General features: G+C 61.3%; 54 protein-coding genes and 1 tRNA gene (2 of these 55 cut by a window edge). 25 read left to right on the plus strand and 30 right to left on the minus strand.

Annotated features, from left to right (window positions below):
• Positions 1-27, plus strand: partial view of a DUF2000 family protein gene (locus HT585_RS05950; protein ID WP_176352022.1) — the 3' portion only. It extends 381 nt beyond the left edge of the window; the window shows 27 of its 408 coding nt (coding positions 382-408); its start codon lies off the left edge, out of view; it ends in the stop codon at positions 25-27.
• On the opposite strand, the gene HT585_RS05955 is transcribed toward HT585_RS05950, so the two are convergent.
• The 4 genes from HT585_RS05955 to HT585_RS05970 all read right to left on the minus strand — a co-directional run bounded on the left by HT585_RS05955 (position 16) and on the right by HT585_RS05970 (position 5,211).
• Positions 16-1,071: an adenylate/guanylate cyclase domain-containing protein gene (locus HT585_RS05955; protein WP_176352023.1), complete on the minus strand. Its 1,056-nt coding sequence runs from the start codon at positions 1,069-1,071 to the stop codon at positions 16-18. The genes HT585_RS05950 and HT585_RS05955 overlap by 12 nt on opposite strands.
• Before the next feature lie 170 nt (positions 1,072-1,241).
• A complete protein-coding gene (gene rnd, locus HT585_RS05960) occupies positions 1,242-2,393 on the minus strand; it encodes a ribonuclease D (RefSeq protein ID WP_077498586.1) in 1,152 nt (383 codons plus the stop codon).
• 78 nt (positions 2,394-2,471) lie between these two features.
• On the minus strand, positions 2,472-3,872 hold the full coding sequence (locus HT585_RS05965) for a multicopper oxidase family protein (RefSeq protein ID WP_176352024.1): 1,401 nt from the start codon (positions 3,870-3,872) through the stop codon (positions 2,472-2,474).
• A 100-nt stretch (positions 3,873-3,972) separates the two neighbouring features.
• Entirely contained in the window at positions 3,973-5,211 is a 1,239-nt protein-coding gene (locus HT585_RS05970; RefSeq protein ID WP_176352025.1) for an MFS transporter, read from the minus strand.
• 312 nt (positions 5,212-5,523) lie between these two features.
• Between HT585_RS05970 and aspS the strand changes: the two genes are divergently transcribed.
• The gene (gene aspS / locus HT585_RS05975) at positions 5,524-7,311 is read left to right on the plus strand and encodes an aspartate--tRNA ligase (protein WP_176352026.1); all 1,788 of its coding nucleotides are present in this window, start codon (positions 5,524-5,526) and stop codon (positions 7,309-7,311) included.
• A gap of 83 nt (positions 7,312-7,394) precedes the next feature.
• Here aspS and HT585_RS05980 read toward each other — a convergent pair whose 3' ends face one another.
• Positions 7,395-7,763 (minus strand): serine hydrolase, encoded by a 369-nt coding sequence (locus HT585_RS05980; RefSeq protein ID WP_343213934.1) that lies wholly within the window; start codon positions 7,761-7,763, stop codon positions 7,395-7,397.
• Here HT585_RS05980 and HT585_RS31675 point away from each other — a divergent pair.
• Complete coding sequence (locus HT585_RS31675) at positions 7,660-7,911, plus strand: hypothetical protein (RefSeq protein WP_246707595.1); 252 nt, start codon at positions 7,660-7,662, stop codon at positions 7,909-7,911. The genes HT585_RS05980 and HT585_RS31675 overlap by 104 nt on opposite strands.
• Positions 7,912-7,979: 68 nt before the next feature.
• Here the strand turns inward: HT585_RS31675 and groL are convergent, their stop codons facing one another.
• The 5 genes from groL to HT585_RS06005 all read right to left on the minus strand — a co-directional run bounded on the left by groL (position 7,980) and on the right by HT585_RS06005 (position 14,337).
• Positions 7,980-9,608 (minus strand): chaperonin GroEL, encoded by a 1,629-nt coding sequence (gene groL, locus HT585_RS05985; protein ID WP_176352028.1) that lies wholly within the window; start codon positions 9,606-9,608, stop codon positions 7,980-7,982.
• Positions 9,609-9,721: 113 nt separating this feature from the next.
• Positions 9,722-9,940, minus strand: coding sequence for a hypothetical protein (locus HT585_RS05990; protein WP_025426507.1), 219 nt, complete (start codon positions 9,938-9,940; stop codon positions 9,722-9,724).
• 169 nt (positions 9,941-10,109) lie between these two features.
• Positions 10,110-11,117 (minus strand): lysophospholipid acyltransferase family protein, encoded by a 1,008-nt coding sequence (locus tag HT585_RS05995; RefSeq protein WP_176352029.1) that lies wholly within the window; start codon positions 11,115-11,117, stop codon positions 10,110-10,112.
• Complete coding sequence (locus HT585_RS06000) at positions 11,107-12,537, minus strand: cytochrome P450 (protein WP_176352030.1); 1,431 nt, start codon at positions 12,535-12,537, stop codon at positions 11,107-11,109. The genes HT585_RS05995 and HT585_RS06000 overlap by 11 nt, the downstream gene beginning before the upstream one ends.
• Positions 12,538-13,143: 606 nt before the next feature.
• Positions 13,144-14,337, minus strand: a complete 1,194-nt coding sequence (locus HT585_RS06005; protein WP_176352031.1) for a hypothetical protein — start codon at positions 14,335-14,337, stop codon at positions 13,144-13,146.
• Between the two features lie 454 nt (positions 14,338-14,791).
• Between HT585_RS06005 and parC the strand changes: the two genes are divergently transcribed.
• Together parC and HT585_RS06015 are read left to right on the plus strand one after the other, a co-directional pair.
• On the plus strand, positions 14,792-17,068 hold the full coding sequence (gene parC, locus HT585_RS06010) for a DNA topoisomerase IV subunit A (RefSeq protein WP_176352032.1): 2,277 nt from the start codon (positions 14,792-14,794) through the stop codon (positions 17,066-17,068).
• A gap of 146 nt (positions 17,069-17,214) precedes the next feature.
• Entirely contained in the window at positions 17,215-17,544 is a 330-nt protein-coding gene (locus tag HT585_RS06015; RefSeq protein ID WP_425513716.1) for an ArsR family transcriptional regulator, read from the plus strand.
• Positions 17,545-17,584: 40 nt separating this feature from the next.
• Here HT585_RS06015 and HT585_RS06020 read toward each other — a convergent pair whose 3' ends face one another.
• The 4 genes from HT585_RS06020 to hemB form a co-directional block, all read right to left on the minus strand.
• The gene (locus HT585_RS06020; RefSeq protein ID WP_176352034.1) at positions 17,585-18,481 is read right to left on the minus strand and encodes a DMT family transporter; all 897 of its coding nucleotides are present in this window, start codon (positions 18,479-18,481) and stop codon (positions 17,585-17,587) included.
• A gap of 3 nt (positions 18,482-18,484) precedes the next feature.
• Positions 18,485-19,273 (minus strand): arginyltransferase, encoded by a 789-nt coding sequence (locus HT585_RS06025; RefSeq protein WP_176352035.1) that lies wholly within the window; start codon positions 19,271-19,273, stop codon positions 18,485-18,487.
• A 135-nt stretch (positions 19,274-19,408) separates the two neighbouring features.
• Positions 19,409-19,873, minus strand: coding sequence for an RDD family protein (locus HT585_RS06030; protein WP_176352036.1), 465 nt, complete (start codon positions 19,871-19,873; stop codon positions 19,409-19,411).
• Positions 19,874-19,974: 101 nt separating this feature from the next.
• The gene (gene hemB, locus HT585_RS06035; RefSeq protein WP_176352037.1) at positions 19,975-20,991 is read right to left on the minus strand and encodes a porphobilinogen synthase; all 1,017 of its coding nucleotides are present in this window, start codon (positions 20,989-20,991) and stop codon (positions 19,975-19,977) included.
• A 181-nt stretch (positions 20,992-21,172) separates the two neighbouring features.
• On the opposite strand from hemB, the gene HT585_RS06040 reads away from it, so the two are divergent.
• The 7 genes from HT585_RS06040 to HT585_RS06070 all read left to right on the plus strand — a co-directional run bounded on the left by HT585_RS06040 (position 21,173) and on the right by HT585_RS06070 (position 27,672).
• A complete protein-coding gene (locus HT585_RS06040) occupies positions 21,173-21,610 on the plus strand; it encodes a DUF6163 family protein (RefSeq protein WP_077498552.1) in 438 nt (145 codons plus the stop codon).
• Between the two features lie 130 nt (positions 21,611-21,740).
• Positions 21,741-22,253 carry a transcriptional regulator LdtR gene (ldtR, locus tag HT585_RS06045; protein ID WP_025426518.1) on the plus strand — a complete coding sequence of 171 codons (513 nt, stop codon included), beginning with the start codon at positions 21,741-21,743 and terminating at the stop codon, positions 22,251-22,253.
• 392 nt (positions 22,254-22,645) lie between these two features.
• Positions 22,646-23,971, plus strand: a complete 1,326-nt coding sequence (locus HT585_RS06050; protein WP_173419628.1) for a L,D-transpeptidase family protein — start codon at positions 22,646-22,648, stop codon at positions 23,969-23,971.
• A gap of 184 nt (positions 23,972-24,155) precedes the next feature.
• Positions 24,156-25,451 carry a serine hydroxymethyltransferase gene (gene glyA, locus HT585_RS06055; RefSeq protein ID WP_173419629.1) on the plus strand — a complete coding sequence of 432 codons (1,296 nt, stop codon included), beginning with the start codon at positions 24,156-24,158 and terminating at the stop codon, positions 25,449-25,451.
• A gap of 10 nt (positions 25,452-25,461) precedes the next feature.
• Positions 25,462-25,935: a transcriptional regulator NrdR gene (nrdR, locus tag HT585_RS06060; protein ID WP_003529310.1), complete on the plus strand. Its 474-nt coding sequence runs from the start codon at positions 25,462-25,464 to the stop codon at positions 25,933-25,935.
• A gap of 19 nt (positions 25,936-25,954) precedes the next feature.
• Positions 25,955-27,052, plus strand: a complete 1,098-nt coding sequence (gene ribD / locus HT585_RS06065; protein ID WP_176352038.1) for a bifunctional diaminohydroxyphosphoribosylaminopyrimidine deaminase/5-amino-6-(5-phosphoribosylamino)uracil reductase RibD — start codon at positions 25,955-25,957, stop codon at positions 27,050-27,052.
• Positions 27,052-27,672: a riboflavin synthase gene (locus tag HT585_RS06070; protein WP_176352039.1), complete on the plus strand. Its 621-nt coding sequence runs from the start codon at positions 27,052-27,054 to the stop codon at positions 27,670-27,672. Before ribD ends, HT585_RS06070 begins: the two co-directional genes overlap by 1 nt.
• 84 nt (positions 27,673-27,756) lie before the next feature.
• On the opposite strand, the gene HT585_RS06075 is transcribed toward HT585_RS06070, so the two are convergent.
• From HT585_RS06075 to HT585_RS06090, 4 genes are all read right to left on the minus strand, one after another.
• Entirely contained in the window at positions 27,757-28,107 is a 351-nt protein-coding gene (locus tag HT585_RS06075) for a hypothetical protein (RefSeq protein ID WP_176352040.1), read from the minus strand.
• Positions 28,108-28,382: 275 nt separating this feature from the next.
• Positions 28,383-28,961 carry a GNAT family N-acetyltransferase gene (locus HT585_RS06080; RefSeq protein ID WP_176352041.1) on the minus strand — a complete coding sequence of 193 codons (579 nt, stop codon included), beginning with the start codon at positions 28,959-28,961 and terminating at the stop codon, positions 28,383-28,385.
• A 37-nt stretch (positions 28,962-28,998) separates the two neighbouring features.
• Entirely contained in the window at positions 28,999-29,499 is a 501-nt protein-coding gene (locus tag HT585_RS06085; protein WP_176352042.1) for a cupin domain-containing protein, read from the minus strand.
• Positions 29,500-29,672: 173 nt separating this feature from the next.
• Positions 29,673-30,386, minus strand: a complete 714-nt coding sequence (locus HT585_RS06090; RefSeq protein WP_246707593.1) for an HAD family hydrolase — start codon at positions 30,384-30,386, stop codon at positions 29,673-29,675.
• Positions 30,387-30,662: 276 nt separating this feature from the next.
• On the opposite strand from HT585_RS06090, the gene ribH reads away from it, so the two are divergent.
• The 4 genes from ribH to HT585_RS06110 all read left to right on the plus strand — a co-directional run bounded on the left by ribH (position 30,663) and on the right by HT585_RS06110 (position 35,174).
• A complete protein-coding gene (ribH, locus tag HT585_RS06095; protein WP_077498536.1) occupies positions 30,663-31,124 on the plus strand; it encodes a 6,7-dimethyl-8-ribityllumazine synthase in 462 nt (153 codons plus the stop codon).
• Positions 31,121-31,603, plus strand: a complete 483-nt coding sequence (gene nusB, locus HT585_RS06100; RefSeq protein WP_112809965.1) for a transcription antitermination factor NusB — start codon at positions 31,121-31,123, stop codon at positions 31,601-31,603. The genes ribH and nusB overlap by 4 nt, the downstream gene beginning before the upstream one ends.
• A gap of 7 nt (positions 31,604-31,610) precedes the next feature.
• The gene (locus HT585_RS06105) at positions 31,611-32,840 is read left to right on the plus strand and encodes an MFS transporter (protein ID WP_425513717.1); all 1,230 of its coding nucleotides are present in this window, start codon (positions 31,611-31,613) and stop codon (positions 32,838-32,840) included.
• A gap of 198 nt (positions 32,841-33,038) precedes the next feature.
• The gene (locus HT585_RS06110) at positions 33,039-35,174 is read left to right on the plus strand and encodes a sodium-translocating pyrophosphatase (RefSeq protein ID WP_176352043.1); all 2,136 of its coding nucleotides are present in this window, start codon (positions 33,039-33,041) and stop codon (positions 35,172-35,174) included.
• A 69-nt stretch (positions 35,175-35,243) separates the two neighbouring features.
• Here the strand turns inward: HT585_RS06110 and HT585_RS06115 are convergent, their stop codons facing one another.
• Entirely contained in the window at positions 35,244-35,750 is a 507-nt protein-coding gene (locus HT585_RS06115) for an outer membrane protein assembly factor BamE (protein ID WP_176352044.1), read from the minus strand.
• A gap of 139 nt (positions 35,751-35,889) precedes the next feature.
• Here HT585_RS06115 and HT585_RS06120 point away from each other — a divergent pair, with 139 nt between their 5' ends.
• The 6 genes from HT585_RS06120 to HT585_RS06145 all read left to right on the plus strand — a co-directional run bounded on the left by HT585_RS06120 (position 35,890) and on the right by HT585_RS06145 (position 40,422).
• Entirely contained in the window at positions 35,890-36,429 is a 540-nt protein-coding gene (locus tag HT585_RS06120; RefSeq protein WP_176352045.1) for a ubiquinol-cytochrome C chaperone family protein, read from the plus strand.
• Between the two features lie 98 nt (positions 36,430-36,527).
• Positions 36,528-37,079 (plus strand): YceD family protein, encoded by a 552-nt coding sequence (locus HT585_RS06125; RefSeq protein ID WP_176352046.1) that lies wholly within the window; start codon positions 36,528-36,530, stop codon positions 37,077-37,079.
• 201 nt (positions 37,080-37,280) lie between these two features.
• Positions 37,281-38,339 (plus strand): phosphate acyltransferase PlsX, encoded by a 1,059-nt coding sequence (plsX, locus tag HT585_RS06130; RefSeq protein WP_176352047.1) that lies wholly within the window; start codon positions 37,281-37,283, stop codon positions 38,337-38,339.
• Positions 38,340-38,343: 4 nt separating this feature from the next.
• Entirely contained in the window at positions 38,344-39,315 is a 972-nt protein-coding gene (locus tag HT585_RS06135) for a beta-ketoacyl-ACP synthase III (RefSeq protein ID WP_176352048.1), read from the plus strand.
• 92 nt (positions 39,316-39,407) lie between these two features.
• Entirely contained in the window at positions 39,408-39,746 is a 339-nt protein-coding gene (locus HT585_RS06140; RefSeq protein ID WP_077498528.1) for an integration host factor subunit alpha, read from the plus strand.
• A 139-nt stretch (positions 39,747-39,885) separates the two neighbouring features.
• The gene (locus HT585_RS06145) at positions 39,886-40,422 is read left to right on the plus strand and encodes a MerR family transcriptional regulator (protein WP_176352049.1); all 537 of its coding nucleotides are present in this window, start codon (positions 39,886-39,888) and stop codon (positions 40,420-40,422) included.
• 748 nt (positions 40,423-41,170) lie between these two features.
• Here HT585_RS06145 and HT585_RS06150 read toward each other — a convergent pair.
• Positions 41,171-41,404 carry a hypothetical protein gene (locus tag HT585_RS06150; protein ID WP_176352050.1) on the minus strand — a complete coding sequence of 78 codons (234 nt, stop codon included), beginning with the start codon at positions 41,402-41,404 and terminating at the stop codon, positions 41,171-41,173.
• 329 nt (positions 41,405-41,733) lie between these two features.
• Here HT585_RS06150 and HT585_RS06155 point away from each other — a divergent pair.
• Positions 41,734-41,810 (plus strand) — tRNA-Pro (locus HT585_RS06155).
• 322 nt (positions 41,811-42,132) lie between these two features.
• On the opposite strand, the gene HT585_RS06160 is transcribed toward HT585_RS06155, so the two are convergent.
• The 6 genes from HT585_RS06160 to HT585_RS06185 all read right to left on the minus strand — a co-directional run bounded on the left by HT585_RS06160 (position 42,133) and on the right by HT585_RS06185 (position 50,336).
• Positions 42,133-44,106: an acyltransferase family protein gene (locus HT585_RS06160; protein WP_176352051.1), complete on the minus strand. Its 1,974-nt coding sequence runs from the start codon at positions 44,104-44,106 to the stop codon at positions 42,133-42,135.
• A 427-nt stretch (positions 44,107-44,533) separates the two neighbouring features.
• A complete protein-coding gene (locus HT585_RS06165) occupies positions 44,534-45,724 on the minus strand; it encodes a glycosyltransferase family 4 protein (protein ID WP_176352052.1) in 1,191 nt (396 codons plus the stop codon).
• Entirely contained in the window at positions 45,721-46,965 is a 1,245-nt protein-coding gene (locus tag HT585_RS06170; RefSeq protein ID WP_176352053.1) for an O-antigen ligase family protein, read from the minus strand. Before HT585_RS06170 ends, HT585_RS06165 begins: the two co-directional genes overlap by 4 nt.
• Positions 46,962-48,524 (minus strand): undecaprenyl-phosphate glucose phosphotransferase, encoded by a 1,563-nt coding sequence (locus tag HT585_RS06175; protein WP_176352054.1) that lies wholly within the window; start codon positions 48,522-48,524, stop codon positions 46,962-46,964. Before HT585_RS06175 ends, HT585_RS06170 begins: the two co-directional genes overlap by 4 nt.
• 58 nt (positions 48,525-48,582) lie before the next feature.
• Positions 48,583-49,755 carry a glycosyltransferase family 4 protein gene (locus HT585_RS06180; RefSeq protein WP_176352055.1) on the minus strand — a complete coding sequence of 391 codons (1,173 nt, stop codon included), beginning with the start codon at positions 49,753-49,755 and terminating at the stop codon, positions 48,583-48,585.
• 5 nt (positions 49,756-49,760) lie between these two features.
• The gene (locus HT585_RS06185) at positions 49,761-50,336 is read right to left on the minus strand and encodes a polysaccharide biosynthesis/export family protein (RefSeq protein ID WP_176352056.1); all 576 of its coding nucleotides are present in this window, start codon (positions 50,334-50,336) and stop codon (positions 49,761-49,763) included.
• Between the two features lie 206 nt (positions 50,337-50,542).
• On the opposite strand from HT585_RS06185, the gene HT585_RS06190 reads away from it, so the two are divergent.
• Complete coding sequence (locus tag HT585_RS06190) at positions 50,543-52,720, plus strand: GumC family protein (protein ID WP_176352057.1); 2,178 nt, start codon at positions 50,543-50,545, stop codon at positions 52,718-52,720.
• A gap of 160 nt (positions 52,721-52,880) precedes the next feature.
• Here the strand turns inward: HT585_RS06190 and HT585_RS06195 are convergent, their stop codons facing one another.
• The 3 genes from HT585_RS06195 to HT585_RS06205 form a co-directional block, all read right to left on the minus strand.
• Positions 52,881-54,164, minus strand: a complete 1,284-nt coding sequence (locus HT585_RS06195) for a GNAT family N-acetyltransferase (protein WP_246707572.1) — start codon at positions 54,162-54,164, stop codon at positions 52,881-52,883.
• Between the two features lie 103 nt (positions 54,165-54,267).
• The gene (locus tag HT585_RS06200) at positions 54,268-55,005 is read right to left on the minus strand and encodes a metallophosphoesterase family protein (protein WP_176352058.1); all 738 of its coding nucleotides are present in this window, start codon (positions 55,003-55,005) and stop codon (positions 54,268-54,270) included.
• Between the two features lie 17 nt (positions 55,006-55,022).
• Positions 55,023-55,235 carry a DUF2842 domain-containing protein gene (locus tag HT585_RS06205; RefSeq protein WP_025426549.1) on the minus strand — a complete coding sequence of 71 codons (213 nt, stop codon included), beginning with the start codon at positions 55,233-55,235 and terminating at the stop codon, positions 55,023-55,025.
• Between the two features lie 165 nt (positions 55,236-55,400).
• Between HT585_RS06205 and HT585_RS06210 the strand changes: the two genes are divergently transcribed.
• Positions 55,401-56,504, plus strand: coding sequence for a COX15/CtaA family protein (locus HT585_RS06210; RefSeq protein WP_176352059.1), 1,104 nt, complete (start codon positions 55,401-55,403; stop codon positions 56,502-56,504).
• 72 nt (positions 56,505-56,576) lie between these two features.
• On the opposite strand, the gene argC is transcribed toward HT585_RS06210, so the two are convergent.
• Positions 56,577-56,949: the 3' portion of an N-acetyl-gamma-glutamyl-phosphate reductase gene (argC, locus tag HT585_RS06215; protein ID WP_176352060.1), read on the minus strand. It continues 560 nt past the right edge of the window; only the last 373 of its 933 coding nucleotides appear in the window; its start codon lies off the right edge, out of view; its stop codon occupies positions 56,577-56,579.

Below are 56,949 nucleotides of genomic sequence, written 5' to 3' on the forward strand. Positions count from 1 at the left end.
ACCAAGGGGGCGAAGCTACACGGGTGAAGGCTGGCTGGCCAGCTGCGGCGTCGGCGTACCCCCGGCGCGGAGCGCCAGCACGCCGAGCTTCTGCCCGCGTCCCTTGACGGCGTGCTCACCGAGATCCTCGGCACGCACATAATGAGGCAGCCGCATCTTGCGGGCGAGGTCGGCGGAAATGAGGACCTGATGGTTCAGCGTCTTGCAGAAGCCTTCAAGCCGGGCCGTCGTGTTCACCGTGTCGCCGAAATAGGTGATCTTGTGGCGGTCGAGGCCGATTTCAGCCGCGACGATGGTCCCCCCATGGAGAGCCGCACGCAGGCGCGGAACCTCGCCGAATTCCTTCTGCCAGCGGTGCGCGTCCGCGTCGATCATCTCCAGAATGTCGAAGACGCAATGGATACAAGCTGCGTTGTTTGTGGCCCGGTCGAAGGGCCAGGTGATGACTGCGGCGTCTCCCACATAGTCGTCGATCGACCCGCGATAGCGCAGGACCGGATCTGCGATCGTCGCGAACAGCTTGCCGAGGTATTCCTGCATCCGCAGGTCGCCGTTGCGCTCGGCATAGGAGGTCGAGCCGGCGAGATCGATGAATAGGAACACGCGCTCTTCCTGGATCGGCCTGCGGTAGCGCCCAGTCAGCAGGCTTAGGAAGACGTCGCGCCCGAGCAGTTCACGGACCCTGAGGATGAAGACGAGCGAGCCCGAGATGGCTAATGCAAAGAGCAGAACCGTCTTGGACGGCACCATCGCCTCCATCCAGTGATCGTTCATCACGCCGCTCATCCCCATGATCAGACCGGCGGCCGCGTAACCGATATCGAGCAGCACGAAATAGATCGCGAGCGAGGCGACGAAGAAGACCGGTGTTGAGAAGGCATGGATCCGTCGATTGAGGCGCCGGAAAATGATGCGTCGCTCGAATGCAATGATCGGCGTGCACATGAACAGTGCATAGGTCGCGCCGATCAGCCAACCCGTCCCATAGACAATCCCCGCGTAGACGGCACCGGCCGCTGCGACGACCAGCAGCAGGAGAAGTCCTTCGAAAGTGGAGAAACGCCAGCGCATGCGGAAAGGCCTCGAAACCCGATAGCGGAAGAAGGGGCACGTCGGCCAACGTCGTTGTACCGTGTCGCGTCAGCGCGCCGATTCGCGGTCGTTTGATTGCGAATCGGCCTTGCTAAGGGGCCTTGGCTAGAGCCGGATTCGGGCGGAAAGTTGTTGCCGCCCGATCGTTTTCAGTCGCCGATTTCCATCGCTTCGATCTTCTTGTCGACGAAGCGCAGAGCCACTTCGCCGTTGATCAATTTCAGTGCCGTATCGCCGAACAACTCACGCCGCCAGCCCTTGAGCGCGCCGACATCGGCCTTCTCGCCCTCGGCGGCGATCTTGTCGAGATCGTCGCTGTTGGCGATGATCTTGGCAGCCACGCCCTGTTTCTCGGCGATCAGCTTCAGCAGCACCTTGAGCATTTCAGTGGCAGCGGCAGCACCTTCGGGTGTGTGGTTCTGTCGCGGCAACCGGGGCAGGTCGGTCTTGGGAATGGCAAGCGCTTCGTTGACCGCCTCGGTCAGCGCAGCGCCGGCGCTTGAGCGCTCCCAGCCCTTCGGAATGGTTCGCAGTCGCGCCAGTGCCTCGGAATCCTTCGGCTGCTGTTGCGCCACTTCATAGATGGCATCGTCCTTGAGGATGCGCCCGCGGGGAACGTTGCGATTGCGCGCCTCACGCTCACGCCAGGCCGCAACCTTCTGCAGAACGGCGAGTTCGATCGGCTTCTTGACACGCATCTTCAGGCGCTGCCAGGCGTCATCAGGGTGCAGGTCGTAGGTATCTTGCGCTTCGAGAATGGCCATCTCTTCCGAAAGCCACAGCGAACGGCCTTCGCGTTCGAGCTGTGCATTCAGATGCTGGTAGATGTCCCGCAAATGCGTGACATCGGCGAGCGCGTAATCCAGCTGTTTCTCGGTCAGCGGCCGGCGGCTCCAGTCGGTGAAGCGCGAGGACTTATCGATCTGCTCGCCCTTGATGCGGTTGACGAGCTGGTCGTAGGAGACGCTGTCGCCGAAACCGCAAACCATGGCGGCGACCTGGGTGTCGAAAATCGGGTGCGGGATCAGGTTGCCGAGATGGAAAATGATTTCGATATCCTGGCGTGCGGCATGGAACACCTTGATCACATCAGGGTTGGCCATCAGCGCGAAGAATGGCGCGAGGTCGATGCCCTTTGCCATCGGATCGACGATGACGGCCATATCCGGGTTCGCCATCTGGATGAGGCAAAGCTCCGGCCAGAAGGTGGTCTCACGCAGGAATTCCGTGTCGATCGTAATATAACTTGAGCGGGCCAGCTGCTGGCAGGCGGCCTCTAGATCTGCGGTTGTTTCAATCATCGGATTTAAATCACTGTGGCAAAAATGCGGCTAGGTTTTTCGTGTAGCCCTTCGTGCCATCCGTCACAATCGAAATTCTCAGACCACCTTGAAATAACCGGTCATGCCGGTCTTCTGATGCTCGATGATGTGGCAATGGAACACCCAGTCGCCAAGATTGTCGGCAACAAGCGCGACCTCCGCCTGTTCGTCGGGCAAAAGCAGGATGGTGTCGGTCGGCGGCGGCAGGAATGTCCGCTTGTTCGAGCTTAGAATGCGGAAGCTCATGCCGTGCAGATGGATCGGATGGGCGTGGGGCGTCCGGTTGGCGATCTGCAGCACATAGCTCTTGCCGAGCTTCAACTCCTCGATCGCCGCGATCGGATCGGGCGTGTCGCCCGGCCACGGCACCTTGTTGATCGCCCAGAAGGTGTAGCCGAGCGAGCCGCAGATCGAGGGTGCCGCCTTGTGTTCGGCGGTGGCCGTCAGGTCGATAGGAATGCGCGTGGCAACAGACAGGTCCGCCTCGGCGATCGGATTGGCGGGCAGGGTTGCGACATCGCGGATGTCGCGCTTCAGGGACGGTCCTGTCGCGCGGAAGCTTGCGATCGTCCAGGGATGCGAGCCGCGCAGATTGCCGAGTTTTATGGTGGTGCCTTCGCTGTCGGGCATTCTGACCACGAGATCGATGCGTTGGCCGGGGCCGACGTCGTAGCGGTCGAGCGGGAAGGGCTTGTCGACTGGGTTGGCGTCCAGCGCGACGACCATGGCGTCGGCGCCCTCCAGTCCGAGCGTATAGATCCGCGTCACATCGGTCGCCGCGATCCGGACGCGCACGAGGCCGCCGGCAGGCGCGTCGTAGCTCGGCTCCTGCTGCCAGTTTGCGGTGCGCACCGTGCCGTAGGTGCCGCCGCGCGCCGCGTCCCTCGGCTTGAACGGGTCGATGAAGGCGCCGCCCTTGCCGAGCCGCCAGTCGCGCAGGTTCAAGACGATCTCGGCGTCGAACACAGGATCGTCAGGGTTCTCGACGACGATGACGCCGGTCAGTCCGCGACCCATCTGGGTCAGCGTGTTGCAGTGCGGGTGGTACCAGAACGTGCCGGCGTCCGGCGGCGTGAAGACGTAGTCGAAGGGATCGCCCGGATAGACATAAGGCTGGGTCATCTCGGGCACCCCATCCATGGCGTTGGGGATGCGAAGCCCGTGCCAGTGCACGGTTGTCGGTTCGTCGAGGCCATTGATCAGTCGCGCGGCATAGGGCTCGCCCATGCGCATCCGCAGGCCCGGCGGCATGCCGTTATTGGCGGCGTCCCCGAGCCCATAGGTCATGACCTTGGGCGTAACGCCGTCTGCGGCGATCTGCGCCTCGATCAGTTGCGCCGTGAGGATCTGCGGATCGGGCGCAGCACCAGCGCGTGCAGCCATGCCCGCGCCGAACGCGAAGGCGCCACCCAAAGCGGCGGAGCCCTGGAGAAACGTGCGGCGGCTGATCAGGGACATTCTGGCAATCTCGGCAACTGGTTAGGACGACAGATCAGGTTCTAAACCTGATCGTCGCAATCAGCAATTCGCCCGCGCAGGCGCATCTTGCCGCAGGGGGTCAGTCGTCCTTGCGCGGTTGGTTGCCGCCTGCGAGCTTGTTGAAGAAGGACGAGGTCCGCAGCAGGTTGCGGAAGGGCATGGCACGCGCTTCCGTCGGCACGCCGCTGCGGGCCGTCATGCGCCTGATTGTATAGAGCATGAAGAGGAAGAGGATGGCGGCGGTATAGATGAACAGCGCCTGCGGGCCAAAGATTTCGAGCAGGAAGGAGGCGAACAGCGGGCCGATGATCGCACCGAGCGACCAGAAGAACAGCATGCCCGCGGAGACAAGCGCATGCTGGCCTTCCGCCGCGTGGTCGTTGGCATGAGCCGAGCAAAGCGAATAGAGCGGCATCGCGAAAGCGCCGAACAGGAAGATACCGGCGAAATTCAGCCACTCGTCGTTGCCGGCGCCAAAGGCAAGGAAAAGGCCGGCGAGCAGCGACCCGAAGGTGGCAATCAGGATGATCAGGCGCCGGTCGATCTGGTCGGAGTAGTGGCCGAGCGGATATTGCAAGACGACGCCGCCGATAATGCCGGCGCTCATGAAGGTGGCGATCGCCGTCACCGACAGGCCGATGCCCTGAGCATAGATCGGGCCAAGCGACCGGAAGGCTGCGTTGGTGAGGCCGACCACGATGCAGCCGACGGTCGCAAGCGGCGAGATATTCCACAGCGCCTTGACGTCGAAGCGGATCGCTTCCGGCGCCACCGGGCTCGACCGGTCGGCAAAGGAAATCGGCACGAGTGACAGGGTCAATGCCATCGAGATGATCGCGAAGAGTTCGAAGCCGCCGATCCCGATGCCGGGAATGATGTATTGGGCCGCGGTGACCGAGCCGAGATCGACCAGGCGATAGACGGACAGCGTCCGCGCGCGATTGGTATTGGTGACGCTGGCGTTCAGCCAGCTCTCGACGGTGGCGAAAAGACAGGCGAAGGCGATACCGGCGACCAGCCGCATCAGGAACCACATGAACGGGTTGATGACGAGCACCATGGCGATCGCCGCCGCCGATGCGATTGCTGCCATCGCCGAGAAAGTGCGGATATGGCCGATCGACCGCAGGATGCGTGTGACATAGACGCAGCCAAGCGCGAAGCCGATATTGTAGCCGGCGCCGATGACGCCGATCAGCGATGTCGAGAAGCCTTCTTCGAGCGCCCTGAGCGAGATGAACGTGCCTTGCAGTCCGTTGCCGCCGATGAGGATGCCTGCGGTGACAAGAAGCGGAATGAGCGGACGAATTTGCGACATGGGGCAGGCGACTTCCGAATGGTGTTCGCGAGTCGGGATGGAGGCGGACACAATATGTGTAGCGGCGCATTCAGACGGCGCACAGTCGCGAATTGTGACGATAACCGTTCTTTTCACGCCGTTTGGCCAAAGCCTTGTCTTCCGTCTGTGAACAGGGGCGAATTTGTCCGTCGTCGCCGGCGCTTCCCGAAGGGAACGCAGAGGTCTCGGCTTGACAAAGCCGGCGCATCATGCGCTTTTCCGCCCGATTTTGATCATGTTGCCGCGCGCCGTTTCGGCCTGCGCGGCGCTTTGCAATTCCGGGATAACACGATGCACCGCTACCGCAGCCACACCTGTGCCGCCCTCCGCAAGTCGGATGTCGGCTCCACCGTTCGCCTCTCCGGCTGGGTCCACCGCGTCCGCGACCATGGCGGCCTGCTCTTCATCGACCTGCGCGACCACTACGGCATCACCCAGGTCGTCGCCGATCCCGACAGCCCTGCGTTCAAGGCGGCCGAAACCGTTCGCGGCGAATGGGTCGTGCGCATCGACGGCCTCGTCAAGGCCCGCATGGACGACACCGTCAATAAGGGCATGCCGACGGGTGAAATCGAACTCTACGCCCAGGAGATCGAAGTTCTCTCGGCCGCCAAGGAACTGCCGCTGCCGGTTTTCGGCGAGCCGGACTACCCGGAAGACGTACGCCTGAAGTACCGCTTCCTCGACCTGCGCCGCGACACGCTGCACAAGAACATCGTCAAGCGGACGCAGATCATCTCGTCGATGCGCCGCCATATGGGCGAAGTCGGCTTCACCGAATACACCACCCCGATCCTGACGGCGTCGTCGCCGGAAGGCGCGCGCGACTTCCTCGTTCCGTCGCGCATCCATCCCGGCAGCTTCTACGCCCTGCCGCAGGCGCCGCAGCAGTACAAGCAGCTCCTGATGGTTGCCGGTTTCGACCGCTACTTCCAGATCGCGCCTTGCTTCCGCGATGAAGACCCGCGCGCCGACCGTCTGCCGGGCGAATTCTACCAGCTCGACCTCGAAATGAGCTTCGTCGAGCAGGAAGACGTCTGGACGACGATGGAGCCTGTCATCCGCGACATCTTCGTCGAGTTTGCCGACGGCAAGCCGGTCACGGAAAAGTTCCCGCGCATCCCTTACGACACCGCGATCCGCAAGTACGGCTCCGACAAGCCGGACCTGCGCAACCCGATCGAGATGCAGGCTGTGACCGAGCACTTTGCCGGTTCCGGCTTCAAGGTCTTCGCCAACATGATCGCTTCGAACCCGAAGGTCGAAGTCTGGGCAATTCCGGCCAAGACCGGTGGTTCGCGTGCGTTCTGCGACCGCATGAACGCCTGGGCTCAGAGCCAGGGCCAGCCGGGTCTCGGCTACATCTTCTGGCGCAAGGAAGGTGAGAAGCTCGAAGGCGCCGGCCCGCTTGCCAAGAACATCGGCGAGGAACGCACCGACGCGATCCGCACGCAGCTTGGCCTCGATGACGGCGATGCCTGCTTCTTCGTCGCCGGCGATCCCGCCAAATTCTACAAGTTCGCAGGCGAAGCCCGCACGCGGGCAGGCGAGGAACTCAACCTCGTCGACCGTGACCGCTTTGAATTCTGCTGGATCGTCGATTTCCCGTTCTACGAATGGCTGGAAGACGAAAAGAAGATCGACTTCGCCCACAACCCCTTCTCGATGCCGCAGGGTGGCCTCGAAGCGCTGAACAGCGAAGATCCGCTGTCGCTCAAGGCCTACCAGTACGACATGGTCTGCAACGGCTTCGAGATCGCGTCCGGCTCGATCCGTAACCAGTTGCCGGAAGTCATGGTCAAGGCGTTCGAGCTGACCGGTAAGTCGCAGCAGGAAGTGGAAGAGCAGTTCGGTGGTCTCTACCGTGCGTTCCAGTACGGCGCGCCTCCGCACGGCGGCATGGCCTTCGGCATCGACCGCGTCGTCATGCTGCTCGTCGGCGCCAAGAACCTCCGCGAGATCTCGATCTTCCCGATGAACCAGCAGGCCGTCGACCTCTTGATGGGCGCACCGTCCGAAGCGACACCGGCACAGCTGCGCGAACTGGCGCTCCGCCCGATCCCGCAGAAAAAGGACTAAGGTCCAGACGGACTGAGAAATAGAAGACCCGGCCGTGATGCTCACAGCCGGGTCTTTTCATTTAGGGCATAGCCCCCAGGCGCTTAACGTTTGGCGTAGATGGCGTCGCGCACATCGCGGGTAAATTGGCCCCACATGCCTTCGAACGCCGTGTTGGTTAGCACCACGACGGTGATGTTTTCGACCGGGTCGACGAACCAGTCGTGTCCATAGGCGCCGCCCCATTGGATCGTGCCCTTTGAGTGCGGTGTGCCGGCCGCGGCGGGATCGACAAGCACGGCCCAGCCGTAGCCGAAGCCCCAGCGCGGACCCTGCGTTCCCGCCTTGGGGCCGGTCTGGTCCTGCATCATGGTTCTGACCGTTTTCGGTGAGAGCAGGGGGCCGCCGCCCTTGCGGCTCGCTTCCAGGAACGTCAGCCGATCGTTCGAAGAAGGCGAATTGCGGGAGCACACGGATGCGGGCGGGCTTGCTCGTTTTATCGGCGCCATCCTGCAGGCAATGACGGTGCAGGCGCAGGACGGAGCCGGAAAGGCGGAGCTGTTGCCGATTGGCGAATTTGCCGTTGCCGAGGTCGCACGTCACTGCCGGGCTGCGGCCTGAGTTCGCCGCTGTCCCGCTCCTCGGCCTGAGCTGGCCGGTCCGCAACCTATGGCGCTTGGCGCTGCTTCTCAGAAGTCCATGCCCTGGCCGTTGGGCGATTGTGCGGCGCCATCCTTCTTCGGCTTCTCGGCGATCATCGCTTCGGTGGTGACCAGAAGACCGGCAACGGAGGCGGCGTCCTGAAGTGCCGCGCGCACCACCTTGGCCGGATCGATAACGCCCATCTTGAAGAGATCGCCGTATTCGCCCGTCTGTGCATTCCAGCCATAGGCGAAGTCGGTTTTCTCACGCAGCTTGCCGACGATGATCGAACCTTCGGCGCCGGCATTCTCGGCAATCTGGCGCACCGGCATCTCCACTGCGCGCCGGACGATCTCGATGCCGACCCGCTGGTCCTGGTTTGCAACCTTGATGTCGTCCAAAGCGCCGACCACCCGAAGCAGGGCGACGCCGCCGCCCGGCAGGATGCCCTCTTCGACGGCCGCGCGGGTGGCATGCAACGCGTCGTCCACCCGATCCTTCTTTTCCTTCACCTCCAGCTCGCTGGAGCCGCCGACCCGGATAACGGCCACGCCGCCTGAGAGCTTGGCAAGCCGTTCCTGCAGCTTTTCCCGATCGTAGTCGGAGGTTGTTTCCTCGATCTGCGCCTTGATCTGGCTGACGCGGCCGCCGATGTCGGCCTTGCTACCGGCACCGTCGACGATGGTGGTGTTTTCCTTCTCAATCATCACCCGTTTGGCCCGGCCGAGCGTTTCGAGCGTGACATTCTCAAGCTTGATGCCGACGTCTTCCGAAACGACTGTGCCGCCGGTCAGCACCGCGATATCCTCGAGGATCGCCTTGCGCCGGTCACCGAAACCCGGCGCCTTGACGGCAGCGATCTTGAGGCCGCCACGCAGCTTGTTGACGACAAGCGTTGCCAAAGCCTCACCTTCGACATCCTCTGCAATGATGAGCAGCGGGCGGCTCGCCTGGATCACCGATTCGAGGATCGGGATCATCGCCTGCAGGTTGGAAAGCTTCTTTTCGTAGATGAGGATGTAGGGATCTTCGAATTCGACCCGCATCTTCTGCTGGTCGGTGATGAAATAGGGCGAGAGATAGCCTCGATCGAACTGCATGCCCTCGACGATCTCGAGCTCGATCTCGGCAGTCTTGGCCTCTTCTACCGTGATGACACCTTCATTGCCGACCTTTTCCATTGCCTCGGCGAGATATCGGCCTATCTCGGCGTCGCCGTTGGCAGATATGGTGCCGACCTGCGCGATCTCCTCGTTGTTGGCGATCTTGCGGGCGCGGACCTTGAGTTCAGTGACGATCGCGTCCACGGCGAGGTCAATGCCGCGCTTCAGGTCCATCGGATTCATGCCGGAAGCTATCGCCTTGACGCCTTCCTTGACGATCGCCTGCGCGAGCACGGTTGCCGTCGTCGTTCCGTCGCCAGCCACATCACTGGTGCGCGATGCCACCTCGCGCAGCATCTGCGCGCCCATGTTTTCGAACTTGTCTTCGAGTTCGATTTCCTTGGCGACGGAAACGCCGTCCTTGGTGATCCGCGGAGCGCCATAGGACTTTTCGATAACAACGTTTCGTCCCTTCGGTCCGAGCGTCACTTTCACGGCATTGGCAAGGATATCGACGCCGCGCAGCATGCGGTCGCGCGCGTCGCTACTGAACTTGACTTCCTTGGCTGTCATTGTCGGCCTCCCTCAGCACGAAACTCGCAGTCACGCGGCCGCGATCGAAATGGGCCCTGACGCTACCGATCGTCAATGTGGCGCCCACATCGGAAGCGCTGCCGCTCAACACGTTACTCTTCGCCATCATCGGGCGTCAGGATGTCGATCAAGGCAGCGACGCGTCCGGCCGGCAGATGCCGTCCTTCGCCGATCAGCGCCTCGTCGTTGTTCACCCAGGCGATTGCTTCGGCGAGTTCCGCCGCACTGGCTCCCGTCGCCAGCAGCTCCGCCATCAGCGTTTCGTCGACCGGGCCAAGAATGGCGGTGATATCCGCATGTTTCAGTCCCATGACGTTCTCCTTCCGTGTGATCGGGCAGGAATGCGGGATGAAGTCTTGTCTTCAGAGAAATGTAGATAGGCGACGGCGCTCGTGCATCAAGCCGCGGCTATCATAACATGGAACGTGTTCGCGCGAAAAAGCCTGGCTTGAGGACCGGGCTTGTCAGGTTCCGATCGGATCACTCGGGTCGAAGGCTATTGTCGAGAAAGTACCACTGGTCCAGATTGGCCCGGATAATCGGTTCGATCGCGTTGTTCAACATCAGGATGTCATCCAGCTGCCGCGCACCGGGGCGGTCCTCGGGCGGAAGCTTTATTGTGGGCAGTGCCCGACATTCGAAGCGGAAGCCGTCGGTGCGCAGGTTGTACCACGGGCAGATGGTGGCCCCGGTCATGCGCGCCAGACGAATGGCAATGGCCAGGTTGCCTTCAAGATGTGGCTTCCTGTCAAAGAACGGTCCGCGGATCAAGCCGCCAAAACCTTCGTCGCAGAAGGTGCTGACGACGCCGCCGTTCTTCAGGATCTTGATTGCCGGGCGAATGCCTTCGGCCCCGGGTGGCAGGAACCGCAAACCCGCCTTGGTGCGAACGCGCTCGGCGATCCAGGCCTTGGCTCGGCCCCTGGGCGGGAGGTAGAAGGCATGGGGGCGGACGTTGATCCGCTGCAGCACAGTCGGGCCGACTTCCCAGTTGCCGAGATGCATGCCGACAATGATGACGGGACCGGCCTTGACAGCATCATCAATGATGTCGAGACCGTGGAATGTCAACCGGTCTGGATTGGTCTGCAACCGGTTCACCACGGAGAATTCGGTCATCAGCCGGCCCTGTGCCCGGCAGTTTTCGCGAAACAGCGCCTGCTGCTCGACCTCGTTGAGGTCCGGCCGAAGGGCGCGGATGGTTTCTTGCGCGCGCCGCGACGCCACCTTGTGGAAGCGCGGCATGGCAAACAGGCCGAGCGCTGCACCCAGCTTGGAACAGGCATCCATCGGCAGGAGCTTCATGCCAAAATGCCCGCTGAGGTGCGCGAGGTTCCAAAGATTGTCGGTCACCCAGTAGCGCCAGAAGGCACGCAAGCCCTCCCGGCCGGAAAAGGCATCTGCAAGAGAGGGGCGCTCTTGGCTGGCGAATGTCCATGCCTTGCGCTTGGTAATTCTTTCGGCTTGGCGCGGTTCTTCAACGGTCATAGAGTGGCCTCTGCCGTCGATGGAGGGTAACCGGAAGCCCGCCCTTCGGTCGCAGCGTCAGGCGGCATATGGGCTCAACCTTGTGCCCATCGACCACCGCCACCCGGAACTGCTGCGCGATGATTGCCAGGCACAGGATTGCTTCCGTGAGGCCGAAATGCAAGCCGGGGCAGACGCGCGGTCCACTGGCAAACGGGATGAAACTATAGGGTGTCGGGCGACGCCCGCCCATGAACCGGTCCGGGCGGAAATGATGCGGGTCCTCGAACAGGCTCTCCGTCCGGTGGAGAAGCCAAGGCACGATCAGCACGAGCGAGCCGCGTTCAGCAGTGATATCGCCGATCATTTCTGCCTGACGCGTTTGTCTGGCCAGAATGGGGACGGGCGGGTAGAGGCGAAGCGTCTCCTCGATGATGGCCTTGCACAGTTCTAGTTGCGGCACGTCGTCGATCGTCGGAACCCGGTCGCCGCAGACGCGGCCAATCTCTTCATGGAGCGCCTTTTCCACCCATTTGGCGCGCGACAGGAGGTACCAGGCCCAGGTGAGCGTGGCGGCCGTCGTTTCATGACCCGCCATGAAAATCGTCGCCGCCTCGTTGCGCAGGGCAACCAGGTCGAGCTTGAGTTCGGGATTTCGCTGCTGCCGACGGATCAACAGCTCTACCATGGAGTTGTGGTCGCCGCGGCCTTCGAGGTGATCCTCGACCACCTTGTCGATGATACGGTGGATGCGCTTGACCGAGCGGCGAAGCGTCGGTGTTCGCAAGATCGGTAGCCCGTCGTCGAAGCCGAGGAAGTAGCCGAGATTGATCGAATCGACCAGCGACTGGTAGCTGGTGAAGCTGTCGGTGACCGCCGCGGCGCTGTCGTCCCCGAGCTGGTTTCCAAAGACGCTGCGCGCAATGATCTCGGCGGTCAGTCCAGCCATTTCGTGCAGGGCGTTGACCTGCGCACCGTCCGGCATGCCGTTCCAGCGCTCGACAAGTTCGCTGGTCGTGCGCTCCATGACGGGACCGAAGGCCGGCACCCTTTTGGCATGGACGATGTCGGCGACCAGGGGACGCCGCTGTTTCCAGATATCGCCGTCCGAGATGAAAAGGCCGTCGCCCAGCAGGAATTCGAGCGCCCGGCGCATCTGCGGGCTCTTGCGTTCGAAGTTCTCGTGCCGTTTGACGACAACCTGGCGGATCAGATCAGGCGAGTTGACCAGGATGACCTGCCGCCCGATCAGCCGGATCTGGGAAACCTTCTCCGTGAAGTCGTTGTTGCGCCAGATCGACAGGAAATCCGTTCTTGCCTGCAGCAGAAGTCGGAGTGGCTTGCCCGGTGGCCCCGAATAAAAGTCGGCGCGCGCAGGCTCAAATCTTTCTTCCGACAGCTCTTCTCTGAACTTTATCGGTTGATGGAACCATCCAGCCATTGACGTCCGATCTGTCGAAAAGAAAGGAATAGATGCGCTTGCGTTTCGGCATTCAGACGAATGTTGCCGAGAGTGGGGCTCTCGATATTTGTCTGCTGTTCTCTATCCCGCGCCTGTTCTGCAAGATGACAGTTTTCAATGCTGCCGGGATCAGAGTTGTTCTTCAGTCGGTATTACAGTGTGGTCGAAAAATGCGTGCAGTACGAAATGGTCAGGCAAAGCGCCGTTGACGTTTCATGCGTATGGGACATGCGAGAAAAAGCTGTCGCCGTTCGAAGCAGATCAGGGGGCAATACTGGCGGTGCAGCCTTCGAGGCGCAAGACGGGGCAAGTAAAACGGACCGCTGAGACAGAGGTTTTCAACCGAAAACGACCGCTCGACAGGAATATGACATGCGTCCGACGAGAAAATCCGAAATGTGACTGGCTGCTTGGCCGAATGAGAGTAGTTGCTTGGGGCTATAGGCTGTGACGCCGTGTCGGCGGCCTTCCCTCAACGTGTCGGAAGGCTGGGTTGCGTGCTGAACACACAAACGCCGGCGACTTCGTCGACCGACAGGTCATGCGAAGTCGCCGGCGCTGATTGTCAGACCGGAGCTTTACCGATCAATCGTTTGCCGTCACCTTGACGCCGAGCACCGAAGGGATCGTGTTCGGTGCGCCCATGGCCGCGCCCATGATCATCGGGAACGGAACCGGCTTTTCCGGAGCTGCGCTGATCGTCAGGCTCTTCGGACCGTCGAGGTAGGTGTTGACCGCGGACGATACCTGGTTCTGCAGTTCCGGCACGTTGAGCTGTGCCATCATCAACGGAACGAGGCCCTTCAGCGACTGTGCCAGCTGATCGCCCGTCACACCCTGCTGCGAACCCGCATAGTCGAGTGCCTTCTTGGTGATCGAGGCGTCGTCGAAGCGGATTTCGGCGCTGTTGAAGGTCAACTGCTGCATCAGCCCCATCATGGCGAGGCCCATCGCCTGATTGGCCTCTTCCTTGTTGGGGTTCGCTTCGGCGCTCTTCATGGCTTCCTGAAGCGACTTCATGAAGGCAAGCGTGTAGCCCGAGATGTCGACAGCGAGGTTCAGCCGGCCGACATTCTTGAAGTCGAAGGCGTATTCCTCAAGCGCGACATTGCCGCTTTCGACTTCCCAGCTGCCCTTCATCGTCACCGCGCCGTCCAGCTTGGTCAGGCCAAGCTTTTCGATGGCTTCCTTGGTCTTGGGGTCTTCGATTTGCGAAAGGTCTGCCTTGAGGCCGGCAGCGGTTGCATCGAAGTCAAAGCCGGCGTCGTTTTCCTGGCGGGCGAGGTTTGCTTCGCTGCTTTCCAGCGAGAAGACTTCCTTGCCCTTGGCGCTGACCGTGATCGGGCCGGTGCTCGCGCTTTCGTAAAGCAGGATATCGTCGAGCGTTCCGCCTGCCGGGTTGGCCGGAATGGACAGACCCGAAACGAGAATGTCCTTGACGGCGAGGCTGCCCTCATCCTGTACGACGTTGACGTCAGGGAAGGAAACGGTCTCGGCATAGTAGCCGCCACCTTCGGTTTCCTCGACGCCTTCGAAGGTGATGTCACCGATCTTCAACGCGTCGCCGGGCTGGCCTGCGAGCTTGATCTGGACGCCCGAGGCCGTCACCGTGTCGCCGCTGACTTCAGCCTTGTCGAAGGTGAGCGTGGTGCCGTTCGAACTCGTCGCCGCCTCGAGCTTCTTCATCAGGTCCGCACCGTCAAGCGCGAAGGCCGGGCCGGTGAGGGTCAGGAGTGCGGCGCTGGCCATCATCAGGCGGATCTTGCGCGTATGCATCATTGTGGAGTTCCTTCGTGAAAATATCTGATTGTTTAGCTGTGTCGAGGATGCGGCATCGCTAGTCTGGTTCATATCGGCAAGCTGCGTCAACTGAGGCAGATAGCCCTATCGGCCGGCGAAATATGCCATGCCCTGGGGCTCCATCCTCCCGTCAGTTCGCGTCCCGCAATGTCCCCCTCGCAAATCATCCAAATCAACAGCAGCCGAACCTAGTACGAAACAGGGCGAAATTATATTCGCTCGATGAAATCACATGGGCTTCCCCGCCCGCATGCTTTCCAGGACGTTACCGACGGCGTTCGCTCACCCATGGCATAACCGTCCGGACGTTGCACGAACATTGCAGGACCGGGTCTGCGCCCTTCAATAGCGTATGGGTGGCGCCATGCGGTTCTCCACAGTGCGATGCCCTGAAATCCTTGATGTTCCGGGTTTGTTGCGCTAGCAAGAACATATGGGACAAAGCCTTACTCCCCCGTCTGGCGGGGATGATCATATTCAGCCGGTTGACCTGAAGGCGGCGCTGGAAGAGCGTTACCTGGCCTATGCCTTGTCGACCATCATGCATCGCGCGCTTCCGGATGTCCGCGACGGCCTGAAGCCGGTGCATCGTCGCATCGTTCACGCCATGAGCGAGATGGGGCTGAGGCCGAACACCTCGTTCAAGAAATGCGCCCGTATCGTCGGCGACGTCATGGGTAAGTTCCACCCCCATGGCGACGCCTCGATCTACGACGCGCTGGTGCGGCTTTCCCAGGAGTTTGCCATCCGTTATCCGCTGGTCGACGGCCAGGGAAACTTCGGCAATATCGACGGCGATAACGCCGCCGCCATGCGTTACACCGAAGCGAAGATGACCGATGTCGCCTCGCTTCTGCTTGAGGGTATCGATCAGGACGCGGTGGACTTTCGTCCCACCTACAACGAGGAAGACCAGGAGCCGACCGTGCTCCCGGGAGCCTTCCCCAACCTGCTCGCCAACGGCGCGACCGGCATTGCCGTCGGCATGGCAACGTCGATCCCGCCGCACAACGCCCATGAGCTTTGCGATGCGGCGCTGCACCTGATCCGCCATCCGGAGGCAACGGTCGAAGACCTTCTCTACGATCCCGCCAATCCGCAGAAGGGCGGGATCGAGGGGCCGGACTTTCCCACCGGCGGCGTCATCGTCGAAAGCCGCGCGAGTATGGCGGAAGCCTATCGCACCGGCCGCGGCGGCTTTCGCGTGCGGGCGCGCTGGGCGTCCGAGGAGCTCGGGCGAGGCGGCTACCAGATCGTCATCACCGAGATACCGTACCAGGTCCAGAAGTCGCGGCTGATCGAGAAGATCGCCGAGTTGCTCGTCGCGCGCAAACTGCCGCTACTGGAAGACATCCGGGACGAATCGGCCGAAGACATCCGCATCGTACTGGTGCCCAAGAGCCGTTCCGTGGACGCCGGCATTCTGATGGAATCGCTCTTTAAGCTGACCGAGCTCGAAAGCCGTATTCCGCTGAACATGAACGTTCTGTCGATGGGGCGCGTGCCACGCGTCATGGCCGTCAATGAAGTGCTTTCGGAGTGGCTCGCCCACCGCCGCGACGTCCTGCAGCGCCGTTCGCGTCACCGTCTGGCGGCAATCGATCGCCGCCTGGAAATCCTCGGCGGTTACCTCGTCGCCTATCTCAATATCGACGAGGTCATTCGCATCATCCGCGAGGACGATGAGCCGAAGGCCGTGATGATGGAGCGGTTTTCGCTCACGGACCTTCAGGCCGAGTCGATCCTCAATATGCGGCTGCGCTCCTTGCGCAAGCTGGAAGAGTTCGAGATCCGCACCGAGTTCGACGCGTTGTCGAAGGAGAAGGCCGAGATCGAGGCTCTGCTCGCCTCCGAAGAGAAACAGTGGCAGACCGTCGCCTGGGAAATCGGCGAGGTGAAGAAGAAATTCGCCAAGGCGACCGAGATCGGCAAGCGTCGCAGCACTTTTGCCGATGCGCCTGAGGCCGATATCGAAGCCATCCAGCAGGCGATGATCGAGAAGGAGCCGATCACCGTCGTCATCTCGGAAAAGGGCTGGATCCGCGCGCTGAAGGGCCACATCTCCGATACCTCGACGCTGCAGTTCAAGGAAGGCGATGCGCTGAAAGTCGCATTCCCGGCCCAGACCACCGACAAGATCCTCGTCTTCACCACCGGCGGCAAGGTCTACACGCTCGGCGGCGACAAGCTGCCCGGCGGTCGCGGTCATGGTGAACCCTTGCGCATCATCGTCGATATGGAAAACGATCAGGATGTTCTGACGGCGTTCGTGCATGATCCGGTCAGGAAGCTGATCGTTTCTTCGGCGGCCGGCAATGGCTTCGTCGTTGCAGAAGGCGATATCGTTGCCAACACCCGCAAGGGCAAGCAGGTGATGAACGTCGCCATGCCTGATGAGACCAAACTCGTCATTCCGGTCAAGGGCGACCATGTTGCCGTCGTCGGCGAGAACCGCAAGATGCTGGTCTTCCCGCTCGCGCAGATCCCGGAAATGGCGCGAGGCAAGGGCGTCCGCCTGCAACGCTACAAGGATGGCGGCATTTCCGATATCCGTTGTTTTGCACTCGCAGACGGCCTTGTCTGGGAAGACAGCGCCGGCCGCGTCTTTACCAAGAGCAGGGACGAGCTGATCGAGTGGCTGGCCGATCGCGCCTCCGCTGGCCGCGTGGTGCCGAAGGGCTTCCCGCGCAGCGGAAAATTCAGCGGCTGATCCATCGCTGCCTGCGCGGCTTCGCTGCGCAGTCCGATCCGCATGTGCTTCGTAAGCAATCTGAAATTTAGTCGAATGCCCCGTTTTCGGCGCTTGAAAGCAACGTGCGGTCGTGGATCAATAACCATCCCAACAGGATGAAGACCATGCCGAATTCCGCTGCCCTCGACGATATTCTCCTCGCCCTGGCCAATCCGATTCGCCGTCGCATCTTCGAAATATTGCTCGGGGGCGAAACTCGGGTTGTCGAGGTCGCAGCCGCCGTTGCCGTGACGCCTGATGCGCTTGAGCAGCATCTGCGCATCCTGGAGGAGGCCCGCTTGGTTTCGCGGCTGGCCGCCGGCGGCGGGGAGGCTGTGTGCGGCAATCCCGCGCCTCTCGATATCGCTGCTGCGTGGATCGAAATGAACCGCGAGCTCTGGTCGATGCACATTCACGCTTCGAAATCGTTGGAGGCAGGCGGGGCGCCGGCCTGACGACATCCGTCGTCCAATGCCACCGACGCTTCGAGGCCGTCTATTCCGGGCAGGGCAATGCCGCGCGGGCGGCTCGGCTGCGCATCTGCCAAAGCGAATGACCGATGAGCGCAAGGATCAGGACAGCGCCGCCCGCAAGCGTTTGCGCCGTCGGGCTTTCGGCAAAGACCAGCCAGACCCAGATCGGCGCCAGGATGGTTTCTAGCAGATAGAACATGCCCACTTCCGGTGCCGACAGGAACCGCGGACCTGTGGCCAGGCAGAAGAACGCCAGCGGGATCATCACCAGGCCGTTGAACAGGATGTATTGGGGAGCCGCGATTGCAAAGCCGCCAGCCGGCAGCAGCAGAAGCGCCACTGCGGCCGGAAAGATGGCGGTCACCAACGGCACCAGAGCCATATCGCGGCCACTTGCCCGACTGATGGTAATTGCGCTCGCAAGCAGGAAGGCGGAACTTGCCGCCATCGCATCGCCGAAGAGATGGCCGCTCTCAAGCCCGTCCTGCACGATCAGCCCGACGCCGAACACCATTGCCCCCATCGTCACAAGTGTTGCGTTGGAGGGGCGTTCCTTCAGAAATATCCAGGAGAGAAGGGCCGCAAACATCGATGTGAACGCAAGGATGAAGACGACGTTCGCCGTCGACGTGTTGAAGACGGCGAGCAGGAACGTGCAGGAATTGATGCCGTAGAATAGGCCGACAACGAGCCCAGCCTTGCCCGGAATGAGCGAGATCTTGCGACGGAATACACGGTTGATCACGAACCACGCGATCAGCCCGACAACGAAAGTCGAAAGACTGCGCACGGCGAGCAGCGACCAGACTTCGCCACCGGCGGATCGGATGAGCGGAATGTCGAAGGAGAGAGCAAGGCCGCCAAGGCCGGTGATGGCAAGTCCGCGCCTGTGCAGCGCGGCATCAGAGGAAGGGCTCAATTTTCAATCCGTTTCGGTGGAAGGCGTTTCTGAAGCAGGCTCAGGACCATCGTAGCGCTCCCAGCCACGGGGCATAAGGTGCTCCTGCGGCAAAAATTTCGTCTTGTACCCCATCTTGCGTGACCCCTTGACCCAATAGCCGAGATAGACGTGCGGGAGGCCCCGTTCCTTGGTGCGGCGGATGTGGTCGAGAATCATGAAGGTGCCGAGCGAGCGGTCTTCATAGGCCGGGTCGAAGAAGGAGTAGACCATCGAAAGCCCGTCACCCATCCGGTCGGTCAGCGCGGTTGCGATCAGCGGCCCGCGAGCCTTCTCGCTGATACCATCACCTTCGACCCTTAAGCGGTATTCGATGATCTTGGTGTGGACATGGGTGTCCTCGACCATCATCGCATAGTCGAGAACCGACATGTCGGACATGCCGCCCTTCTGATGCCGTTGGTCGAGGTAGCGGCGGAAGAGATTGTATTGCTCGCTCGATGGTTCGGCCGGATATTCCGACGAAATCACATCGCTGTTGGTGGAGAGCACGCGGCGCATCGATCGGGTGGGCGAGAATTCGTTCGCAAGGATACGAACGGAAACGCAGGCGCGACAGGTTTCGCAGGCGGGCCGGTAGGCGATGTTCTGAGAACGACGGAAGCCGCCCTGGGTCAGGAGGTCGTTGAGCTCAGGCGCGCGCTCGCCCACCATGTGGGTAAACACCTTTCGCTCCATCTCGTTCGGCAGATAAGGGCAGGCTGCCGGCGCAGTGAGATAAAATTGCGGAGACGGTGTGGTCTGTGTGTTCATCGAGTGCGGCGGTCACTCTTGGCGCGGTTGTTCATGACAGTAGCATGGCGGAAGAATGGAAAACGTCAACTCACACGTTTGGGGCGGTTACCCCTGGCGCGCGGATTGTCCGTCGTCGATTGCTTCGGGCGTGGATCAGTAACTGTCGCGACGGACCGTCACGGTGCCGATCAAGAGGTCGTGCAGCAGACGGCTGCGATCCGTGAACAGCCCGATCAGCAGAATGAGCGGCGTCAACAGCGCGTTGGCGATCCAGAAGATGACGAGATGCACGATCGCCGTCAGGAAATCCATCGCGCGTCCGTCCGTGCGCGCAATCGCCAGTCCCATCATCCGCATGCCGGGGGATGCCTGCTCGCGGCCGCCGACAGTGATGCCGAAATAGAGCATCGCTACCAGTGCGAAGAGCACGGGATAGAGCAGGAACCCGAGGCCGAGCGTAAGAATGCCGAGGAAGAACACCACCACGGCGGCCGGGATCCACAACAGCGCGATGATGACATAGTCGAGAATGAAGGCGAACACCCGCCGTGACAGCACACCCTGGTAGGCGCGCCAGTCGTTGCTCGGCAGCCGCAGTTCTTCGTTGTGCATCGTCATCTCTGATAGCCTCGCATGGTTGCAAGCTCGATATGGGTTGCCATTGCGGGCAAAACAAGCATTGCCCACCATACGGCGCCTGGAGTTTGCAACGGTCGGCCCTACCGCCCCTTGGCCAGGATCCTGGCGACTTCGACGGCGAAGTAGCTGAGGATGCCATCGCAGCCGGCCCGCTTGAAGGCGAGCAGCGTTTCCAGCATCACCTTCTCGCCGTCGATCCAGCCGTTGGCGGCGGCCGCCTTGACCTGAGAGTACTCGCCCGAGACCTGATAGGCGAAGACCGGAAGGCCGAAGGCCTCCTTCATGCGCCAGCAGATGTCGAGGTAAGGTAGGCCCGGCTTGACCATCAGCATATCGGCGCCTTCCTCGACGTCGAGTGCGGCGTCGCGGATCGCCTCGGTGCCGTTGGCCGGGTCGATGTAATAGGTCTTCTTGTCGCCCTTCAGCAGGCCACCGGTGCCGATTGCCTCGCGATAGGGCCCATAGAAGCCGGAAGCGAATTTCGTGGCGTAGGCCATGATGCCGACGTTCTGGTGGCCTGCGGCGTCGAGCGCCTGGCGGATCGCGCCGATGCGGCCATCCATCATGTCCGAGGGGGCGATGATGTCGGAACCGGCGTCGGCCTGGGCAACGGCTGCCCTGGCGATCATCTCGACCGTCTCGTCATTGACGATTTCACCATTGCGCAGGATGCCGTCGTGGCCATGGCTGGTGAAGGGGTCGAGCGCCACGTCGGTGATGATGCCGATCTCGGGCACGGCTTTCTTGAAGGCGCGCGTCGCCTGGTTGATGAGGTTGTCGGCGGCAAGGCTGTTGGAGCCGGTCTCGTCGCGCAGGGACAGATCGATGTTGGGGAAGGTTGCGATTGCCGGAATGCCGAGATCGGCGGCTTCCTTCACCGCTTCCACCGCCTTGTCGATGCTCATGCGGTTGACGCCCGGCATGGCATCGATCGGCTGGACGATGTTCTCGCCCGGAACGATGAAGATCGGCCAGATCAGGTCGTCGACCGTCAGGCGGTTCTCCTGCACCAATCGGCGCGTCCAGTCGGCTTTGCGGTTGCGGCGCATGCGACGGTGCCCGGTAATCCTGTCCACAAGATTCGTCCTGTCGTTCATCGCGTCGCGCCTTTCCCTGGAAACTCTGAGCTGGCATGCGCTTTATCATGTGGGTACCGCGCTTGGAAACGGTGCCGCGTACAACCGGCCTGCGGCATTTCTTCCTCGCCACCAATACACAAAAGGGGAGGGGGCTCCTTCGTGCTGGCGGATGGCGTCGACCCGCCCTATCTTGCCGCCCATGCTTCATGATTCTGCCCATGTGCCGAAACCATCGCTGACCGAGATCCTTTTCGGTCTGTTCCTGCGGCTGGTGTCTGCCTCGTGTTTCTGGTTCGCGCTGAACTATTGGGCGATGCTGATCGGCTTCTCCCATGGCGGTGCCGGCCGTTTCGATCTGTTGACGCCGGAGTGGCGGGCTGCGGCAACCGCGCTCGCGGTCGTCTATCCGGTAGCAGCACTTGGGCTGTGGCTGCTGGTCTCCTGGGGCCCTGTGGTCTGGGTGGTGGCGGCAGCGATCGAGATCGCGATGTATGAGTTCTATCCTGTCAGTTTCGGCAACCGTCCGCTGCTGGTTGCCCTGCACGTTGCCGTCGCCGCTACCTTCATCCTTTTCCGGGCCGCGCTGTTCTATCAACGCTACCGTCAGGCACGGCAGGTAAGAGTTGATTCACCCTGAGACAGGCTCGCCGAATGGTAAGCTCATGTTAAGGCTGCGGTTTAAGTAGAATTTTAGACGTATTCGCTAGGTTCTCACTCAAGGCGGGAAGACAAACAGACACCGCCAAACAAAACAGTGAGGCAGTCAAATGAACACGAAGATGAAGCCGCAGGTCGCTGCGCCCCGAGACCCCCAGGAAGAAACCATCCGCGGTCTCTACATGGAATCCCTCCACCTCGTCGAGCGCCTGCACCGCCGTCTGCTCGACGTCATCAAGGACGAGTTCGACCGCCAGGGTCGTGACGACGTCAACGCTGTCCAGGCTCTGTTGCTGTTCAACATCGGCAACTCCGAACTGACCGCCGGCGAACTTCGCTCCCGCGGCTACTACCTCGGCTCGAACGTCTCCTACAACGTCAAGAAACTCGTCGATCTCGGCCTGATCAACCACCAGCGCTCGCGTGTCGACCGTCGTTCGGTCCGCATCAGCCTGACGGAAGACGGCCAGGAAATCGCCGAAACCGTCGCCAAGCTCTACGAGCGCCATATCGGCTCGATCCAGAAGGTCGGCGGCATCGGTTCCGACGAATTCACCCAGATGAACAAGCTGCTGCAGCGCCTTGATCGCTTCTGGAACGACTCGATCATGTACCGCCTGTAACAGGCGTCGCACATCTCCAGTTCAAAGAGCCGGACGCAATCCCTGCGTGTCGGCCTTTGCCGTTTTTCCACGCCCGCGATGTTGCAGAAAGGCCGCAGTGGCTTGAAGCAAAAGGCGTGCCACATGCCTTCGGCGGCAGTCCGAGACACGAATTGGCCATATTGCTGTGACAGCGACGAGGGTATGCGGTAGGTGCGGCCACGTGTTTTCATCGACGTGGATTCGTTTTGCGTTCGCCTGCCGGATGAGGGTCCTCGCTCGCGGTATCGTGAAATCATGTGAGGGCAGGGTGGCTCGTTGGTTGACCTTTGTTAACCACGATCGTGTTAGGGCTCCGGCAACATGCGTGCCTGCGCATAGGGCGCGTGCCAACGCATTGGGATGGTAGGAATATGTCAAAGAAGAATGGAATTGATGCATTCTCGCGCCGCGCATTTCTGCGTTCGGCCGCAACCTTCGGTGCCGTCGCTTGGGCGGGAGCCGCAGGCGCTCAGGACGCCCTGAACGAGATCATCAATTCGCCTCGCCGCGGTTCCTGGGACGACCAGTACGACGCAAAGGCGTCGCGCACGGCGACCACAGTCGTGTCCAATACACCGGTCTTCGGCCCGGAGACGATCAACCATGTCCAGCAGGCGATCTTCGATTATCAGAACATCGTCTCGTCGGGCGGTTGGCCGATGGTGGAAACCAGCGTCAAGCTCGAACTCGGTGTTACGGATCCCTCGGTGCAGCAACTGCGTCAGCGCCTGATGGTTTCCGGCGATCTGCCGCGTTCCGCAGGCATCTCGTCGTCTTTCGATTCCTACGTCGATGGCGCGGTCAAGCATTTCCAGGCACGCCATGGCCTGCCGGCAGACGGCGTCATCGGCGAATACACGCTGAAGGCAATCAACGTACCGGCGACCACCCGTCTCGGTCAGTTGCAGACCAACCTCGTGCGCCTGCAGTCGATGTCCGGCGACCTCGGTCGCCGCTACGTGATGGTGAACATTCCGGCCGCCTATATCGAAGCTGTGGAGAACGGCCGCGTCGCCCTGCGCCACACCGCAATTGTCGGCAAGATCGACCGCCAGTCGCCGATCCTGAATTCCAAGATCTATGAGGTCATCCTCAACCCCTATTGGACTGCGCCGCGCTCGATCATCCAGAAGGATATCATGCCGCTGATGCGCAAGGATCCGACCTACCTGAAGCGCAACGCCATTCGCCTGTTCGACGGCAGCGGTGGCGAAGTGTCGCCGGAAACGGTCGACTGGAATGCCGAAAAGGCACCGAACCTGATGTTCCGTCAGGATCCGGGCAAGATCAACGCGATGTCGTCTACGAAGATCAACTTCCACAACGAACATCAGGTCTACATGCACGACACGCCCCAGCAGGGCCTGTTCAACAAGCTGATGCGCTTCGAATCGTCAGGCTGCGTTCGCGTCCAGAACGTTCGTGACCTTTCGAGCTGGCTTTTGAAGGAAACCCCCGGCTGGTCGCGCCAGCAGATGGAAGCCACGATCAAGACCGGTGTCAACACGCCGATCACGCTGGCCGAAGAGGTCCCGGTTTTCTTCACCTACATCACCGCCTGGTCGGCGAAGGATGGTGTCGTGCAGTTCCGCGACGACATCTATCAGCGCGATGGCGCGACCGAACTGGCGCTGCAGACGCCTTACGGCGTCGAACAATCGGCCGGCTCGGTCGAGTCGGACGCTTTGCCGCAATAAGCAAAGTCGAGACAATTGTTTGAGAAAGCCGCGCTTCCCCTGGCAGCGCGGCTTTTTCGTTGGTCCAGGGCTGCGGTGTTTAGGCGCGGCAGATGGGGGAAATGACGCAAACCGCACAGCGGATATTGCTCTCGCCGTGCGAGGAAGCTAAAGAACTGCCACCTTTGAGAGGAGCCTCGCGCCGATGCTTGCACAGAACAATGACGCCTTCTTCACCCGCTCTCTCGCCGACAGCGATCCGGAAATCTTCGGCTCGATCGAAAAGGAGCTGGGTCGCCAGCGCCACGAGATCGAACTGATCGCCTCCGAGAACATCGTGTCGCGCGCCGTGCTCGAGGCTCAGGGCTCGATCATGACCAACAAATATGCCGAGGGATATCCGGGCAAGCGCTATTACGGCGGCTGCCAGTTCGTTGATATCGCAGAGGAATTGGCGATCGAGCGTGCCAAGAAGCTGTTCGGCGCCAAGTTCGTCAACGTGCAGCCGAACTCCGGCTCGCAGATGAACCAGGCCGTATTCCTGGCGCTCTTGCAGCCGGGCGACACCTTCATGGGCCTCGACCTCAATTCCGGCGGTCACCTGACGCACGGTTCGCCGGTCAACATGTCCGGCAAGTGGTTCAACGTCGTATCCTATGGCGTTCGCGAAAGCGATCACCTGCTCGACATGGACGATGTCGCCGAGAAGGCGCGCCAGCATAAGCCGAAGCTGATCATCGCCGGTGGCACCGCCTATTCCCGCATCTGGGACTGGAAGCGCTTCCGCGAGATCGCCGATGAAGTCGGCGCCTACCTGATGGTCGACATGGCGCACATCGCCGGCCTCGTTGCCGGTGACCAGCATCCGTCGCCGGTTCCCCATTGCCACGTTGCAACGACCACAACGCACAAGTCGCTGCGCGGCCCGCGCGGCGGCATGATCCTGACCAATGACGAGGACATCGCCAAGAAGATCAACTCGGCGGTCTTCCCGGGTCTCCAGGGCGGCCCGTTGATGCACGTTATCGCCGCCAAGGCCGTGGCCTTCGGTGAGGCGTTGCAGCCGTCCTTCAAGGACTACGCGGCTCAGGTCGTCAAAAACGCCCGCACGCTTGCCGAGACGCTCAAGGCCAACGGCCTCGACATCGTATCCGGCGGCACCGACAACCACCTGATGCTCGTCGACCTGCGCAAGAAGAACGCGACCGGCAAGCGCGCCGAGGCAGCCCTTGGCCGCGCCTACGTCACCTGCAACAAGAACGGCATCCCGTTCGATCCTGAAAAGCCGTTCGTCACGTCGGGCGTTCGTCTCGGCACGCCGGCCGGCACGACACGCGGCTTCAAGGAAGCCGAATTCAAGGAAATCGGTGAGTTGATCGTCGAAGTCCTCGATGGTCTCAAGGTCGCCAACTCCGACGAAGGCAATGCCGCCGTCGAAGCGGGCGTGCGCGAGAAGGTGATGACGCTCACCGGTCGCTTCCCGATGTACGGCTACATGTGATCGGCTCATCATGCGCTGCCCCTATTGCGGTTCCGAAGACAGCCAGGTGAAGGACAGCCGTCCGGCAGAGGACGGTAACGCCATTCGTCGTCGCCGTATCTGCCCGGATTGCGGTGGTCGCTTCACGACCTTCGAACGGGTGCAGCTGCGTGAGCTGATGATCATCAAGAAGACCGGTCGGAAGGTTCCTTTCGACCGGGACAAGCTCTTGCGATCCTTCGAGATCGCGCTCCGAAAGCGTCCTGTTGATCGTGACCGCATCGAGCGGGCTGTCTCCGGCATCGTGCGGCGGCTCGAAAGTTCCGGCGAGACCGAGATCCCTTCGGAAGAGATCGGCTTGCAGGTTCTGGAAGCGCTGAAGAGCCTCGACGATGTCGCCTTCGTCCGCTACGCGTCGGTCTATCGGGACTTCTCCCACGCCGAAGATTTCGAAAAGGTCATCGCCGAGATAAGCGCCAAGATTGCGCGCGACCCCGGCGAATAGGAAGGCGCACCGGATCGCCATGGCCAACCCCACCCGTGAGGACGAGAGGTTCATGGCGGCGGCGTTGCGGCTGGCACGCCAGCATCTCGGCCAAACATCCACCAACCCCTCCGTCGCATGCCTGATCGTCCAGGATGGTGTCATCGTCGGACGTGCGGTCACGGCAAGAAGCGGCCGGCCCCACGCCGAAACTCAGGCACTTGCCGAAGCGGGCGAGCGGGCACGCGGCGCGACCGCCTATGTCACCCTTGAACCCTGCTCCCATCACGGCAAGACGCCGCCCTGCGCCGATGCGCTGGTCGCCTCCGGCATTGCCCGCGTCGTCATTTCGATCCTCGATCCCGATGAACGCGTCGCCGGTCGCGGCGTCGTGCGTTTGCGTGATGCCGGCATCGCGGTCGATGTCGGCGTTCTGCCGCAGAAGGGTCGCGGCGCGCTCGAAGCCTATCTCACGCGGCAGGTCAGCAAGCGCCCGCATGTGACTCTCAAACTTGCCGTTTCTGCCGACGGCATGATCGGCCGAACCGGTGCCGGACAGCTCCGTATTACCGGCCCGATTTCCAGGGCGCAGGTCCAGATCCTCAGGGCGCAAACCGACGCGATCCTCGTGGGTATTGGTACCGCGACCGCGGATGATCCGGAATTGACCGTGCGTTTGCCAGGTCTTGAAGATCGCTCGCCCATCCGTATCGTCCTCGATCGGCGACTGGACCTTTCGCCAGGATCGAAGCTCGTGCGGTCGGCGGAGCAAACCCCTGTCATTGTCGTGTCGGGAGAGTCATCGACACAATCGGAACTGGAGCGGGCTGGCCGGCGCGCCGCGCTGGAGGCCGCCGGTGTCGAGGTGCTGGAAACCGGAACGGTTGCCGATCTGCTTACGGCACTCGGCTCGCGCGGCATTTCCTCTCTGCTCGTCGAGGGGGGGGCGGTTGCCGCTCGCGCTTTCCTGGACGCTGGGCTGGTCGATCGCATTCAGATCTATACCGGCCCGCAAACCATTGGCGAAAACGGCATCGCATCCCCATTTGATCGGAGATCCGTGCCCTCCGGCTTTAAGCTCGTTCGTTCCGCGCAATACGGCGACGATCTTTTCGAAGAATACGAAAGAGAGAACTGATGTTCACAGGCATTGTCACTGATATCGGTACCGTTGATGCCGTCACGCCGCTGAAGGAAGGCGTGAAGCTACGCGTCGCCACCGCATATGATCCGAAAACCATCGACATGGGGGCGTCCATCGCCCATTCCGGTGTTTGCCTGACGGTGACGGCCCTGCCGGATGGCGGCAGCAACGAACGCTGGTTCGAGGTCGAGGCCTGGGAAGAGGCTTTGCGCCTGACGACCATCGCCGGTTGGAAAAAGGGCACGCGGATCAACCTCGAGCGGTCATTGAAGATCGGCGACGAACTCGGTGGCCATCTCGTTTCCGGTCATATCGACGACAAGGCGGAGATCCTCTCGGTCGAGCCCGAGGGCGACGCCGTGCGGTTCAGGCTGCGCGCGCCCGCACACTTGGCCAAGTTCGTCGCGCCGAAGGGATCCGTTGCGCTCGACGGCACATCGCTGACGGTCAACAAGGTCGATGCGGCCGACTTTGACGTCCTCTTGATCCGGCATTCGCTCGAGGTGACGACCTGGGGGGAACGCCGGGCGGGCGATTTCGTCAATTTCGAAGTCGACACGATGGCGCGCTACGCCGCTCGCCTTGCGGAGTTTCCGGCACCGAAGGCCGAATAGACGGCGCGGCCGCCAGAATCCGACAAAGCGCACCATCTCAAGTGTGGAGATGGTGCGCTTCATATTCGTTGACTGCACGCGAATTCAACGCATGTAGATGGTCAGGCTTCCGTCGGCACCCTGCTGAGCGCCTCCTATATTACCCATTTCGACGTTCTTGGCCTTAAGCTGCGCGGCCAATTCCGCGTTGCCGTTGACCGCAGCTTGCAGGGCTGCGCGTTGTTCGGCCGTAGCACGCTCGACCCACAGGCGGGTCTGATCTTGCTCGCTCAGCGTGGAAATATCGACGACGGTGAACTTGTCCCCCTTGAAGTCGCGCACCGTCTGCTCGATTTCAGCCGGCCATTCCATTTTGGCGTCCTGAGCGTGCGGTATGGCTGCGAAGGCGAGGGACGAGAATGCAGCAATGACTGAAAGCTTTGCAATGCGATTCATGATCATGCTCCTTGGTTGTTTGCGGCGCAGTGACCAGTAACCTGATACCCGAACACAATACTCGATGCGGGTTTCCGGAGGGCCTGCTGAGATGCGTGTCGCAGTCGCCAGCAGGCTGCATTACGGGCGACTTACCCGCAGCAAAATGTGTTGGATTCCCTTGTATGATCGGGTGGTGTTGCCTGTCGTAGTTCGCCTGCACCCGATGCCTTGCAATCTTGCCTGCAATCTAGACGTTTCGATGGCGTTTTCATCAAAACGACAATTGAGGATTGTTAGGTCTCCAAATGCGCGGGCATTGGCGATTTACGGGCCGTGGCGACAGCAAGCGTTCGCTGCCGTTCAAACATGATGACATGCGTGCCGTGATAGCTCGTGCGCCAGAATTCCTTGAAACCCTGCTTTTCGGCGACACGGACAGAGGCACGGTTGCCGACATCGATGATGCAGGTTTTTCGCACTTGGGGAAACTGCCGATCGGCCCATTCGAGCGCGGCGCTGACTGCCTCGGTTGCAAGCCCCTGGCCGTGCGCCTTGGGGGAGAGCGCCCAACCGGTCTCCATCGTTCCTTCAAGCGACGGCGTGATCAGCCGATGCACGTCGTGAAAGCCTGCTTCTCCGAGAAAGGTGCCGGTTGCACGATCCTGGATGGCGAAGAAGCCGAAGCCGAAATAATGCCACATGCCGACCTGGCGCAAGAATCGCGTCCACGATTGCTCACGCGTATAGGGAACGCCGCCGACGAAACGCGTTACCTCACTGTCGGCAAACAGGGCGGCATAGGCCGTGAAGTCGTCGCGTCGATAGGGACGCAGGACCAGGCGTTCGGTCTCGATGATAGGAACACTGTGCATGTTTTATCCGCTGCTATTGATTTGGAAGGTGGGATGATCAGATACCGGGCTCGCCGTCCCAGTAGTCGACAGCGCTTTCAGGCCTGCCGGTGAACTGGAACCGGCGTTCGCCGGCGGCTGTGCGCGTCCTGGCGTCGAACTTGCCGGAATCCGGATATTCACAGATCTCGGTTGCGGCCATCGTCGAAATCGACAGATATTTGAGCGGCACGGTTCCGGTGTTGATCAGGTGATGCGCTGTCTCAGGGCCGCCCGCCGGCGCTCCCAGAATGTCGCCTGGACCTACGGCGTAGCGCTCCGTTCCGAAGCGGTAGGTGCCTTCGCCTTCGATGATGATGAACAGCTCCTCTTCCACGTGGTGGTTGTGGAAGGGGCATCCGGATTTTCCCGGTGGCACTTCCCCGTAGCCGACGCCAAGGTCTTTCAGCCCCAGCCGTTTGCCAAAAGACGTGTCGCGGGACTCGAAAAACGTGCCTTCCGACCAATGGTCGAGGGCAAGGTCCCTTGGGTTGATGATCGGTTTGTCGTTGTCCGCCATAAGTTCCTCCCCGGCGCTATCGTCGCCGCAGCGGACGACCTCTCCCGATCATCCGTGTCGAGCGATTGACGTTCGGTCAATTGCCAAACTTTCAGGTGTCGGGCGGCGGCCGTCCATTCCTGCGGGAGCATTTGCAGGTCGGTTGTGGGCAAGGGCGTGTGGCAAGGCTGCCGTCAGTTGGGAACATGGGCGCCCCGCGAATGGTGGAGGAGGGCGGCGTGAACGTCACCAAGATTGCCTGCGACACCGACGCAGAGGCCGCGGATCTCCTCCGTTGCCGCCAGAAGATCCGGCACCATGATCGTCATCATGCCGGCCGATGACGCCGAACGCACGCCGTTATGACTATCCTCCAGCGCCAGACAAAGCTCGGGCGCGACATCGAGCCGCCGGGCAGCTGTCAGGAAAGGTTCGGGATGCGGCTTGCCCAGTTGGTAGTCGCCATGGGCGACGACCACCGGAAAGCGGTCGAACAACCCGTGAAGGCCGAGGTTTCGCCGGACATCGTGATGCCCGGACGATGTTGCGATAGCAAAGGGAATGCCGAGCTCCTCCAGGGAGCCGACGAGCTCGACCACGCCCGGCTTCAACTGCAGTTCGGTCGTTGTGCGAGCATGAAAGGTGGCCGCAGCTTGTTTCCAGAAGCAATCGAAGTCGAAATCCGGCCCGAAATATTCGCCGAGCGATTGTCTTGTCGCTTCGCCCGACAGGCCGATCGATGCAAGGTAGAGCGAAAGCGGCATTGTCCGGCCGAGCACCTGCGCGGCGGCGAGCATGGCATCGCGATAGAGCGCCTCGGTATCGAACAACAGGCCATCCATGTCAAAGACGACGGCCTGAGGCATACGGGGCAGGCGGATCGACATCGACGGATCGACATCATGCATTAGAGACAACTTTCGCTCGATTTCCTTTGCCTAAGCGGCGTTGTCCCCGATCAGGCGTTGTGTCTGACCTGATTATTGTCATTGTCGGAAACGCCTGGCTACCCCCTCAAGCGTGACACGAGCGTTCCACGCCGTCTGTCACGCTCTCTGCTTGGGCGCGCGCAGCGCGGCAAAAGGGCGCCAACAGCCGAATTTGCTTGCCATTCGGCGCCGGTCATGGTTTGACCGCCGCCTCAGCCGGTCGCTCCGGCGCGGAAATCTCAAGACAGGTGATCCATGGCGAAGACCAAGGCTGCCCACATCCTGATTGTGGAAGCACGCTTCTATGACGATATGGCCGACGCATTGCTCGATGGCGCCAAACATGCGCTGGATGCAGCCGGCGCGACCTATGATATCGTGACGGTACCCGGTGCCCTCGAAATCCCGCCGGCAATCGCAATGGCGCTTGATGGTGCGGACGAAGGCGCGGTCGAATATGATGGCTTCGTCGCGCTCGGCATGGTCATTCGTGGCGAGACCTATCATTTCGATATTGTCGCGAACGAATCCTCGCGCGCGATCATGGACCTCGCCGTCAGCGAAAGCCTTGCCATCGGCAACGGCATCCTGACGGTCGAAAACGACGATCAAGCCTGGGCGCGTGCGCGCCGGTCGGAAGGCGACAAGGGCGGCTTTGCCGCACGTGCTGCGCTGACCATGATTGAACTGAAGAAGAAATTGGGCACAGAACAGTGACGAACACCCCCTCGGATCAGCCGTTGAAGCAGGCTAACCAACGCGGCGCGGCGCGCCTTGCGGCCGTGCAGGCGCTCTACCAGATGGACATCGGCGGCACCGGCGTGCTCGAAGTCGTCGCAGAGTACGAAATGCACCGCCTCGGCCAGGAACTGGACGGCGATACCTACCTGAAGGCGGACGCCTCCTGGTTCCGCTCGATCGTTGCCGGCGTCGTGCGCGATCAGCGCAAGCTCGACCCGTTGATCGGCTCGGCATTGCAGGACGACTGGGCGCTGTCGCGGCTCGATTCCACCGTTCGTGCCATCTTGCGCGCCGGCACCTTCGAGATGCTGGAACGAAAGGATGTGCCTGTCGCGGTGATCGTCACCGAATATGTCGAAATCGCCAAGGCCTTCTTCGGCGACGACGAGCCGAAACTCGTCAACGCCGTTCTTGACCGGATTGCCCGGCAGGTTCGCGGCGAGACCAAGAAGTAGCGCGGCCATGGTTGCGGCTGCCGTCGACGACATGGGCTCCGCCCTTCGCGAGGCGCGCCGCAACGTTTTCCTGCTGACAGCGGCGCAGGCGATCCTTGGCGTCGTCGGACCGATCTGCTTTGCCGTCGGTGGTGTTGCCGGCTATCAGCTGTTGGCCGACGACAAGTCGCTGGCGACTGCGCCGCTCACCGCCTACAACGTCGGCATGGCGCTCGGCGTCGTCCTCGTGGCGATCCTTTCACGGCTGATCGGCCGGCGTTTCGCCTTCATGGTCGGGACCGGGATCGCTTCCGTCGGCGCCGCAATCGCTGCGGTTGCGCTGTTCCGGGAAAGTTTCTGGCTCTTTGCCTTCGGCCTTGCCGTTCTCGGCTCCTCCAACGGCTTTACGCAAAAAATCCGCTTTGCGGCTGCCGATGCCTCCCCATCGTTCTACAAGCCGAAGGCGATCTCCTGGATCCTGGGTGGCGGCATCCTGTCTGCAGTTCTCGGCCCGCAGATCGTCATTTTCGCTGGAGATCTGTTCGCGCCGGTCGCCTTTGTCGGCGCCTTCATCGCCTTGCTGCCGATCTGCCTGCTGGCCGCAGTCTTCTTCGCGCCGCTGCGCCTGCCGGAGCAGGGAAGCTTGGCCGGCGAGCAACACGGCCAGGCCGCTCGCCCGCTCGGTGAGATCGTTCGCAGTCAGCGCTTCATCACCGGTATGATCTGCGGTATTTCGAGCTATGCGCTGATGACGTTCATGATGACTGGCGCGCCGGTCGCCATGGTGGTCTTCTGCGGCTTTTCAACCGAACTCGCGACGCTCGGCATCCAGTGGCACGTGCTCGCTATGTTCGCGCCAAGCTTTTTTACGGGTTGGCTGATCACCCGCTTCGGCGCCGAGCGCATCGTCGCCTGCGGACTGCTCCTGCTTATGGCCTGCGCCGCTATCGCGCATTTAGGTCTGGAACTCTGGAACTTCTGGGGCGCACTGGTGCTTCTCGGTCTCGGCTGGAATTTCGGCTTCATTGGCTCGACGGCCATTGTCGCCGGGAGCTATCGCCGCGAGGAGGCCGACAAGGTCCAAGCGTTCCACGACATCATTCTCTTTACCACCGTCGCCCTGTCGTCCTTTGCTTCCGGCAAGGTCCTCTCGGTCTATGGCTGGGATATGCTGAACGCCGTCGTCTGGCCGGTGACGTCGGTCTGCCTGGTGCTGCTCTTTTTGCTGATGCGCACGCGCTCCAAGGCTGCGGCCTGAACCGCCTTTTTCTCCCAAATCTTCCGTTCCCAGCGGCCCCTCGATAGTTAGATTTCCGGGGCTTGACGATCTTTCGTTGCAACCGCACTCTGGCCTCGCCGTGAGGGGTGCTGCTTGAGGAGGTGGTGCGTGATTCGCGGATTTGAGGGGCCTGCGGCCGGGAGTGAGTCCGCGGGTTGAAACGGAGGGTAATGCGAAATGACCATTTTATTGGGCGTTATCGCATGCGGGTTGCTCGCGGTGGCTTACGCCATCTGGGCAACACAGTCGGTGCTTGCCGCCGACCAGGGGAACGCCCGCATGCAAGAAATCGCAGGCTACATTCGTGAGGGGGCGCAGGCCTATCTCACCCGTCAGTACAAGGCCATTGCCGTCGTCGGCGTCGTCGTTTTCATCGGCGCCTGGGTTCTTCTTTCTTCCGCCGCCGCTATCGGCTTTCTCGTTGGCGCAGTGCTTTCGGGTGCTGCCGGTTTCATAGGCATGCACGTTTCGGTTCGCGCAAACGTGCGCACCGCACAGGCCGCCTCTGTCAGCCTCGCATCCGGCCTCGATATCGCCTTCAAATCCGGTGCCATCACCGGTCTTCTCGTCGCCGGCCTCGCCCTGCTCGGCGTATCTGTCTACTACCTCATCCTGACGGCGGGGCTCGGGCACGAGCCCGGATCGCGTGAGGTGATCGATGCGCTCGTGGCGCTCGGTTTCGGCGCGTCGCTGATCTCGATCTTCGCCCGTCTCGGCGGCGGCATCTTCACCAAGGGGGCGGACGTCGGCGGCGACCTCGTCGGAAAGGTGGAAGCCGGGATTCCGGAAGACGATCCGCGCAACCCTGCCACCATCGCCGACAACGTCGGCGACAATGTCGGCGACTGCGCCGGCATGGCGGCCGACCTGTTCGAGACCTATGCGGTCTCGGTGGTTGCAACCATGGTTCTGGCTGCGATCTTCTTTGCCGGCACGCCCGTGCTCTCGACCGTCATGGTTTATCCCCTGGCGATTTGCGCAACCTGCATCATCACCTCGATCATCGGTACCTTCTTCGTCAAGCTCGGGACCAACAACTCGATCATGGGTGCGCTCTACCGCGGCCTGATCGTCACTGGTTTGCTGTCGATCGTCGGGCTTGGCGCCGCTACGTCGCTGACCATCGGCTGGGGCTCTATCGGTACGGTCGCAGGTCAGGACATCACCGGCTGGAACCTGTTCCTGTGCGGTATTGTCGGCCTGGTGGTGACGGCGCTGATCGTGGTTATCACCGAGTATTACACCGGCACCAACAAGCGCCCGGTGAATTCCATTGCACAGGCGTCGGTCACGGGCCACGGCACCAACGTGATACAGGGGCTGGCCGTCTCGCTTGAATCGACGGCGTTGCCGGCCATCGTCATCGTCGGCGGCATCATCTCGACCTATCAGCTGGCTGGTCTGTTCGGGACCGGCATTGCAGTGACTGCGATGCTCGGCCTTGCCGGCATGATCGTCGCGCTGGATGCCTTCGGTCCGGTGACGGACAATGCCGGCGGCATCGCCGAGATGTCGCATCTGCCGCCCGAAGTGCGCAAGTCGACCGATGCACTCGACGCGGTCGGCAATACGACGAAGGCCGTGACCAAGGGGTATGCCATCGGTTCGGCCGGTCTCGGCGCGCTGGTTCTATTTGCGGCCTACGCCAACGACCTCAGCTACTTCGCCGCCAATGGCGACAAATATCCGTACTTCGCCGATGTCGGTCAGATCTCCTTCGATCTCTCGAACCCCTATGTCGTTGCCGGGTTGATCTTCGGAGGCCTTATCCCGTATCTCTTCGGCGGCATTGCGATGACCGCCGTCGGGCGCGCAGCAGGCTCGATCGTCGAGGAAGTTCGCCGCCAGTTCCGCGAAAAACCGGGCATCATGGCTGGCACGGAGAAGCCTGATTATGGTCGCGCGGTCGACCTGCTCACCAAGGCGGCGATCCGTGAAATGATCGTCCCTTCGTTGTTGCCGGTTCTGGCGCCGCTTGTCGTCTACTTCGGCGTGTTGCTCATGTCCGGTTCCAAGGCATCCGCCTTTGCGGCCCTCGGCGCATCGCTGCTCGGCGTCATCGTCAATGGCCTTTTCGTCGCGATCTCGATGACTTCGGGTGGGGGCGCCTGGGATAATGCCAAGAAGAGCTTCGAGGACGGTTTCGTCGACAAGGACGGAACGCGGCATCTCAAGGGGTCCGAAGCTCACAAGGCATCGGTAACCGGCGACACCGTCGGCGATCCCTACAAGGATACGGCCGGCCCGGCGGTCAACCCGGCGATCAAGATCACCAACATCGTGGCCTTGCTGCTGCTGGCCGTCCTGGCTTGACGGAAGCCTGAAACGAAAAGGCCCGCGGAGCGCATGTTCCGCGGGCCTTTTTGTGTGGTGAACCTCGGCTTAGTTGCCGAAGTTCTTGAAGAGATTTTGCGCTGCAGCCTTGCCCGCGCCAGGGCCGGTGAGAAGCTGGCCAAGGAAGCTCGTTTCCTTGCCGCCGGTCGGTGTCGTGCGCGACAGTGTGTCAAAGACCTTGCCGTCCTTGAGCGTGTAGTGCGCGAGCTGACTGACCGTACCTTCCTTGTCGAAATAGACGGCCAGGATAGACTGGTCGACGAGCTGCGGCTTCATGAACGCCACCGGGCGTTTGCGGGTCTGCGAGATGTAGTAGAATACCTCGTTGTCGAAGGTCGCGGTCGTCGACGGCGTGCCGAGCGAAAGCAGGACCTGTTCACGGCTGGACCCGACAGGAACGAGATTTAGCGTTTCCTGATCAACCACATAACCCTGGTGGAGAACTTCACCGACATTAGCGGACTGGCAGGCGGAGAGAGCAATGGTGCTAACAGTCGCTACGGCCGCAGCACGGCCAAGGACCTTCAAATTTGTTCTGAAAAACCGCTTCGTCAACGACAGCTCCCTTTGGAGTAACGATGGCAGATCCGCCATTGCAATTCGTGCATGCTTCGGTAAACCAGCTTCGGCTATCATGCAACAACCGTCATGGGCGCTTGCGCGCATTTCGAGAAAGCCAAAGCTGGGCTTTGTGATGATTTTTGGACTGTTCAAAAGAAAAAGCGGCAATATTGCGATTGTCGAACGGCAATATGCATTGCTGACCTCCGCGGCGCGTCAGCCGCACCTCTACACCGACCTCGACGTGCCCGATACGGTTATGGGGCGCTTCGAGATGCTATCGGCAGTGCTGATCCTTTATTTCCGCCGCACGCGCGGGTCGGCCCGCACGGGCCAGGAAATCGCGCAGGAGATCGTCGACGCCTTCTTCGAGGATGTCGATCATTCGATCCGCGAGCTCGGCGTCGGCGATGCGGGCGTGCCGAAGAAGATGAAGAAGCTGGCCAGCATGTTCTACGGTCGGCTCGAATCCTACGCGGTGGCGCTCGAAGGTCGGGATGCGGTCTCGCTCGCTGCGGCACTGAAGCGCAATTTTTATCCGAAAGGTGAAGAGGGCGAGCCGGCGATGGACGGCCTTGCGGCCTATCTTCTCTCCGCCGAGGCGCGGCTGGCTGCAGAGCCGGAAGAGCGCGTCGAAACGGGCCAGTTGCACATTCCTGCCGCCGGAGAGTAATAGACGGCCATCGATGCCGCACCCGGCGACCCGGTGTGTGGCACTATCCGCGAGAAGAGCGCTCCGGTAACGGCGCCCGCGCGAGGAAGGACCTGATCATGAAAGACGATAGCCGACCGGCATTTTCCTACCCGGTAAAGGTCGGGCATATCTCGGCCAATGCCGTAACCGTCCGTCTCTCGGCAAACGAGAGCGAACGGCAGGCGCTCGCTGAACTCTGGGACGTGCGCGAAGTCCTGTCGCTTTCGGCCGATCTGCAGATCGCGCGCTGGAAGAGGGACGGTGTCAAGATCAAGGGAGACGTTACCGCCCGGATCGTCCAGTCCTGCGTCGTGACGCTCGAGCCCGTCGAGGCCGACATTCAAGAGCCCATCGAGGCGATCTTCGTGCCGGAAGGATCGCGGCTCGCCCGCCAGGCCAGCAACGATGGCGGTGAGATGATCCTCAGCCCCGATGGCCCCGACATCCCCGACACCTTTACAGGTGACACGATTGATGCCGGCGTGGTGGTCAGCGAGCATGTGGCGCTCGCGATCGAGCCCTATCCCCGCAAACCGGGTGTCACTTTTGGCGCGCGCATCGAAAGCACGGCGGCAGACGACGAGAAGCCGAACCCGTTTGCAGCGCTGAAGGACTGGAAAAAGGACTGAGGCCACCAAGGCCACCCCTACAATTCGGTTGTCACGCGGGCGAAAAGCAGTATTTTGGCCCGACTCCGGCCAAATGAGCCTCCGCAGCGTTCCGCCGCGTGTCTGGCTCAAGCGTCAGAAGCAATATGTAACGTCGTTGCGTTCGAATGCGTGCGCCACGGCAGCACGTGTTGTGTGGCAGGAAAAAAGGATAAGACACGCGTGGTCAGAATTTCTCTTGACGTGATGGGCGGCGACTATGGTCCTGAAGTCGTCATCCCGGGCGCCGCAAGGGCGCTTGAACGTCATCCGGACATAAGGTTTGTCCTGTTCGGCATAGAAGCGCAGTGCGCCGATATCTTGGCCAAACATCCCAAGCTCAAGGCCAGCAGCACCTTCCATGACTGCGAGATCGCGGTCGGCATGGACGAGAAGCCGAGCCAGGCGCTCAGGCGAGGCCGCGGCAAGTCGAGCATGTGGCGGGCGATCGATGCGATCAACGCCGGTGAGGCCGACGTCGTTGTGTCGGCCGGCAACACCGGCGCGCTGATGGCCATGTCGGTCTTCTGCCTGCGTACAATGCAGGGCATCCAGCGCCCGGCAATCGCGGCGATATGGCCGACCCTGAAAGGGGAGAGCATCGTACTCGACGTCGGTGCGACCATCGGTGCCGACGCGCAGCAACTCATGGACTTTGCGCTGATGGGCGGCGCCATGGCGCGCGCGCTGTTCGAAATCGAGCGGCCGACCATCGGCCTGCTCAACGTCGGCGTCGAGGAAATCAAGGGCCAGGAAGAAGTCAAGGAAGCCGGGCGGCTCATCCGTGACGCCAATATCGAAGGCTTTGACTATTACGGCTTCGTCGAAGGTGACGATATCGGACGTGGCACTGTGGACGTGGTCGTCACAGAAGGCTTCTCCGGCAATATCGCGCTCAAGGCAGCCGAAGGAACGGCACGACAGATCGGTGAATATCTGCGTGCTGCCATGTCGCGCACCCTGATGGCCAAGCTAGGCTACATCCTGGCCAAGGGCGCTTTCGATCGACTGCGCGAAAAAATGGATCCGCGCAAGGTCAATGGTGGCGTCTTTCTCGGCCTCAATGGTGTCGTGATCAAGAGCCATGGTGGGGCCGATGCCGAAGGCTTCGCCGCTGCGATCGATGTCGGCTACGACATGGTGAAAAACGGCCTGAAAGCGAAGATCGAGATCGATCTGGCGAAGTACCACGGCGCCGAGCCGTCGAGCGTACTTCCCGCCGGCATGAATGATGAGGTTTGAATAAATGATCCGTTCCGTCGTTCGCGGCTTTGGCGCAGCGTTGCCGAAGCGCGTTGTCACCAATCAGGAATTGGAATCCAAGGTCGATACGTCAGACGAGTGGATCGTGCAGCGCACCGGCATTCGCCAGCGCTACATTGCCGGCGAAGGCGAGACCACGGCATCGTTGGGCGAAGCCGCTGCACGCGCGGCGCTCGACAATGCCGGTCTGACAGCCGCTGATCTCGATCTGATCATTCTGGCGACCTCGACGCCCGACAACACGTTTCCTGCAACGGCCGTCAACATTCAAAACCGGCTCGGCATGCACCATGGCGCTGCCTTCGATGTGCAGGCCGTCTGTTCCGGCTTCATCTATGCGGTGACGACGGCGGACGCCTACATCCGCGGCGGGTTGGCAAAGCGTGTGCTGGTCATCGGCGCTGAGACATTCTCGCGCATTCTCGACTGGTCTGACCGCACGACCTGCGTGCTCTTCGGCGATGGCGCCGGTGCGATCATCCTGGAAGCGCAGGAAGGCGAGGGAACGATTGCCGATCGCGGCATACTCACGGCCAAGCTGCGCTCTGATGGGGCGCATCGCGAAAAGCTCTATGTCGACGGCGGACCCTCGACGACAGGCACTGTCGGCCATCTCAAGATGGAGGGGCGCGAGGTCTTCAAGCACGCTGTCGGCATGATCACCGACGTGATCGAGGCCGCTTTCGAGGCAACAGGAACGACAGCCGAGGATATCGATTGGCTCGTGCCGCATCAGGCCAATCGCCGCATCATCGACGGTTCGGCCAAGAAGCTTGGCATCCCTCTCGATAAGGTTGTGGTGACAGTCGATCTCCATGGCAACACCTCTGCCGCCTCCATTCCGCTCGCCCTGAACACCGCGGCGGCCGACGGACGGATCAAGAAGGGGGATCTCGTTCTGCTCGAAGCCATGGGTGGTGGCTTCACATGGGGCTCCGTTCTGATACGCTGGTAAAAAATGCTGAGGCAACGCAGGCGCTTGACCGGAAATGACAAGGGCAATAGTCTTCGATCGCTGATCGGCGTGCCAGACATCGGTGGGGGAAGATGAGCGGAAAAACAGTAACACGAGCAGACTTGGCTGAGTCGGTTTTTCGCAAGGTGGGTCTGTCGCGCACAGAGTCTGCCGAGCTGGTGGAAACCGTCATTGACGAAATATGCAACGCAATCGTGCGTGGCGAGAGCGTGAAACTGTCCTCCTTCGCGACGTTTCAGGTTCGTGACAAGAACGAACGTATCGGCCGCAACCCGAAGACCGGCGAGGAAGTACCGATTTCGCCGCGGCGGGTGATGACCTTCAAGGCGTCCAATGTCCTGAAGCAGCGCGTGCTGAAATCGCATCTGAGCCGCAAGGCCAAGCAGAAGCCGGCCTCTCCCGTATCGTAAGCGGGGGTCGGCAACCACAATGTGGTTGAAAACCCATCCATAAGCCGTTGAAATGGAGCCGATTCGTGCGATCATCGCACGCATCGGTTCATTGCGACACAGGCCTGCCCCGAGTCGCATGACATGGAATGGGAACGAAATGGAAAAAAGCCCCGACGCTTTTCGCACCATCAGCGAGGTCGCCGACGATCTCGATCTGCCGCAGCATGTCCTGCGTTTCTGGGAAACACGGTTCCAGCAGATCAAGCCGATGAAGCGTGGCGGCGGCCGGCGCTACTATCGTCCCGAGGATGTCGATCTGCTGAAGGGCATCCGTCATCTGCTTTATGATCACGGTTATACCATCAAGGGCGTGCAGAAGCTGCTGAAGACCAACGGCAACAAGTTCGTGGCGGCGATTGCCAGCGGCGATCTCGCGACCGTCGAGGCCCTGGCCGCATCCAGCAACGAGGAGCCGCCACCGCCGAAGGCCGGCCTGTCCGAAGAAGATCAGATTGTCGGCCGCGCCAAGGCGCCTGCGAGCCGCCGCTTTTTCTCCTTCGGCGGCGGCAATGATGACGTTCCGGAAATATCCCTCGGCAAATCGTCCTCCGTCGGCAAGGAAGACCGCGCGCTGCTTCAGGAGGCACTCTACGATCTCCTGGAATGCAAGCGATTGCTCGACCAGGCCCGGTAACCGCATCCCTCGGCAAAGTTCGGCGGCGAGCCGTCCTCGGGGCCTTCAATCGTGACGGCAGCGCGGCAGCCATCATCGGCGGGCGGCGTAGCGACCGCCATCAGCTGTGCACCGGCATTGAAAGCGCACGGAATCTTGTCTGAGGGCGATCGTTATTTCGGGATGACGAATGCGGGGGGGGGCGGGCTGTCTGCCTTAGAGTCTGTCGGCGCTAATCGGAATCGAAATGCGATGCTATCCGCAAAGTCGGTGCCCACCTCCTCTCCTGCCGCCTGACAACCCAGACCTCAATACATCGAAATGATGTTCGCAAAGCTCAAGACACTCGTCAAAAAGACCGACGAGCGAACCGTCGAAACAACATGGAGGCGTATCGGAGAACTTCTCATCGTCTTCAGCCCGCAGGAATGCTCAAACTATCTCAGGCACGAAGGTTATGAATCAATGTAAGCCTGACAGACTCTAGCATGCACCGTGCCTTCGATCCCTGAGGCCAGAACATGCCCCAGCGCACAGCGTCCCCGTCGCTGCATCGCGCGGGGGGGAAACGGTCGGTTTCAGCAACGAGCGTGCGTAAGGCCGTTCCACTCGTCCCTTGAGGCCTCGCGGGACGGGCTAAGGCTCATTCGGTCGGTCCCGGTCGGGCGAGACTGGAGCGATCGGGCCGTTGAGCTGCGACACCGGCGCACTCCTGCGTCGGCATGCTGCCATCACGCAACGTCAGGTGCCGTCAACCATCTTCGGCAACTCAGGCAGCGTTCAGATCCGCAATCTCGCCGAATTGGACAAGCAGGCGCGGACTGCTCATTTCACCGCTTTCTTCGTCCACCTGGACGGCGTAGGCGGCGACGCCGATATGCCGCGGCGCCATGGCCGCCGCGACCTTCTCCGCGCCGGCTGCCGTGGTGGCTGCGCGCATCTCGCATGGCGCCAAGCCACCGCGAGCGCGTTTGAACGGCATGACGATAAATTTCTCTGACATCGCGCAAACTCCAATTTGTTCTACAAATGTTCTTGTTGTGGGAAGAAGTCAACGACTTTGTTTTCGGTGGCTGAGGACGCGGTTCCGGTACTTGAGGCGCGGCGCGAGAACGCAAGGCAGGAAGGGCGTTCTTGCCCGCGGCCGCCGAGCCGAAAGCATGATCTCCCTGAGTGCGGATTCGACGGTCGAGATCTCGGTACATCCGGCCCGATCGTTTGAGCCGCCTCACGCGATATCCGGCTTATCCACGTTGTTTGTTCCTTTTTCGCTCCGAGTTCGAAATTCCCGCTTGCGCTCTAAGCGGTGGTTATATAGGGATTTCCTCGGTCCGGAGCGTAGCGCAGCCCGGTAGCGCACTTGACTGGGGGTCAAGGGGTCGTGGGTTCGAATCCCGCCGCTCCGACCAAAATTCCCTTTGAGCGCAATGACTTAGGTTTCTGAGGCATTGCACCCCCAAGCGTAACCGGAACAAATCACTCTCGCGACGCAGCGCGACGCAAGGTGCTCAAGAACCAATCAACCTGTCGCTCTTCCGCTTGGTTTCTTACCTCGTCGAAGCTGTTTGAGGGATTTGTCGTTTTCTCTCGCAAGGGATCAACGCCCAGGGGCGTGCAGGTTGGCACTGTCTTTTCGATCATGACCTGGGCAAGTCTGGGTGGGTGGCACAGAGCGTCGTGAAACATCGGCGGCGACGGCCGACGTAGGCGCAAGGAGCCTCTCTGCTTCAATCAAGAGGAGTGTTCGGTTCCGGGTCGCGCAGGCTCGGACGGCGCGAAGACCTTGACGGCACCCAGCAGGGCGTCGATGACAAGGTCGGCGCCTTCGATCGTCAGATGATCGCTGTTCCAGTAGAGGAAGTGTGGGGCCTTGTAAGCCCGGCAAACGGTTCCATCACAGAACAATGGCCGCGGGTCGAACCGTATCACCTCCGGGTGATCGGCCAGGATGGCGGACAGCGAACGGTCGAAGAGCTGGATGCGCTGCCGGAACTCCGCTTCGGGAATGGCGCACTGGTCGATCGATTTGGCGTTCAGGCTGCCCCGCAACGATGCCATAATGGGATTGTCGAATGCCACGCAGTCGCGCGGCTGGAAAATCATGTCAGGGATGTCACCAAGGACGATCACGCGTTTTCCCTGCGCGATCAAACCTTTGAGCAGTTTGTTGCCGGACGCCTCAAATCTCGCGCGCTGCGCTGCCGTGAGATCACCGGCCACTCTCTGGCCTTCGACATTCTCGTGCTTCATGCCTGCGGCGAGGACGCTGTAGTAACCGGCAAGAACGATTGTCTTGATCGAACTGCTGGACTTGAGAAATGCGAAGGTCTGCGCGGCGACTTTTTCACAATTTGCATTGCCGGAAAGCGGGAGGCAGTCGGGTGTGCTCGTGTTGAGAACGCTGAGATCGGGCAGTTTCCTGGCTAGGCTCTGATAGTATTGGTGCGCGTGGGAATCGCCGATGATTGCAATGTCTGCCTCCCGTTCTTTCGAGAGCAGACAACTCCAGGCTCCAGCCAATTCTGGATAGATCGTGGAACATGCCTCGTTCGTCATGGGATGCGGATAACGGGCGAAGAGCACGTCCGCTGACGTTGGGGACAGCTCGATGCGGCTCGGTATGCCGTTCAGCGCGTGGACGCTGGTGCCCGCGACGAACAATGCGACCATGCCTGCCGATAGCGCTGGCAACCAAACCCGTTTGTTTCCGCCATAGCGGATCGGTTTCTCGATGAACTTGTATGTCGCCCAGGCCAGAGTAATGGCCGCCACGACGGCAATCAGTCGCGCCTCCCAGGCTATATCCCGATACGTTCCGTCGGCCTTGCCGATACGCAGGAAGGCGAGGATCGGCCAATGCCAGAGATACAACGGATAGCTGATCAGTCCGAACCAGACGGCTATGCGGTTGGAAAGGATCGTTCGGTTGACGATGGCGGTTGGTCCGGCTGCAATCAACAACACCGCGCCCGCCACGGGAAGAAGTGCCCAGGCGCCAGGGAAGGCATAGTATTTTTTGACGACGAGCAGTCCAACGACGATCATCACGAGACCAGCGATCGAAAAGGTGTCGCGCTGCTTGTCGCCCGGCAAGATCCCTTTGGTGCAGCAATAGGCCAGGATGCCACCGGCCATCAGCTCCCAGAAGCGGGTCGGTGGCGCATAGAAGGCAATCGTCGGGTTGGTAAATGTGAAGTAGACGCCGGACGCGAAGGAAAGGAACGCCACCCCAATGGATAGCCTGAGAAACGAGAGCCGCATGCGCCAGGCGGGCCAAAGAAAGACGGGCCACACGATGTAGAACTGCTCTTCGATGCCAAGCGACCATAGATGCAGCAACGGCTTCAATGTCGATGAAATATCAAAATAGCCGACTTCATGCCACAGCAGCAGATTGACGACAAATGCCGAGCTTCCTGCAACGTGTTTGCCGATCTGGGCGTACTCGTCGGAAAAGAGCGACAACCAGCCGACGCCCAGGCAGGCTGCCAGCACTGCGATCAGCGCCGGAAAAATGCGCAAGGCCCGGCGGCCATAGAAGCGCGCAATCGAGAAATTGCCGGCCTGAAGCTCGCGTAACAGAATTCCCGTAATCAGAAACCCTGAGATGACGAAGAAGATGTCGACGCCGATAAAGCCGCCCTTCAGCTTACCCGTCGGAAAGGCGTGATAGAGAACGACTGACAGAACGGCGACCGCGCGCAAGCCGTCGATATCCCGCCTGTATGACGCGTCATGCAGGGCCGACATTGTTTAGCGATACGTTGGTGAGCTGAGCATACGCATCCGAATACCGTCTGAGCGTAAGCCGATCAAGAGGGGTAGGGCATTCTCCTCCGTTTCAGGCGCGATCACCGCAGCTGGATGCGCAGGACCAGCGCTGCAGAAATTTGCCACATCGCCCCGCAGGTGAAGGGCGTGCGTCGGGCGCGCGCTCGGCGATTGATGGAATTGCTGGTTTGCGTCGAGGACACGGCGTTGCTCTTGGCGAATGTGCAAACGGAGAACTGCTGACCGCTTAGAAATTCATCTCGGCCGGCCAGTTCGTGATCAAGGGGCGTCTCCAGATTGATGGAGACAGGCGCATGGGATCATTTCTTTCAAGAGCGCGTGCCCTTCCTGGCGGCACCTGTCAGGCCATTGCGCTGACGCGCCGACGCTCCGCCAGCTTCCGATAAAGCATCTCCGTCCGATCGAGCATGGTATCGAGCGTGAAGCGTGATTTCAGCCTGTCGGCTGCCTTTGCAAGCCTGGCGAAGGTGTAGGGCGCGGCTGCCGCAACCATGGTCTTGGCGAGTTCGGAGACATCGTCGCTGTTCTGCACGATAAAACCGTTGCGACCGTGCTCGATCACGGTTCGAGCGCCGCCGATATCGGTGGCGATAATCGGTTTGCCGGCGGCCGCGCCCTCCAGCATGACATAGGACATCGCTTCGTAGCGGCTCGGCATGACCAGCACGTCGAATGCCGGGGCCGCTTGCGGGCCTGTGAATGCGGATGTCAGATGCATCCGGTTCTGCAGCCCGCTCTCAGAGATCGCTTTTCGAACCATGCTTTCCATCTCGCCGGCACCAACCATCACGACGTGACTGTTTTTTACTGTCGCGGCGACATTCCTAAAGGCGGCAACGAGCCTTTCCGGCGCCTTCTGAGCCGTCAGGCGGCCGATGAATCCGAAGACAAATGCATCCGGAGCAATGCCGAAGCTGGCACGGATGGTTGATGCCATATCGGGTGACGGCGGCGCGACGCCGTTGACGATCACCGACATCCGCTCGTCCGGCATATGCAATGACCGGGCGTGGGAAAGCTCGTCGTCGGAAACGCAGATGAGGTGATCGGTATAGAACCAGGCGAGACCCCATTCGATCGCACCGTAGATCAGCCTGCCGCCGCGCCCGAGTGTCGGGTCCAGCGTGCGGAAGGCGTGCGGCGTGTAGATACGGGGTACGTGGTGGCCGGGCAAGCGCAGCCGCGTCAGTGCCCCGGCCTTGGAGCTGTGGCCGTGAATGATATCGAATGGGCCATGACGGCGCATGATCCGGCGCAGCGCCAGAAAGGCCGGGACGTCCGAGGGCCCCGGGGCACGTTTCATATCGACGGCGTGGACCGCGGGCAGGCCCACGGCCTTGAGTTCGCGGACGAAACTTTCCTCGGCTCGCACCGGGGAATAGACCGCCTCGACATGATGGCCGCGCAGATGCATGCCGCGACAAAGATCGATGAAATGCCGGCCGGAACCGCCACCGCTCGGCTCAAGCACTTCGAGCAGGCGCAAGGGCGCGGGGGAGGGGCGATTGGACAAAGGAAGTTCCATGTTCATGGCTGCCATCCGGCCCGCATTGCTCGACGATGGCGGTATTCGAGGGCGGCGCATCCCCAGATGATGCCGAGAAGCATGTAAAAATGACGCCAGTGGTCGGTATCGATGACATTGCCGACGCCGACATGGCCGATCAGTGCGACCCAGGCGATCATCAAGTAGACCTGCCAGGGACGCTCGAGCAGCAGGAAGCGGAAGCCGAGCGACAGCGTCCAGATTATGAGCGTGACGTAGCTGAAGAAGCCGAGCCAGCCGTAGGATGTGAGCGACTTCAGCCAGACGTTATGTTCGTCCTCGGGGAAGATCGTGCTGAAGACCATCGGGCCGATGCCGAGCGGCTTCTCCATCGACATCAGGAAGCCGATTCGGTGACGGTCGAATCGGCCAAGATGGCCGCCGTCATAGTCCTGTACGAGCTGCGAGCGGCTGGAGAAAAGCGTGGCAACCTGCTCCGATTGCAGCGCAACCAGCAGGGCGCCGACCACAAACACACCGCCGACCAGCGCGATGACGAGGATGCGCAGGCGGAAGAGACCGTTGCGCTCCTTGAGCAGCATCACGAAGACGAAGGCAAGCACGCAAAAGAGATTGAGCGCCCATGCAGCACGCGAGAACGACAGGAAAACGCCGAGCGCCAGGACGAGAAGGGCGGCGATCTTTAGCGGCGCTTTGTGGATCGGCTGCGTCAGCAACCCGTGGATCAGATAGAGCGCGGGAACCGACAGGAACGGTCCGAACACGTTCGGGTCCTGGAAAGCGCCCTTGGCGCGATCGTAGAGCGTGAAGTTTTCAGCGCCCGGGATCGCGCCGAAATAGCCGAGGATGCCGAGCAGGGCAGTCAGGACGGCGGCCGCGACCCAGGCGTTGAAGATCAGCCGCAGCCGCTGGTAGCGATCTTCGATGATGGCGGCGTAAAAGATGGCGGACAGTGCCAGAAAGCCGGAGACCGCCATGTACATCGGCCCCTCGGTCAGATCGACCATCGTTGTCAGCGACAGGATCCCGCCGATCATGAAAAGGGTCAGCAATGTCAGGAGCGGCGCGACATAGCGAGAGATCTTGAGGCCGAAGAGTGCCCAGAGGCCGATGAGGGCCACCATGAACAATTCATAGGGTGCCGGTTCGGCGATTACGAAACCCGACAGGAACACAGCAAGCGCAACCAGCCACGAGCCGAAGAGCGAAAGCGCGGCGAGTTGCGGGCGAAAGACGATCGGCTGTGATGTGTCGACGGTGCTCAATAGGCATTTTCCGTGTTGAGCAGCCGGAACGGCGTCAGGAACAGGATCTTCAGGTCGAAGAGCAGCGACCAGTTCTCGATGTAGTGAAGGTCGAAGGCGGTGCGCAGGCGGATCTTGTCGTCATTGTCGATCTCGCCGCGCCAGCCGTTGATCTGTGCCCAGCCGGTAACCCCGGGCTTTACGCGGTGGCGAGCGAAATACCCTTCGACGACATCCGAATAGGTACGGTTCTGCGTCTGTGCCAGCACCGCGTGCGGACGCGGGCCGACGAGCGAAAGCTCGCCCTTGAGCACGTTGAAGATCTGCGGCAGCTCGTCGATCGAGGACTTGCGGATGAAACGCCCGACCGCAGTAACGCGGGGGTCGCCCTTCGTCACGGCATTGCGGGCGGTGGGGTCGCCCAAATGCGTGTACATCGAGCGGAACTTGTAGACCTCGATGGTCTCGTTGTTGAAGCCGTGGCGCTTCTGCTTGAAGATGATCGGGCCGGGCGATGTGGCTTTGACCGCAATCGCAGCGCCCAGCATGACCGGCCACAGCAACACCAGGGCGACGACGCTGAAGAAGATGTCGAAGCCACGTTTGGCAACGGAATCCCAATCGGCGATCGGTTTGTCGAAAATATCGAGCATCGGCACTTCGCCGACATGGGAATAGCTGCGCGGCCGGAAGCGAAGGTTGTTGGCATGCGCCGCCAGTCGGATATCCACCGGCAGGATCCAGAGCTTTTTCAGCAGTTGCAGGATGCGTTTTTCAGCGGTCAGCGGCAGCGAGATGATCAGCATGTCGATGCGCGCCAGGCGCGCGAACTCGACCAGTTCATCGACGGTTCCAAGCTTGGGGTAGCCGGCAATGACATTCGGAGACCGGCGTTCGTCGCGGTCGTCGAAGATGCCGCAGATCCTGATGTCGTTGTCTGTCTGGTGTTCAAGCGTGCGGATCAGGTCCTTGGCCGGCTGGCCGCCGCCGACGACGACGGCACGACGCTCCATCGTGCCGTTGCGGGCCCAGTGTCGGATGGAATAGGCGATGAAAGCCCGTTCCGCGACGAGGAAGACCGCACCGGCGACGAACCAGCCGCCAAACCACACACGCGAATACTGGTGGCCGGACTTGAGGAAGAAGAGCGCGACGGCAATGCCGCCGAACGCAATTGCCCAGGAGGCGAGGATGCGTGGCGTGAACCGCAGCCAGGCGCGAAGGGCGGGGACCTGGTAGGTGTCGGCGAGTTGCATGGCGGCAACGGCGAGCGCGGAGCCGCCAACGAGGATCGCAAGATACAGCGGCAGCTGATCGAAGCCCGGTTGCACATAAAGCGCATTGATGGCGTAGCCGATGGCGAAAAGCGCGCAGAATTCGAACAGCCGCATCAGCCCCATGATCATTGCCGGCGAATAGGTGTCCGCGCGGAACTGTTCGGCAATCTGCCGGGCCAGGGGGTTGAGTTCCGCAGACGTCTCGCCGCCGGCCATTTCGTCCGGCGCACGGGTGCGTATTTCCGAAATCTTCTTGCGAAGCGCTTCCGGGTCGAAGGCTTCCGACCGCTTAAACTCGTTCATGGCTTCCTTCCGGCACTGAAGTCCTCAGGCGGGATAGCAGAAAGCCACTAAGAAACGCTTACGTTGCAGCCTTCGCAGGGGCCTCGGCCGATTGGTTTCGGCACAAATCCCCATAGAGCCGCAGCACTTCGGCCGTCATGACCGAGGCGGCGAACCGGGACTTGAATGTCTTCGGAGCAGGCATGACGCGAGCGGGCCAGTCCTTCTCGACGACGGCCGAAGCCATGATTGTGGCAAGCGACTGCGCGTCTGCCGGGTTCGCCAGGGCGGCGCTGCGCTCGCCGAGGATTTCCGGTATGCCGCCGACCCGACTGGCGATCACCGGTTTTTGCGCCGCCAGTGCCTCTAGGACGATGTAAGGCATCGATTCCGCCCGGGACGGAATGACGATGTTTCGCGCCAGCGCAAAGGCGTCGCGGGCATTCATGGCAGGTCGCATGGCGATCCGCCTCCCCAGTCCCTGCTCAAGCGTCAAGTCGTGATACTTCTGCTGCTGCGGGCCATCGCCGACCATCAGGGCCGAAAGCGGGCGGCCGACCATCCGTTCGGTGCGGGCGAAGGCGTCCACAAACAGATCGGGACCCTTGAGGTCCCGCATCATGCCGATGTAGAGGAAATCGACCGCGTCCGGGCACGCCTCTACGGCCTCGAATTCGCGATCGTCGATGCCGTTGTAAATCAGCTCGTAGCGCGCCCGTGGCTTTCCGACCTTGGTAAGATAGGTCTGGCGTTCGAAATCGCAGACGAAAACCAGGGCGTCGGTCAAGCGTTCCTGAAGTCGTTCCAGCGGGAAGACTATTCTCCCGGCGAGTGATCTAGGGCTGTAGTGGAGACTGCCGCCGTGAGGCGAATAGAGGCGGGCTACGCGATACCTGTTCACCCGCAAGGCTGAACCGATGAGGCGGGCGATGGCGCCACCCTTGGCGCCGTGCCCATGCAGCACATTCGGTCGCAAACTTCTGATTTCGTTGTAGCCGCGCCAGAGCGCGGCGAAGTCCATTGGGCCAATCGAGCGATGGATCGGCATGCGCACGAGACCCAATGCCAGATGAGGCCGGATTTCGTCGAAAAGTGAGTCCTCGTAGGCTCCACCGGTCGTGCTGTCGCAGAGGATGCCGACCTCATGCCCGGCTGCCGCATGCGCCTCCGCCAGATCACGCACATGGCGGAATATTCCGCCAACAGGCGATCTGAAGCAGTGAATGATGCGCAAGGGATGCTGCAGCTGCATCGAGATCAGAACAACCGTTCGCGAATGTAGATCGTATCTCCGGCCAGCACGGCGTCGGTGATGGGCACGCGACCGGTGATGATGCGGCCGTTGATCTTGCGCGTGACGTCGGCGCTTGCCTGGTTGGCGCGCGGCGAGAAGCCGCCGGCAACTGCGATCGCGTTCTGCACCGTCATTCCCGGCACATAGGCATACTGCCCAGCCTGGCCGACTTCCCCCATGATAAAGACCGAACGATAGCGATCGACTTCGATGGTGACATCCGGATCGCGCAGATAGCCTTGCTTCAACTTTGCTGCGATCATGCCTTCGAGTTCGGGCAGTGTGTGGCCGCGCGAGGCGACTGTGCCGATCAGCGGGAAGGCAACATAGCCGGCCTGATCGACCGTATAGGTACCGCTGAGGCCCGCCTGCTCGAATACGTTGATGCGCAGCCGGTCGCCGCTATCAAGCCGATAGGGCTGGATCGTCGCCTCGCTGAACGCCTTGGGCGCCGGCTGATAGCTTGCGCAGCCGCCGAGCAACATCGACAGTGCTGCCACCGCAATAGCGAGACCCGTCTTCATACCTGCGGTTGACATGCTGCTCTTGGGCTCCGGAAACGACCACCTCTTTCGCCGTTATCGATCCGTTAGGGTTAATAGCTGGTAAACTCGCGGTAGAATTTCGAATGGGACTGCCTGACTTGGAGGAGGGGCCGATCGCCCAGAGGTTGAGCGACCATTAACCCTTGCGTTACCATGTTCATTTACCCTCCAGCGCGATTATAAGGTTCGGAGCCAGAAGCATGTCGGGAAACGGCAGCGGACAACAGGATGTGGATATCGATCTCGGCGGGCTGTTCCGCGCCGTGTGGGATCGACGCGTCAAGGTATTGCTCGCCACGGCCTGTGTCGCAGCCCTCGCTTTCGGCGCCGCAAAGATGATTGCGCCGGACTATCAGAGCGAAACACGCGTCCTCATCGAATCACGGGAACCGGAATTCAGCAGCTCGAACCAGAACGCGCAGACCGGGTCCGACCGCGTCTTCGACGAATCCGGCATTTTGAGCCAGGTTCAGGTGCTGCGCTCGGCCGACCTGATCAAGCAGGTTGCGCGAAACATGAAGCTTTACGAGCTGAAGGAGTTCGATCCTTCGGCCGATCCTTCCGCGGTCTCCGATCTGATGGTCATGCTTGGCTTGAGGAAGAATCCGCTCGAAATGCCGCCGGAAGAGCGGGTGCTGAAAGAGTTCACGTCGAAGCTTCAGGTCTATCAGGTGGAGAAATCGCGGGTGATCGCGATCGCCTTTAGCTCGAAGGATCGACAGCTGGCGGCCGCGATCCCGAACGAGATGGCCAAGGTCTTCCTGTCGCTGCAAAGCGGCGCCAAGCTCGACACCAATTCCGAGGCCAGCCGTTGGCTGGAGCCGGAGATCGCCAACTTGCGCGAGAAGGTGAGGGACGCCGAAGCCAAGGTCGCGGCCTATCGTTCGTCTTCCGATCTGCTGCCGACCGGCGAGACCACGAATTTTGCCACGCGGCAACTCACCGACATATCGACCGAGCTGACCCGTGTGCGGGGCGAGCGGGCCAATGCCGAGGCGCGCGCCGAGGGCGTGCGTGCGGCGCTCGCCAGCGGCCGCGATGCGGACACCATTGCCGACGTCATCGGCTCGCAGACGATCCAGCGCCTGAAGGAGACTGAGGCCAATCTGCAGAGCCAGGTGGCCGACCTTTCGACGACGCTGCTCGACGGCCATCCGCGCTTGAAGGCACTGAAATCGCAAGTCGAGGGTATCAGGGCGCAAATCCGCTCGGAAACGCGGAAAATCCTCGGCAGCCTTGAAAATGAAGCGCAGGTCGGCGAATTGCGCGAGCAGCAATTGACGCAGCAGTTGAACGCACTCAAGGCCAAATCGGCCCGGGCCGGCGAGGAAGAAGTGGGCCTGCGCGCGCTTGAGCGTGAAGCAACCGCCCAGCGGCAACTGCTCGAGACCTATCTGGCACGCTACCGCGAGGCAACATCGCGCACGGTCGACGCAACGCCCGCAGATGCACGCATCATTTCGAACGCGGTCGTCCCCACGGGCGCCAGCTTCCCCAAGGTGATGCCCATCACCATCGTTGCAGCCCTTGCCACCTTTCTCTTGAGCTGCATCATCATCATGCTCGGGGAGCTTTTCAGCGGTCGCGCGTTGCGGCCGGTGTCGACCGGTCGCGAGCGGCCGCCGGTCCGCTCGCGACCGGCAATCGCCGCCGTCGCTGCGGCGGATGCTGGCGACGCCAAGCCGGTGATATCGCCTGCACTGAACGATGCCATCGACCTGCCGCCGCTTGTTGCAGCCGAAGCGGGGGATGCCGTGAGCGCGCCCGATGTCGAGACGGCCGAACCGGACTTCTCGATCGAAGCGGTTGCCGACCACCTGCGTGAAAACGAAGTTCGGATCGCAATCTCGGTTTCACCGGGCGGCGACGAAGGATCGACGGCGACGGTCATGCTGGCGCGCCTGATCGCCGAAGAAGATCGCAAGGTCGTGCTGATCGACCTGACGGGCTCTGCCTGCCCGACCCGCCTGATGGCACGATCGGCGCAACTTCCTGGTATCACCAACCTGCTGGCCGGCGAGGTGCCGTTCACTGAAACCATCCATGCCGACCGTTTCTCCGATGCGCACATCATTCCGCAGGGCGATGCCGATCCGCTTCTGGCGATGCGCGGCATTGAGCGGCTGCAGATGATCATCGATGCGCTGACCAATGCCTATGATCTGGTGCTGGTCGAATGCGGGCCGGCCGACGAGAGCGCCGTGGACAAGATTGCCCGCCGCGGCGGCGCAGAGATCATCCTGTCGGCGCCGGCCGTCAGCGACGAAAGGATCGTCGAAGTCCTGACCGGTTTCGGCGAGGCTGGCTATCGCGACATCGTGCTGATGACCGGGCGCGGTGAGCCAGGCCCCGACTATACCGATCGCCATGCGGCGTGAGCAGCTACCGCGCCGCTTTTCAAAGCGCGTCGCGATCTGTCAGATTCGCTTAAAGCGCTTTACGTTCTTGGTCTCACGCATGTCGTTATCGCAAAACCGCGGAACACTTTTGCGCGACATGTTTTAGATCGCGAATTGAGCGTCGCAGGACCGGTGCCGCTTAAGCGCTATCCGCCTCGTTGATCTGGCGGTTGGTGTGCGTCTTGCGGCTGCGCGCGCGCTGGAGGAAGGCATAGACGGCCTTGTTCGCCTTGACCGTCGCCTTTGCCCGCACCACGGCCCGGTGATAACAGGCAGCGAAGCGACCGCGCAGCGTCAGCGGCAAGAGGATATCCCTCAGCGGAGTTTCAATGGTGCACCACGAGCGCTTATAGGGCTGGTCGCCAACCCCAAAGTCGAAGAGTGTCGCATCCTTTCCACAGAGCCTCTCGATCATTCTATAGAACAGAAGCTCGCCGGGACTGGCATCGCCCGCCAATTCCTCGTCGATCGAGCCGAATTGGCAGATGACATGGTCCGCCTTTCGCGAAAGGCCGGCAACGGCGACGATACGGCCGCCATGTTCCCCTCTGAGGCGGATGGCATTGAGCTCGAGCAAGCGATCGTCGGCGACGCCACGGCGGCCGGCGATCGCATGAAAGAAGGCGCGTGTGCGATCGTCATGGAAAACATCGGGAAGACCGAGAGCCGCAAATCGGACCGCCTTCTGACGGAAGAAGATGTCGAGCAACGCCTCTGCTTCCTGCGGGTTCTCGGCAACGACGTAGTCGTACCCCCCAAGCGCGTCCAGCCGCCGCTCTGAAATCCGCATCTTCTTGCGCCGGCGCTTCGCATTCACCTGGGCGAGCGTTTTTTCAAAGCTCGAAAGCAGCGGCAATTGAAACGAGGCATTCTGGTGCTTGACGCCGGGCAGGCTTGCCAACGGGCTTGCGGTTCCGCGCCAGTCGTGTGGCGCCTTTTCGAGCGTCACGAGATCGACCTTGTGGCGCAGATGATGATTGAGCTCGCGCGTCAACAGATTAGCAAACTCGGCCGAAGAGAAGGGCAGTGTGTCCGTTGCAAAAAGCCCGGTGTTGAGATTGCTGTGCGGTGCACCGATCAGCCGAGCCGTGTTGAACAGGCGACCAGGCACGATCTCCAACGGCAGGATGAAGAGCAACTCGCCATCGAAAGTGCCGCGAATGATCAGCAGTTCACTGTCATGAACTTGCGCCCAGGCGGCGCACCAGTCGTAACTTTGATGCAGCGAATTGAGCACATCGGCGTCGAGCGATCGCCATTCCTGCTCCAGCGATGCCACCGTATCATGGACTGAGATTTCGAACCGGCTCACGACGGCGTCGGACCTCGACGCAGCCTGTGCGCCGCGCTGGCCTGATCGGCCTATGGTGAGTTCGGTGTTCATCATCGGCAGAGCCGTCCGGATGCGGGTTTCGGAAGCCATTGAACTGGTAACTCCGCTACGATCCGCTTAATACCTCAAATATCGCCGGCGCCTTCGGGCAAGAACCAGCGAATGCAGTTAGCAAAGCATGAAGCCAGGGTGGCTAGAGAAAGCCCGATGCAAGCGCCTCTGCCCATTCCGGGCGGTCTCGCTGCGCAGCCAGCCTCGACATCGCCTGGTGGTCATAAGGGACCGTGCGGAACGTCGCGCTCCAATCATCGCCGGAGCGCTCGATGATGGCGTAGCGCGCATCCGGCGAGCCGACCTCGACCTTGTGGGCGACCGGACGATCGTCATCATAGCCCGGGCAGCCGACACTGCCGGGGTTGACCACGAGTCGTCCGTCCGCAAGTCGGATCGCCCGGGGGATGTGTGTGTGGCCGCAGAGAATGACCGGCTGTTTGATGCCTGTCGCGACGGCTTCGATGGCGTTGCGCGCCGCCTGATGGACGACGCCGTCGGCCGTCAATGCTTCGAGCCAGTAGGCTTCGTCGCTCGCAGGCGTGCCATGGCAAAGAAAGAACGCATCGCGATAGACGCGGGTGGCGGGCAGCGTCGCCAGCCATTCGAAATGCCGAGGCTGCAATTCCGCGTGGGCGGCGCGGTCGGACTGCCCCATGTCGGCGGGGTCGAGCGTCAGCAGGTATCGGTCATGATTTCCTGAGATCGACGGGATGTCGCGCGCCATCAGGACATCGGCAGTCCGCGCCGCATTGAGCGGACCGCTTAGATGGTCGCCGAGATTGACGATGTCGGCGATGCCCAACCTGTCGATGTCGGCAAGCACCGCCTCCAGCGCGAGGTCGTTGCCATGGATATCGGAAATGATCGCAACCTTCATCGGTGTCCCCTTGCGGCTCAGCGGTCCTTTGCCGGCTTTTCCATCCATTTGATGATCAGCATGGCCGGCAGCACCCAGAGCAGGCCGGTAAAGAAGAAGTACATCAGGTGCACCCACCACGGGGCCGCGCCCAGCAACAGCGACGCGAAGGTGACGGCGGCAAGTGCATAGACGATGACGAGGATGATGATCAGGATCGTGCCGATCAGCTTTCTGAGACGTACGGGCATTTCATTTCTTTCAAAGGGTGCGATATCCGGCCGCGACGGCATGCCGCAAAGGGTTCGGCCTTGTTTTGCATGCCGCTCTGGTGCAAATCAACGGCTTTCCGGCAGGCGCGGCGATGAACCGCTCGTTCCCCCTGCCGCCAACCCCGCGGTACCAGAGGGAAAACCATGGCAGGCGTCGAATTGGCGACAGAACAGATGCTCCGAAGCGAGATCGGCAGGACCGATCGCAACCGCCGGCAGATCCGCGGCTGGCTCGTCGTCGTTCTCTTCACGCTCTTCGCGCTGGTGCTTGTCGGCGGCGCGACACGCCTGACCGAATCCGGCCTTTCGATCACCGAATGGAAGCCGATCCACGGCGTCATCCCACCGCTGACGGCGGCGGAATGGGAAGAAGAATTCCAGCTCTACCAGCGCATTCCGCAATACCAGCAGATCAACAAGGGCATGACCGTCGGCGAGTTCAAGACGATCTTCTGGTGGGAATGGGCGCACCGGCTCCTGGCGCGCACCATCGGTGTGATCTTCGCGGTTCCGCTTGCCTTCTTCTGGTTTACCGGCCGGGTCGAACGCCGGCTGCGCTGGCCGCTGCTCGGCATTCTGGCGCTCGGTGGCTTCCAGGGTTTCATCGGCTGGTGGATGGTGTCCTCCGGCCTGGTGGAGCGGACCGATGTCAGCCAGTATCGCCTCGCAACCCACCTGGTCATCGCCTGCCTGATCTTTGCCGCCTGCATGTGGATCCAGCGCGGCCTTTGTCCGCATTCGGGCGACGCCGCGCCGACGGATCGCTCGCGCAAGATGGCGGCGATCATCGCCATCATGAGCTTGTTCCAGATCTATCTCGGCGCACTGGTGGCCGGCCTTGATGCGGGTTTCAGCTACAACACCTGGCCGCTGATGGATGGCGCCTTGATCCCATCCGACCTCTTCCTGCAGCATCCCTGGTGGATCAACGTCTTCGAGAACCCCAAGACCGTGCAGTTCATCCACCGGATCGGCGCTTACGTGCTCTTCGCCCTGGCGCTGATGCACGTCATCGCCTCGGTTAAGGCCGCACCTCAATCCACCCATGCGCGTCGCGCGGTCCTGCTGTTCGTGCTCGTCTGCATTCAGGCGGTCATCGGCATCACCACGCTGTTGCTGCAGGTTCCGGTCGGTTGGGGTGTCTTGCATCAGGGCGGAGCGCTGGTGGTACTCGGCTTCGCCATGGCCCATTGGCGCGGTTTCATCGGCGAATATCCGAAGCCGACCGCAATCGAGCTGCGCAGCTAAAAGCGCACAATCGGAACGAAAAACCCGGCGAACGTCTCGCCGGGTTTTTTCGTTTACGACGGCTGTCGGCAATCAGGCGGACAGCATCAAATCCATGTTCTGGACGGCCGCACCGGAGGCGCCCTTGCCGAGATTGTCGAGCAGGGCGACCAAGTTCACGTGGGTTCCGCCCGGCGTTCCGAACACGAACAGCTTCATCGTGTCTGCACCCGCGAGCTCCGTGGCATCGATACGGCCGAGCGTTTCGCTGGCGGCAAGCGGGACCACCTCGACGATCGACTGGCCGGCATAATGCTCCAGCAATGTGGAATGAATGCTCTCGATCGTCGCGCCGGAGGCGAGATCGTCGAGATAGAGCGGGACTTGCACGATCATGCCCTGCGGGAATTTGCCGACCGAAGGCGCAAATACCGGTGCGCGGTCGAGCAGGCCGTGCATCTTCATT

This window comes from Ensifer oleiphilus (assembly GCF_013371465.1).
In the GTDB taxonomy this organism is placed as follows: Bacteria; Pseudomonadota; Alphaproteobacteria; order Rhizobiales; family Rhizobiaceae; genus Ensifer; species Ensifer oleiphilus.

Bases quoted from the DNA above. Each gene is read 5' to 3' on its own strand.
- HT585_RS05955 (WP_176352023.1), bottom strand. From the start codon at position 1,071: ATGCGCTGGCGTTTCTCCACTTTCGAAGGACTTCTCCTGCTGCTGGTC.
- rnd (WP_077498586.1), bottom strand. From the start codon at position 2,393: ATGATTGAAACAACCGCAGATCTAGAGGCCGCCTGCCAGCAGCTGGCC.
- HT585_RS05965 (WP_176352024.1), bottom strand. From the start codon at position 3,872: ATGTCCCTGATCAGCCGCCGCACGTTTCTCCAGGGCTCCGCCGCTTTG.
- HT585_RS05970 (WP_176352025.1), bottom strand. From the start codon at position 5,211: ATGTCGCAAATTCGTCCGCTCATTCCGCTTCTTGTCACCGCAGGCATC.
- aspS (WP_176352026.1), top strand. From the start codon at position 5,524: ATGCACCGCTACCGCAGCCACACCTGTGCCGCCCTCCGCAAGTCGGAT.
- HT585_RS31675 (WP_246707595.1), top strand. From the start codon at position 7,660: ATGGTTCTGACCGTTTTCGGTGAGAGCAGGGGGCCGCCGCCCTTGCGG.
- groL (WP_176352028.1), bottom strand. From the start codon at position 9,608: ATGACAGCCAAGGAAGTCAAGTTCAGTAGCGACGCGCGCGACCGCATG.
- HT585_RS05990 (WP_025426507.1), bottom strand. From the start codon at position 9,940: ATGGGACTGAAACATGCGGATATCACCGCCATTCTTGGCCCGGTCGAC.
- HT585_RS05995 (WP_176352029.1), bottom strand. From the start codon at position 11,117: ATGACCGTTGAAGAACCGCGCCAAGCCGAAAGAATTACCAAGCGCAAG.
- HT585_RS06000 (WP_176352030.1), bottom strand. From the start codon at position 12,537: ATGGCTGGATGGTTCCATCAACCGATAAAGTTCAGAGAAGAGCTGTCG.
- HT585_RS06005 (WP_176352031.1), bottom strand. From the start codon at position 14,337: ATGATGCATACGCGCAAGATCCGCCTGATGATGGCCAGCGCCGCACTC.
- parC (WP_176352032.1), top strand. From the start codon at position 14,792: ATGGGACAAAGCCTTACTCCCCCGTCTGGCGGGGATGATCATATTCAG.
- HT585_RS06015 (WP_425513716.1), top strand. From the start codon at position 17,215: ATGCCGAATTCCGCTGCCCTCGACGATATTCTCCTCGCCCTGGCCAAT.
- HT585_RS06025 (WP_176352035.1), bottom strand. From the start codon at position 19,273: ATGAACACACAGACCACACCGTCTCCGCAATTTTATCTCACTGCGCCG.
- HT585_RS06030 (WP_176352036.1), bottom strand. From the start codon at position 19,873: ATGACGATGCACAACGAAGAACTGCGGCTGCCGAGCAACGACTGGCGC.
- hemB (WP_176352037.1), bottom strand. From the start codon at position 20,991: ATGAACGACAGGACGAATCTTGTGGACAGGATTACCGGGCACCGTCGC.
- HT585_RS06040 (WP_077498552.1), top strand. From the start codon at position 21,173: ATGCTTCATGATTCTGCCCATGTGCCGAAACCATCGCTGACCGAGATC.
- ldtR (WP_025426518.1), top strand. From the start codon at position 21,741: ATGAACACGAAGATGAAGCCGCAGGTCGCTGCGCCCCGAGACCCCCAG.
- HT585_RS06050 (WP_173419628.1), top strand. From the start codon at position 22,646: ATGTCAAAGAAGAATGGAATTGATGCATTCTCGCGCCGCGCATTTCTG.
- glyA (WP_173419629.1), top strand. From the start codon at position 24,156: ATGCTTGCACAGAACAATGACGCCTTCTTCACCCGCTCTCTCGCCGAC.
- nrdR (WP_003529310.1), top strand. From the start codon at position 25,462: ATGCGCTGCCCCTATTGCGGTTCCGAAGACAGCCAGGTGAAGGACAGC.
- ribD (WP_176352038.1), top strand. From the start codon at position 25,955: ATGGCCAACCCCACCCGTGAGGACGAGAGGTTCATGGCGGCGGCGTTG.
- HT585_RS06070 (WP_176352039.1), top strand. From the start codon at position 27,052: ATGTTCACAGGCATTGTCACTGATATCGGTACCGTTGATGCCGTCACG.
- HT585_RS06075 (WP_176352040.1), bottom strand. From the start codon at position 28,107: ATGAATCGCATTGCAAAGCTTTCAGTCATTGCTGCATTCTCGTCCCTC.
- HT585_RS06080 (WP_176352041.1), bottom strand. From the start codon at position 28,961: ATGCACAGTGTTCCTATCATCGAGACCGAACGCCTGGTCCTGCGTCCC.
- HT585_RS06085 (WP_176352042.1), bottom strand. From the start codon at position 29,499: ATGGCGGACAACGACAAACCGATCATCAACCCAAGGGACCTTGCCCTC.
- HT585_RS06090 (WP_246707593.1), bottom strand. From the start codon at position 30,386: ATGCATGATGTCGATCCGTCGATGTCGATCCGCCTGCCCCGTATGCCT.
- ribH (WP_077498536.1), top strand. From the start codon at position 30,663: ATGGCGAAGACCAAGGCTGCCCACATCCTGATTGTGGAAGCACGCTTC.
- HT585_RS06105 (WP_425513717.1), top strand. From the start codon at position 31,611: ATGGTTGCGGCTGCCGTCGACGACATGGGCTCCGCCCTTCGCGAGGCG.
- HT585_RS06110 (WP_176352043.1), top strand. From the start codon at position 33,039: ATGACCATTTTATTGGGCGTTATCGCATGCGGGTTGCTCGCGGTGGCT.
- HT585_RS06120 (WP_176352045.1), top strand. From the start codon at position 35,890: ATGATTTTTGGACTGTTCAAAAGAAAAAGCGGCAATATTGCGATTGTC.
- HT585_RS06125 (WP_176352046.1), top strand. From the start codon at position 36,528: ATGAAAGACGATAGCCGACCGGCATTTTCCTACCCGGTAAAGGTCGGG.
- HT585_RS06135 (WP_176352048.1), top strand. From the start codon at position 38,344: ATGATCCGTTCCGTCGTTCGCGGCTTTGGCGCAGCGTTGCCGAAGCGC.
- HT585_RS06140 (WP_077498528.1), top strand. From the start codon at position 39,408: ATGAGCGGAAAAACAGTAACACGAGCAGACTTGGCTGAGTCGGTTTTT.
- HT585_RS06145 (WP_176352049.1), top strand. From the start codon at position 39,886: ATGGAAAAAAGCCCCGACGCTTTTCGCACCATCAGCGAGGTCGCCGAC.
- HT585_RS06150 (WP_176352050.1), bottom strand. From the start codon at position 41,404: ATGTCAGAGAAATTTATCGTCATGCCGTTCAAACGCGCTCGCGGTGGC.
- HT585_RS06165 (WP_176352052.1), bottom strand. From the start codon at position 45,724: ATGAACATGGAACTTCCTTTGTCCAATCGCCCCTCCCCCGCGCCCTTG.
- HT585_RS06175 (WP_176352054.1), bottom strand. From the start codon at position 48,524: ATGAACGAGTTTAAGCGGTCGGAAGCCTTCGACCCGGAAGCGCTTCGC.
- HT585_RS06180 (WP_176352055.1), bottom strand. From the start codon at position 49,755: ATGCAGCTGCAGCATCCCTTGCGCATCATTCACTGCTTCAGATCGCCT.
- HT585_RS06185 (WP_176352056.1), bottom strand. From the start codon at position 50,336: ATGTCAACCGCAGGTATGAAGACGGGTCTCGCTATTGCGGTGGCAGCA.
- HT585_RS06190 (WP_176352057.1), top strand. From the start codon at position 50,543: ATGTCGGGAAACGGCAGCGGACAACAGGATGTGGATATCGATCTCGGC.
- HT585_RS06195 (WP_246707572.1), bottom strand. From the start codon at position 54,164: ATGGCTTCCGAAACCCGCATCCGGACGGCTCTGCCGATGATGAACACC.
- HT585_RS06200 (WP_176352058.1), bottom strand. From the start codon at position 55,005: ATGAAGGTTGCGATCATTTCCGATATCCATGGCAACGACCTCGCGCTG.
- HT585_RS06205 (WP_025426549.1), bottom strand. From the start codon at position 55,235: ATGCCCGTACGTCTCAGAAAGCTGATCGGCACGATCCTGATCATCATC.
- HT585_RS06210 (WP_176352059.1), top strand. From the start codon at position 55,401: ATGGCAGGCGTCGAATTGGCGACAGAACAGATGCTCCGAAGCGAGATC.